This window comes from Streptacidiphilus anmyonensis (assembly GCF_000787855.1).
Classification (GTDB): Bacteria; Actinomycetota; Actinomycetes; order Streptomycetales; family Streptomycetaceae; genus Streptacidiphilus; species Streptacidiphilus anmyonensis.
On the sequence record NZ_BBPQ01000010.1, the window covers coordinates 79,720 to 137,390 of the forward strand.

Sequence of the window (57,671 nt, forward strand, 5' to 3'; positions counted from 1 at the left end):
AACGGGCCCGCCGGTGTGGCGGGTAGGGGCTCGTCGCTGACGAAGCCTTCGAGCCGATCGTTCAGCTCGCAGACGACCCGTGGTCCGGCGGCCAGTGCTCCCAGCACGGGGTGCAGGTAGGAGCCGCTGGGGGACGTCAGGTATTCGGCGGTGGTGATCCCCGAGACGCGCTGGGCGGCGTCCGAGAGGAGGCCCGCGAGTTCGGCACGGGGCAGGGGAGAGCGGTTGGCGGTCATCGCTGGGGGACCTTTCGAGGGGCGGAGACGACGGGAGGGGTAGCAGCTGGCGAATCGGTCGAGGCTGGCGTCGCTTGGTGGGCTGCGCGAGGAGAGCGGGACCGCGCGGCGTGCACGCGCGCCTCGGCGGCTGTGTCGGTCTCGGGGGCCACGCTCGGACCGGTACGGTGCTGGGCCGTGCGGTAGACGGCGTAGTCCTTCCGGCTGCCGGCGGCCACGAGGTAGATCTCGCGCTTGTGGCTCGACGTCGGCGGGGCTTGGCGGAACTGGATGACCAGCCGATAGGAGACCGACGGGTCGACGTAGACCTTGTGGAAGCCGGCGAGACGGCCTGTCAGCGGCAGGCAGTCGTCGCTGCCGTGCACCAGGTTCTGCAGCTCCAGCAGGGCCAAGTCGCGCATTTCGTCCGGAAGTGCGCGCAGATCGGCGATGGCGTCCGGATGGGCGGCGAAGGCGAATCGTGCGCGGCTCACATCGACCTCCGGGGGCTCGGTCGCTGGACCGCGCTCGTCGTCGGCGTGCCGTGATCGCCAGGGCTCGTCTTGGGGATCGTTGAGGTGTCGGCGGAGCGGGCGAGTGCGGCGCGGGTCCGGAGAGCGCCTGCCTCGCCGCGGTATTCCGGCGGCAGCGGCAGCGGCAGCGGCAGGGGCAGCGGGAGCGGGACGTCACGAGCGTCCAGCCACTGCCGGGCGGAAGCCTCGTCGAAGAAGGCGCCCTCGCGCATCGTGTACGTGTGGGTCTGATGGTCCCCTTCTTCGAGGAAGACACGGATGGGCTCCTCGACGGCCCGGGAGTCGCGGGTCAAGGTCCATGTCTCGCACGGGTCGTAGTCCGAGCTGTGGCTGTCGAGGACCTCATACCGAGTGCCCGAGGTGCGCAGCTGCTGCTCGACCCGCGTGGTGAGGGCGTCAGCGGGCTTCATGAAGTCGTCGCCGACGCGGGTGATCTGCTCGGGTGGGCACCCGCGCTCGATCAGCCAGTTCTGTGCCAGGGACACGGTGCAGTGACGGGTCGACTCGAAGGTGAACGTGTTCTGGTGGAGGTCCCGGGTGACCTTGATCGCGCGGATCTGCGGCTCGCCGGGCACGCCCCAGGTGGCCGAGCCGTCGTGCGCGACGACGAAGCTGTGCGAACCGTCGGGGGTGGTGTGGTGCTCGGCCAGGACGGTCAGGTCGCCGGCCCAGAACTGCTGTTCCGCGTGCGCGGAGGCCGCGTCAGCGGGCTCGAAGTTGTCGAGACGGAAGTCGAGTTCGGTGTTCATGCCGTCGGCTCCGGCTGCTTGGGAGCGGGGGCGGCAAGCACGCGGTGGTTGGGTCGGCTCGCGCTGGTTGTGCACGCGGCGAAGGGGCCGTCGGCAGCGCGGAGATGGACCAGTGCTTGGTCGAGGTGGTCGCGATGCCATGTCGAAGGACCTGTCAGTCCGGCCTCGGCATCGGTGAGCTGCTGCCAGGCGAGCCAGAGGGCGTGCAGGCGGGCCACCGCCTCGAGGTGCTCGTGCCACTGCACGCACCACGGGCGAGTGGTGCTGATCTCCCGGCCGTACACCGGCAGGAAGAGGTTGTTCACCCAGAAGTCGAGCTCGGCCAGTTCGACGGCGTACGCCTCGCCGTCCAAGGCGGGGATGAACACGGAGGTCGGGCGGTCCTCCGGTTCGGAGTCGGCTGCCTCTGCGGTCTCCGGGCCTTCGGTCGACGGGGGTTCAGCGGGTACCGGCACCGGGGCGGGTTCGGAGCGGAGTCGGTCGAGGAGGACGCCGTGCTGTTTGACCTCGGCCATGGTCTTGGCGAGGGCGCTGGCGAGGTCGTCGAGGTCGTCGTCGGGGATGCGGAACGGCTCGGGCGCGGGGGTGGTCTCGCTGGGGTCGGACATCGGGGCGTGCTCCATCTGTGGGAGGGCGACATGGGGGAGAGGATCCGGAGAATCCGGGATTTGGGCCGGCCGGGAACCAGCGGTAGTGCGCCGCTACGGCGCCGTGCAGCGAGGGCAGCGAGGAAACGGCGGAGCCAGCAACTGCACAGCCCGAGTGGCCTGTTGAGGTACGACGCCGTTGCCGAGCGCGGTGAGCTGAGCCGGTCGTCCGAGTCCTGGAGTGGCGGTCACCCAGCCGGGCTCCAGCCCTTGCATCCACTCCACAAAGTCGGCGCGGAGCCGTCCCGCCGCGTCGGTGGGCGGCGGAGCCGGACGGGTGAGCGTCTCCCACCGGGTGATGGCGGCGGCGTAGGGTCCCCATCGTCGGTCCGCTCCCCGGCTTTCGGAGCCTCGGTCCAGAGCGGCAGGACCACCGCCGACAAGGGAGGTCGCCAGCCCTTGCCCGGGCGACGGCCCGGGGTGCCCGTGTCGCTGGCCCGGGGAGTGGGCAGCAGCGACGCTGCTGCACTCGGCAGGGTCATGTCCCCGTTGCCGTGCCGCTGGTTGGGCGAGCCCTTGATCCCGTCCGAGGCTTTCGGAGTCGGCAGCAGGAGCCATTCCACCTCGTCGGCCAGGTTCGGGCCGTGGCCCCCGCTCTTCCGCTTCGAGGGGTGCTGGGAGCCGCCGTTCTTGCCGATGTTGCTGGTCGGCGTCTTGAGCAGAGTGCTCGGCGGGCCAGGCCGTGAGGAAGGTGCGCTCTCGACGGTGCGGGGCTCCGATATCGGAGGCGCGAAGCACGAGCCACCGAGAGTCGTACCCGAGGTCGGCCAGGGAGCCGAGTACGGCACCGAGTGCCCGCAGAGGAGGCTGACCTGTGGTGTCTCCCAGACACCACGGGCAGAATTCCACGTCGCCAGGGGAACCGGCGGGTGAGGTGAGGAGGCCGCGCACATTCTCTAGCACCACCAAGCACGGGCGGAGGGCCTGGACTGCGCGCGCGACGTGTAGCCAGAGCCCGGAACGGGTCTGCGGGTTGAGTCCGGCCCGGCGGCCGGCGACGGAGACGTCTTTGACAGGGGAAGCCCGCCGTCAGGACGCACACCTGGGGGACGAGGGACCAGTCGACGGTCGTGATGTCGCCGAGGTTGGGCACGCCGGGCCAGTGGCGGGCCAGGATGCGGGAGGCGTCCGGGTTGACCTCGGCTTGCCAGGCCAGCGTGCCGCCGAGGGCGGACTGCACTCCCAGGTCGAGTCCGCCGAAGCCGGAACAGAGCGAGCCGATCACGGGTGGGAGCGCGTTGGCGGGATGCAGGGCCAAGGTGTCGGGCAGGATGGTCATGGCGTATTCCAGGGGAGGACGAGCGGGGAGCTGGGGCGGGTGGGTTCAGCTGTGGCCGCGCACGGGTGACCGCACGGTCGCCGGAGCAACGGCGGAGCCCAGCCGTTCCGAGGCGACCCGCGGTGCGCGCGGTGTGCTGCGTGCCAGGGCCGCGCGCGTCCGCGTGGTTGCTTGCCTGTCCGGCGCGGGGACAGGGGCAGTCGGGGGCGCAGCGGGCATAGCGTTTGCGGCCTGCCAGCGGGCACGCACGTCGTCGAGTGGTCCGAGGGCGTGGAGGGCGTGGTTGATGAGCCGCCCGGGGGCCAGCGTGTCGTTCTCCGCCAGGGTCCGGACGGCACGGGCGGAGGTAGCCGCGGTGCGCGTGACGGAGGAGCGCATCACCTGCTCGCCGAGCCATTCGGCGCTGCCGGGCCCGCCCCCGTCGCAGATGGCGGTGACCTGGTCGGCGGACAAGGTGCCGTCGGCCAGCAGCCCGCGCCGCTGGGCTTCCCAGAGCACGGTGAGCCGGTCGATGGGCTCGCCCCGGTGGTGCAGCGCACCGAGGCAGCGGTAGAGCTGCCCGTGTGCCGGGTCGGCGAAGTCGCCCGGCCGCAGCCAGCCGACCACCTCGTCCATGGCCCCCGGCCGGTCGACCAGGACCGCCAGAAGGAACCTTTCGTCCTCGCTGGACTGGTCTGACCGAACCGGAGGCACAGCCACCGGGGTGATGGCCTCCGGAGCGGCAGGGGCGACCGGGAGCGGCTCGCTGCCCCAACGCTGCGCCAGGTCGGCGAGTACGCCGGTCAGCACGTCGGCCTGGTGCAGGGCCCCCTCGACTTTGCCCTGCAGGGCGTCGGCCCGAGCAGCCTGGTGCAGGCGAATCGCGTGCTTGGTGACGCTGCGGTGGATCGCGCCCTCCAACACCATGCGGCCGTACACCGGAGCGTGTGCGGGGCGAGGGCAGGACGCGACCAGGGTGTGGGCGTACGACGCGGTCAGTCCGCGCACGTGGAGGCCGGCCTTGTCGACCGCGTCGGTCACCCAGGACAGCGGCACCGACTTCTGGGCCGTCAGCGCCGGGTGACCGTCTGACTGGAGCTGGCGCAGCGCGGCGAACAGGGCCTGGTGGACCGGCCGGTAGAAGTGATCCGGCGCGAGCCAGTCAAGGTGCGAGAGCTGGCCCGGGTCGAGCAGCACGGCGCCGAGCACCGCCTGCTCCGCGCCCAGCAGCGGGTTCACCGCCAACCCCCGTCCTCGGACACCGGAGATCCGCCCTGCCGGGAGCGGAGTTCGGCAACCGCCCGATCGGCAGCAGCCGCCGCCGTCGCGAAGCGGTCCAGCGCGCCGGTGAACCCGGGATCGGTGGCGAGGATCGCGCCGGCCCTGCTGGCCAGCCACCACTGCCCGTCGCGCAGGACAGCCGGCGAGCGCAGGAGACGCGCGGAGCGAGGCGTGGGGGCGCTCATGCCGACAGCCCGAAGTCGTCACGGCCGAGGGTCTTGGCGATGGCGCGCTCGGTGATGGCCTTGGTCGCACGCGCCGAGGCGGGGCCGATCACCTTGGCGGAGGGCTCCTTGTACCAGGGCCGCAGGTCGAGCATCGCCACCCGGATGCCGGTGGCCAGGAGCAACGCCTTGCCCTTGGGGAGGGCGCGGATCGCGTCCGGCGGCAGGATCCGCTCGGTGCGCATCGACACGGAGGTGGACTTGCCGTCGTCGCTGGTGGACACCGAGGTGGTCTGGACGTCGTGGTCGCCCACCTGACGGCTGAGGCGGTCGGCGAAATCGGCGTCGTCGATGCCGCTGCCGATGATCTTGACGGTGGCGGCGGACCAGAGGGCGTCCATGCCTGCCTCGCCCCAGCAGCGCTGTCCCTGCCGGTAGCTCTGCAGGATCGTCACCGGGATCACGCCGCGCGAGCCCAGGTGGCTGTACAGGTCCGGCAGATCCGAGATCTTGCACACGTTGGCGGCCTCGTCGAGGACGCACAGGGCGGGCGGGTCGAGGCGTCCGCCGGAGCGCTCGGCGACGACCACGGCCGCGCGCATCACGGCGTCGGCCGCAGCGGCGATGATCGCCGAGGCGGAGCCGCCACCGTCCTTGCTGAGCAGGAACAACGTGTCGTGGGAGGTGGCGAAGGCGAACGGGCGGAACTCGGGCAGGTGCTTGCTGGGGGTGACCCACGCGGCGATGTCCGGGTCGAGCAGGCAGCTGGCGTACTGCCGCGCGGTCTCGTAGATCCCGTCACGGGTTTCGGTCGAGCCGGAGACAGTGCCCTGGAGCTGGGTGGCGACCGTCTCGTGGCCGGCGTCGGTGAGCAGGTCCACCGGGGTGCGGTCGGCGGGCGAGGCGAGCCAGGCCAGGACGTCGGTGATCGGGCGGCGGTGGCTCGCGGCGGCGAGGAACAGCGCGGCGAGGGTGTTGCTCGCGGCGGTGGACCAGAAGTCCGAGCCGTTCGACTCGTCCACCGAGGCGGCGACGAAGTGCCCGGCCAGGCGCTTCGCGCCGGTCAGGTCGCGGGCGTCGGCCAGGATGTCCCACCACATCTCCCGTGGGTGGTGGGCGATCTGTTGCGGGTCCAGGGTCCAGATCGTGCCGACCTCGCCCCGGGCGTCGACCGTCGCGGTGAAGGCGTCGTTGGCCGCCTTGTTCGAGGTGAGCAGCACCGGGCCGGGCGCGGCCAGGATCGCGGGGATCGCCAGCCCGGACGTCTTGCCGCTTCGCGGGGCCATGATCGCGACGATCACGTCCTCCCAGGAGGCGCGGACCTCGGCCTGGCCCGGGGAGAGGGAGCCGATGAGGATGCCCCGGTCGGCTGGGGCGATCTTGCCGGGCTTGAGATCAGCGAGGCTCGGCCGCAGGCTCCGGGCCTTCGAGGTGATCTGCTTGTCCAGCAGCGGGGCGAGGTCGGCCTTGCAGGCGAGGCCGTTCCGGGCGTCGCTGCGCAGCCGCATCCACAGGACCAGCCCGGCGATCGTGAGACCGACGGAGAGCAGTCCGGGGACGATCCGCACGCCGACGAGGAGGGCGGTCGGGCTCAGGTGCGGCCACAGCGCTTCGGGGTGGAGCAGAGCGTCGGTGGCTGTGAAGGGCGTCCACGAGCCCGTGTCGAACAGGGAGTTGCTGACGTTCCCGGTCAGCCAAGCCAGGGAGCCGAAGGCGAGGGCGATGCCGAGGACGCCGAAGAGGAGGTAGAGGAGCGCGTCGGACCCGGTGGTGGTCGAGGGCGCGCTGGTACGCGGTGCGGGCATGGTTGGTCCAGGGGGTGAGCGCGGGCGAATGGCGGGGCAGGGCGCGCGGCGCTCTTCTGCTGGTCATCGATGAAGCTCCTGTTCGGGCGAGGGCGGCTGGGCCTGTCAGGCACGCGGTGCGGTGGACGGCGCGGGGCCGACGAGGACCTCGGCAGCGGAGAAGGAGACGGCGTAATGGGCGGGCGAGTTCAGGACAGACCCGGCGGACGCGGCTAACCCGGGCAGGGGTCCAGCCCGTGGGTGGCCAGTCACGGCCACCACCCTGGCAGCGCGCGGAACTGCCGGGCTCGGCCCTGCTGCCGCTCCGCCTCGTCGCGGGCCAGCAGCTGGCCGGTGAGCGGCGAAGACTCCAGCCAGACCCGGCGGCGGCCCAACCGCAGCCAGTGGCCCTGGCGTTGGAACCGGACGGGCGAGGGGAAGTGAGGCAAGGTCAAACTCCGTGGAGGAAGAGGGAAGGACGCAACGTCGGACCGGTCACCGCGTCCGAGGGCGGGGGAACTGCGTCGGACGCGCGGATGCGCCGGCAACTGCCGTCCCGGTGCCGAGCGCCGATGACGCCTTCGCCTTGGCTGCCGCGGGTGATGCGACCAACGCCGGGCTGCGCGGGGCAGAAGGAACAGAGGACTGGACCCGCATCTCGGAAGGGGACTGCGCAGCGCCGGCGATGCGGCGCCACTCGGCCTGGGAGTCGGCAAGTTCCGACTGAGCTGCGCTGACGAACTCCGCGGCGAAGCCGAACCGATCGGCGAGGCGGTACGCCTCGACGTCCAGGTCGGTGATCTGCTCGCCCACTGCCTCCAAGGCTTCTCGAAGACGCTCCAGAGCGCCGTGCTCGGGATGGAGGAGGTGATCGACGACCTGCCGCAGCTCGGTCCCGTTCTCGGCGGACCGGATCCGGTCGGCGAGCCGTAGGAGTTCCGCCCCGACGGTGTAGGGCCCGAGAGGGTTGACGGCGGTGGCCGCCCGAATCGTGCTCAGAGCGGGGTCGAGATCAACGCTGTAGCGAGCGGCGCGGAGCATCTCGGTTGCATGGACGGCGATGGCGCTCTGCTCGGCCCGGCCCATGCTGGTCGGCAGGCGGTGCCGGGGGCCGTGCCAGTCGTTGGTAAAGGTGAACCCAGCGTGGTTGAGCAGGGTTACCGAGAGGCTGTCTCCTCCGCGGGCGACGACGCTTCCGCTCGGCTCGGCGGTGATGGTGACGGTGATGGGCATGGCGGTCTCCTGAACGTGTGCCGTCGTGTGAGAGAGAAGGTTCCGCTGAATCCGCGATTTGGCCCGGCCGGAAGTCGCTGGTAGACGCGGCGTGCACCGCGACTTGAAGAGGCACCGGTCGTAGGCGCAGGCCGCGCCGACGGTGTGCGTGGAATGGCCGCAGCACGCTCAGGTAGCTGGGTCAGCGCTTGCGGGAGAAGGCGACGGGCGGGTCCGCTGGCCGGGCTGTCGGAGTGGAGGTGGTGGGAGCTGCGACCGGGGCCCTGCCGGGCAGGCTGGCACGGGCCGGGCTGGAGGCGAGCGCGGCGGCGATGCGGGGGAACCGGCGGGTGGTCAAGTCCGCGCTCTTGTCGTGGTTCGCGGTGCTTGCGGCTGCAGGGCGGCGGGCGGTGACGTCCTGCGCGAGGCGTGGCTGGACCGCGACCTGGAGGTCGGACTGGTGCATCGAGACCGTGGCGGCGGCCACCTTGCCGAGCGCCTCGCTGCGGCCGGTGGTGATGGGCAGCGTGTAGATGTCCAGCGCGTGGTTGAAGAGCCAGCCGTGAGATTCGAGGATCGCCCCGCCGCGCTCAACGGCGTTGATCGTGTCTGCGGTGGCGGCGACGATGCCGAGTTGTGGATGCTCGGCGAACGCGACATCCGGTTCGTTCTGTGCGAGCCGATCGCAAGCAGGAACCGGTTCGAAAGGCGCCGGTGCGGGGTTGAAGGCGAGGTCCACGGCGACCTGGTAGCCGGCCCCGCGCAGCAGGGCGACGGCTCGGGTGGCGCGGCCTGGCCCGTCCTGCTGCTGGTTGGCCAGCGCGTGCAACGTGGGGTGTTCGTGGATGGGGTGGAAGTCGAGGCCCTTCAATATCCACGCACCGGCTGCCAGTTGCTGGGGGTTGGCGGCGACGATGCCGTAGTCGGGGTGGCGGCCGACTGCGATGTCGGGCAGAGAGCCGTGATCGGGGCTGGGCATGGCGGATCCGTCCGGTGCGGGCTCGGAGGCGGGGGCGGTCGGGGGCGCGGATGGTTCTGCAGGCAGTGGGCATGGCGAACTCCGAGGTGGGAAGCCGGTCAGCGACCGGGGATGGACGAGGCGGGAAAGGTGCTACGAGGCTGTGGCTGTTCGCCGGTTTGGTCCGGCCGAAGGCCCGTGATACCCGGTCAGCGCGAGCGACGTGCAGCACGGGACGGCGAAGCAGATGACGGCGTCGTACCCGGCGCAGGAGCAGCCGGCGCCTTGGCGGATCGCAACAGCGCCGCCTGGGTCCGCTGACTCCTGGGGGAGCCCTGTGTCTTCACGCGCTCGGAGAGCTTCGCGGCTGCCGACGCGAGAGCACGGCCATTGCGGGTGAGTTCGTGGGCGTATGCCCAGCCGTCCTCGTTGCGGGCCGCCGCTATCTCTGCTGCGTCCGCCACGGTGAGGCCCGGCATGATGCCCTCCATGAGGGCGGTGACCTGCTCCCATTCCTCGCGAATGGCGGCAGTGCGCGCCAAAGTGGTGTCGATCCCGGCCATGCGGCGGAGATCCTCGCTAAACGGTCCGGCCACGCGATCGTCGTCGACGAGGAGGCTGCGGACGTCGGCGAGGACGTCCGGGCCCAGGGCGAGGAACGTCTCGACGTGCTCCCAGGCGCGCGCGTCTCGGGTGATCTTCCCCGCGGAGTAGGCCGCGTCATCGAGAGGCCAGCCCTGCTCGTCGCAGAGGGACTCCGAGACCGCGTCCCAGGCCGCCAGTGCCTCTTCGATTCCGTTGGCCGCGGCAGTGAGAGCGCGCACGCGGACCTGCCAGAGCGCCTGGTGGTAGCGCGGCAGGAAACGCTGCCGGATCTCGGCGGCTGCTCGCGCGGGCTCGGGGTTGACGGCGATGGCCCACGGCACGGCCCGGTCGCCGTGGGTGTCCAGGATGTCGCGGGGGATCGTGGCCGGCCGCAGTGCGCCGACGAGGAGCTGTTCGCGGTTCCCGGGCTGGCGGACGGCGAGAAGGCGCAGACCGTTCGGGCCGGACAGGATTTCTGCTTCGTTGAGTGCGTAGATCGAGAGAGCGCCGTGCAGGCTGCCGAGGTCCCAGACCTGGTCGGTTAGTTCTCCCTGCCCTCGGGTGAGATCAACGGTCTCCGCCGTCCAACCGGACGGCAACCGCTTGGCGATGGAGACTGTGGTCTCGTGGAGGTCGGGCTGGGTGGGGGTGACCCTGTTCGGGGGCGCGGCTTTGCGAGCCGGTGCTGATTCAGCGCTTGCGGCCACCCCACGGGCCGCGCTCGGGTTAGGGTGGTTCATGGGTCAATTCCCTTGCATATTAGGCTGCTTCAGGCAGCCATGCGGCTGTCGGTGTCGAACAGTCGGCGTTCGGCCGGGTGCAGGATGTGCTGGGTGATGAAGCTCCGACCTGCGACTTTCCACAGTCCGCGCCCCTTGGTGAGGGCGGACACGGCCTGGGTCTCGACGCCGGTCAGGCCGAGCAGGGACGCGGCGGCGGCGAGTTGGTCGGGCTCCTGGCGGTAGATGATGCGGGTGGAGCAGTCGGCAAGGAGGCCCTCGGCCAGCACTCGGCCGCGCGAGCCCGCATCGCCCGCGCTGAGCAGGTCGCTGAGCCGGTGGATGACCATGAGGTTGGCGATGCCGAGGCCGCGCGAGAGTTTCCACTGGCTCTGCATGCGTTCGAGGAGGCCGACGTGCCGCATCACGCGCCATGCCTCGTCGTAGATCACCCAGCGCCGGCCTCCGTCCGGGTCGGCGAGCGCGGATTCCATCCACGCGGAGGCGCAGGTCATCGCCAGTACCAGGGCGGTGTCGTCGCCGGATCCGCCGAGGCGGGAGAGGTCGATGGACAGCATTGGCGTGGTCGGGTCGAACGTCACAGTGCTCGGGGCGTCGAACATGCCGCTCAAGTCGCCGTGCACCAGTCGGCGCAACGCGTGCGCGAGGTCCTGGGCGGCGGGCCCCATGTGCCCGGCCTGGTCGCCCAGAGCGCGGTCGAGGCGCTCGGGCGAGCCGAGGGTGAGTGCGATCTCCCCGAGCAGCGGCACCATCCCACTGGCTTCGGCCTCGGCGACCACCAAATCGAGGGCGAGGTCCAGGGCCGTGTGCTCCATAGGCAGGAGATCGCGCTTGAGCACCGTGCGCGCCAGGCCCGCCAGGAGTAGGAGACGGCGCTTGCGGACCTCGGCCGACCAGTCGTCCTCGCTGACTGAGGCGGGCCGGGCCGGAGCGTCCAGGGGATTCAGCCTGCCCGGGAGCCCCGGTCCGAGCGCGATGCTGTAGCCGCCGAGGGCCTGCGCGACGGCGGTCCATTCCCCCTTGGGATCACACGGCACGTATACCCGGTATCCGTGGGCGATGGCCCTGGTGGCGATGGACTTCGCGAGCGCCGACTTGCCCATGCCGATGATCCCGGCCAGGACGGCGTTCGGATTGGTGAAGCCCTCGATCCGTCCGCTGGAGTACAGCGCGAACGGGTCGTAGCAGAACGCCGCTTCGGCGTGCACGTCTCGGCCGATGAAGATGCCCTCCGCGCCCAGACCACCTTCGGCAAGGAACGGATAGGCGCCGCTGACGGTGGCGGTGGTCATCCGGTGGGCGGGCAGGCTGAGTTTGCCGCCGCGCGCCGAGGAGGAGCCGGGGCGTCCGGTGGGCGGGTACGTCGGCCGCAGTTCCGGGTCATGGGCGTCCTCGTCCCGGCGCTTGGGCGGGGCCTCAGCGAGGCGGGCCTGGCGGCGAGCCTCTGCGAAGTCGGCGCGGGCGGCACGCTGCTGGGCACGTGACGCCTTGCGGGGGACGAAAAGGTGGGAGGCGCTGGCGCGGGTACGGGGCATGAACGTTTCTCCAGGCGGAAGGCAGAGTCAGTGGCGGACGAGGCCGGTGAACGGTGCGTGCAGGTCGGTCGGGGTGGTGCGCCGACGGACCAGGTGGGCGGTGCGCTGGTGGCGCTGGCAGATGGTCAGCTCGGGGGCCCCTTCGGGCAGGCCGGCCTGGCACGCTTCGCGGTCGGGGACCTCGCCGGAGTCCGGGCGGGGTGCCGCGTGGTAGGCGGCGTGGACGTGGTCGGCGGCCTGCCAGATCCGGGTGCGGGCGGCGTGGAGCTGGTCGCCTTCGGTCGGGACGAGCTGTCCGGTGCGGGCGGTGTGGGCGTCGAGCAGGCCGTGCAGCGAGACGAGGTGGCAGTGCAGGGCGTCCAGCTCGGTGCGCGTGGTGACGAGGGGTCCGCCGGGGACGTTCAGCGCGCGGTGGAAGTCGAGCGCAGCGGTGGCGAAGGGCACGAAGTCCTGCGCGGTGGGACTGGGCATGCGGGACATGGGGGTGCTCTTTCGGAAGGGAAGAGGGCCGGCATTAGGCAGGAAGGGCGAGCGGCAGTGCGGAGGCGGTGAACGCCTCAGCCTGCTGCCAGGTGAGCGGCCGGAGATCGAGTTGGGCGCCGACGGCTGCGGTCTCCACGACAGCGCAGGCGGCTCGGAGTTCTTCCTCGGAGTCGGCCGAGACCGTCAGCAGGCCGGTCAGGGCGACGTCCGCGTGGCCCGCGATGAGTTCGCGCTCACGGGACTTGATGTCCTGGTACTCGATCGAGTCGGCCTCGGAGTCGACCTGGCCGCGCCGGTTGCGCTCGGCGGCGTCGGCGATCACGGACGCTTTCTTGCGCTGGACGTCGCGCAGGGCGGCGTCCAGTCCCTTCGGCTCGTAGGACAGGGACAGCGTGCGCCGGACCCCGGCGGTGAACAGGAGCTGGTGCAGGAAGCCCGCCGAGGTCTCGGTGCGGGGCCAGTTCTCGACCCAGTACGTGGAGTGGACGGCCGAGTCGGTGGTGATGTGGTCCGACTTCTCGACGACCACGACCGGACCGGCGGCGGCCGGTTCCGCTTCGGGGCGTCCCCCGGAGGACCAACGGTCGAGCGCCGCGAGGGCCTTGGGGTCGTAGGCGGTGCGCACGACGGCCGCGATCTCGTGGGCAGTGAGCCAGCCGGTGGGATTGAGCCCGGCGGTCCGTGCGGCCTGGCCGAAGGTCGAGGTCAGCTGGGCCAGTACGCCGAAGGCCCCGGTCAGACCGCCACCGGCCTGGTTGATCAGCCGCCTGGCGGCTTTGATGTCCAGGGAGACCGCGACGTACGCCTCGTGCGGAGCCGCCGCAGGTCCAGCACTGGCTATCAGCTCACTGTAGATCGCGCCCGCTACCGGTGTGTCTGCTCGGCCGTTCTCCTCCCAGTACCGGCGCAGCGCGTCGCCTGAGTCCGGGACAGTGCGCTCGATCACCTGGATCCGGGCGACCTGGCCGGTGCGGGCGAGCGCGGCGAGCGCCCGTCCCCAGCCGTTGACGTTGGCGTGCTGGGTGCCGGGGTCGAGCAGTGCGTAGGCGCGGGAGGAGACCTTGACGACGGCGGTCAGCGTGCTGGTGTGCGGGTTGTGGACCGCGCCGTATCGGCGGTCGGGCGCGGTGACCACGCGCAGGCTGGCTGCGGTGCCGGGCAGGTGCAGGAGCCCTTCGCGGACCGGGCGGCGCGACGGCCGGGCGAGCCAGATCAGCTGACCGCGCATGCGGCGCAGGATGTACCGGATGACGATCGGAGCCCAGTCAGCCAGGGCCCGGCCCCGGTAGCGGACGAAGACGAGCAGGGCGACGGCCGTCCACATGGGGACGAGTTCGAGTGCGCCGACCACGCCGCGCGTAAGGATCACGGCGAGCAGGAGCAGGCCGGTCAGGCTGACGACGATCAACTGCGGCGCGGTCAGGCCGAGCAGGATGCCGCGCCGCGAGCGGTGCGGGAACTTCACGCTGGCCGTGGGGGTTTCGACCGGGGGCTTGTCGGACATGGCGGTTCCAGACGGTGGGAGCGGGCAAGGGGCGGGGCGCGCGGCGCTCTTCTGGAGTTCATGACGGGGCTCCGTTTCCTGTCAGTGGGGCGGGGGCGGGCTGGGGCTGTGCAGCCCCAGCCCGCTGTGGCGGATCGGTCAGGATCCCGAAGGGGACTGATTGGGGAACACCCAGCGCGTCGGAATCGCGGAGCCGGTGGCCGACGGATCGGCGGAGGGCGGCGAAGGTGCGGCAGGACTGCTCGCGCCTCCGAGCGCGGGGCCAACAGGCGGGGCGCTTCCCACGCGGGTCATGCTGCCCCCCGGTGCCGGTGCCGGTGCCGGTGCCGGTGCGCTGGCGAGCAGGCCCGAGCCGCTGTCTCCGCCCGAGGAGCCCGCTTCGGCCCCTGCCGTTTCACCCACGCTGGGACGGGTGATCAGCGGCGGGATGCCGGGCCGCCGGACCAGGGCTCGGCCCTTGTCGCCGGAGGCGTTCGGGTCCTCGCCGTACCGGAAGCTGGTCCGCGGCGTGGGCGGTCCAGCGTCGATACCCTCCTTGCTCAGGTTGCCGCCGGACGGGCTGATGCCGGACGCGACACCGTCCGCGCCCGCGCCGGGGACCCGGCTCGGGCCCTGCGGAGCGGGGGTTCCGGTGCTGGCCTGCATCGCCAGACTGCCCACGGTCTTGGCAGCCCCGGCTGCGACCGCCAGGCCGGCGACGCCAGTGCGGTGCAGGTCGTCGTGTCCGCCGCCGTCGCTCGCCCAGTGGACGAACTTGTAGGTCGCGTACGGGCACAGGAGCACCAAGACCATCACGACGATGCCCGCGAGCGCGTCGGACAGGGCGGACATGCCGTCGTGGGCGTTGGACTTGCCCATCGCGGAGACGCCGATCAGGAAGACCACGCTCATCAGGAGCTTGGAGACGACCAGCGTGGCGGTGGCCTCGATCCAGCCCCGGCGCCAGCGCTTGGCCACCTCCCAGCCTCCGCCGGATCCGGCGAAGACGGCGAGGGCGACCATGATCAGGACGCCGACCTTCCGGGCGACCATGACGCCCCAGTACATGAAGGCACCGATCGCGCAGCCGAGGGCGACCAAGGCTGGAACAGCCCAGCCCAGCCCGTACATCGCCCCCAACTCGCTGACCTTGACGACGCGGCGGACCGCGTCGCCGACCGAGCTGTTGGCCGCTTGGAACATCCCCGCGCTCAACGCGTCGACCACGGTGACGGCGACAGAGGTGAAGGCAACCGCGCAGAAGGAGAACAGGACGCCGGTCATGGTGCCTACGGCGGCCTGGGCGAGGGCCCGCTCGTCTCGGCGCCAGGCCGCGAACATCAACTGGATGCAGAAGGTGCCGACGGTGAGAGCAAGCCCGATGGGCAGCAGTAGCTCGTAGTTGTCCCGGAACCATCCGGCGTTGAGGTCGATGGCGGTCGTGGCGTTGACGGCCTTGGCGGCGAGATCGGCCGCACTGGCGGCAAGCTCGCCGGCGGACTTCGCGATCCACGCCCCGATGCCGTCGGTGACGGTGCCGCCGGGGTTGGTGGCGAAGTCGACGGTGCTGCAGACGGTGTCCATCAGGGGCCAGTCGCAGACTCCCATGGCGGCACCTCCGTTTCTGGGTGGGGGTCAGGGCGCGACGGCGGGCAGGACACCGGCCAGGGCGCAGGGCTGCTCGGGCCGGCACTGGATGGCGAGGGTGGTGGTTCGGCCCTCGGCTCCTCCAGCGGGTGAGCCGATCCAGGCGATGGACTGGGTGCCGGAGACCGTGACGGCATAGATGTGCGCCGTGGTGAGCGCCCCGGGATTCGCCTGCAGGGCCTGGGTGAATGAATCGGGGAAGTGGCCCTCGTTGACGGAGGCCGTGGCGAACTGGCCGTTGGCGGCCATCTCCTTCCACAGCACGGCGGAGGGCAGGAGCGCGTCGACCGATGCGGCGTCGGCGTACTTGGACTCCTTGGTCAGCCATCCGTGCAGCGCGGCCCGGTACTCCGGCTGGGAGGAGGCACGCGCGTCGTAGGACCACAGCGCTGCCGCTGCCGCCTTCCCGAAGGCGATCGGGTCGTGCGTGGTCGGCGGGACCGGAAGGGCGCCGCGATGTCCGACCGGGGGTGGCGAGTCGCTCGGCGAGACGGAAGGAGTGGAGGGGGAGGCCGAACTCGCGGTCGGCACATGAGCCTTGGAGTCAGCCTTGCCGTCGCGCGTGAGATAGGCGAGCAGGCCGGCGACGGCGACGAGCACCACCAGGACGGCGGTGCCGAGCAGCGCCCGGCGGCGCACGCGAGATGCGCCGCCGGAGTGGCCGCTGCGGGAGGCAGAGGCGGAACGATTCTGCATGATCAGTGGACCTGCGTTCCCAGCGTGCTGAAGAACGCGACCACGCCGTTCGCGGCACCGAGCAGCAGGGCGGCTCCGGCGGAGACCAGGACGCCCTTCTTCCCGTTGGCCTCGGCCTGGTGGCCGCCGGAGTGGTGGCCCCAGGCCCAGACGCCGGCGCTGACCGCGAGCGCTCCGACCACGGCGATGATCCCGAACAAGTTGATGGAGCCCATCACGGTCTTGAGGACCGCCAGGCCCGGAAGGCCACCCTCGTTCGGCTTGATGCCCGGGTCATAAGCGAGCTGAATGGCCTTGTCGGCGAGATGCATAACGAACTCCAGTTCGATTTAGTCCAGGCCAAAGCCTGCAGGGGCGAAGCGGCGGTGCGGGGAGAGGAAGAGAAGCGCCGGTCAGAGGACTCGGCGGACCGCGACAATCTGGGATTTCCAGGACGCCAGGGACTCGATGGAGACCACTGCCCCGGTGTGCGGTGCGTTGATGATCAGGCCGGAGCCCATGTACAGCCCGACATGACCGGGATTGGCCGCCGTGCCGTCGGACCCGGCAGTGAAGACCAGGTCGCCAGGCTGCAGGGCGTCCACCGAGACTGGCTGGCCCTCGTTGACCTGCGTGTAGGTCGTACGGGTCAGGGTGACCCCGGCCGCCTTGTACGCCTGCTGCATCAGCGAGGAGCAGTCGCAGCGGCCCATCGGGTCCGCCCCGTGGGAGTTGGTGCAGCTGCCGCCCCACTGGTACGGGGTGCCGAGCTGGCCCATCGCCCAGCGGATCGCGGTCTGTGCCTGCGGCGACGCGTCGGTGGGGATGGTGTATCCGGCCGGCACCGCGCCCGGTGGGATGGTGCCGAAGCCCGACCCGTCACCGCCACTCGAACAGCCGCCCGTGGTACTGGGGGGTGCGGTGCCGGTGCTGCCGGACCCCGAGGGGGAAGGGCTCGGCGAGGCTCCACCGGCCTGCCCCAAGAGGGGGGCGATGGCCTTCTGCAAGGCTGTCGCCAGGGGTTCCCACTTGGCGTAGGCGCCCGGGAAGCCGGACTGCTGCACTGCTTGGGCGGCCTGGGTGACGGTCATCGACTGCCACCCGGAGACCTTCTCCAGCGCGGTGTAGAACGAGGTGCTGGCGTGCACCGGGTCCAGGATCTCGCTGGCCGTCCCCCAACCCTGGGAGGGCCGCTGCTGGAACAGGCCCAGCGAGTCGCGGTCCCCGTAGGTGAGGTTCCGCAGGCCGCTCTCCTGCAAGGCGGTTGCCAGAGCCACGATCTGTCCCCGGGGAGGGATGTTCATCGCGACGCCGGTGGCCTGGATGGTCTTGGCGTTGGGCACCTGCTCGGCCGGGGCTTCCAGACCAGGCACGGAGACCGTCCCTTTGCCACCGCCGTCCAGGATCGCCTTCACCTGAGCGGCAACGGCTGCGGTATCCACAGCCTGTGTACCGTCGGTTGAACAGGAGGCCGAAGCGCTGGAGGCTCCGACAGCGAGGATCGGAACGGCCAGCAGCAGCGGTCCGCAGGCGAAGAGGCCGACGGCAGCTCCCGCGGTCTTCTTCATGTCCGTCGCCGCTCGTCAAGGCGGACAAGCCAGCGGTGTGGGGTCGGGTCAGGGCGTGGGCGGATCAGGACGTGCTGCATCGCAGCGGCTCCTCGTGGTTTCGTAGGGAGGCGCGGTGCCGACTTCTCGTGCAAAGCCGTCGGCACCGCGCCGATGTGCATCCGCCGCTCAGGGCGGGCCCGGGTCAGTGGAGTTGGTAGCTCCGGGACGCCGGTCTCGGGTCAAGCGCGGCAGCCAGCCGCGCTCGTAATCTCAGGCGGTACACGGGGTCTCCTCACGGCTTCGAGAACGAGGGTCAACGTGCTTCCCCGGCCGTCCATTTCGACGCGGCAACATGGATAAGCACAGGTCAACCGGAGTGGAGCGGGGCTTCGTCCCGGTGACATGGCGAGACAGTAGACCGGGACTCCGGCCGCACCAAACGGCTGCCGGTCCCGAACCCGGAGCGCGGCAGAGTCCGTTAGGCGCGGCCGGAGATCGCGGCTAACGTCCGGCGCAACCCCACTCCGAACGACCGCTGTTGAGCGTCGTCCAGAGCGGGCCCAGTCCCGCCGAGCCCTGAAGAGGCCCCGCACATGAGCTACACGCTGCACCGAGGCGACGCCCTCACCGTGCTGAAGACCCTCCCGAACGAGAGCGTCAACGCTGTCATCACCGACCCGCCGTACAACTCCGGCGGACGCACCAGCTCGGACCGCACCGGCCGAACCGCCCGCGCCAAATACGTCACCAGCGGATCTGCGCACGACCTGCAGAACTTCCCCGGAGAGAACCGCGATCAGCGCTCGTACCGAAGCTGGCTCACCGAACTGCTCACCGAGGCGTATCGGGCGTCGACCGAGCACTCGGTCGCCCTGGTCTTCACGGACTGGCGCCAGGAGCCGACCACCTCCGACGCCCTGCAGATGGCGGGCTGGACCTGGTCCGGCACGATCCCGTGGATCAAGCCCGCCAGCCGGCCTCGCAAGGGCGGTTTCAAGCAGTCGGCCGAGTTCATCACCTGGGGCGTCAAGGGCAGTCTGGCCAAGGACCGGGACCTGTACCTGCCCGGCCACTTCATCGCTTCCCAGCCCCGCAAGGACCGGGTCCACATCACGCAGAAGCCGGTAGAGATCATGCAGCAGCTCGTGAGGATCTGCCCCGAGGGCGGCACCGTGCTCGACCCTTTCACCGGATCCGGCTCCACGGGCGTCGCCGCCCTGCGCGAGGGCCGACAGTTCGTCGGGGTGGAGCTCTCGTCGCACTACGCCGCCGTCGCCGAGCGAAGGCTCCAGGCAGAGTTGAGCCAGGACGACTTCGTCCTGGCTGGACCAGAGGCGTGATCATGAGAGCGAGAAGGCCAGGGCCGACGGGCCACCAGACGCGAAAGGGCGGCTGGAGCATCGAGAAACCGATGCACCGGCCGCCCTTCCTCTTGTGTCAGGCCGCCTCGAACGCCCGCCGGATCAGCGGTCCGGCCTTCTCCAGGTCGGCTGCCGAAGAGATGCGGACCTCCACGTCGCCCGTACCCAGGTGGCCGATGCCGCGCATGTCGCGGGAGAAGCCCTCCTCCAGCTCGACCGTGTCCGGGTCCAGCCGGAGGTAGACCAGGATTGCCTCCTGCTTCGGGCGGAAGATCACCGAGGCGAGGTTCACCATCCGGCGGTAGGCGATGTAGTGCCGGAGAGGAGCCACCTCGACCTCGCCCCACGCGGTGAGGGCCTCGTCCAGTTCGGCGTATAGGTCCTGGAGGCACGCGGGTGCCGCCCCCTGGATCGCCTTGATCGTTGGCTTCCCGCTGCCCCCGCCGGCACCGGTCGCGTCCTCTCTCTCCCGCTGCTGCCGCCGAACCGGAGCGCTACGGGTAGAGCCCGGAGTGGACTCGATCAGCAGCAGGCTCAGGAGGTCACCGTCGAAGATGCGGTAGCGCACCAGATCGATCCGTTCGTGCAGACGGTGCACCGCCACCCGGTCGTGGTGCGAGAAGCTCGCGGCGATGCAGACCATCCGCGGGTTCCGCCAGTCGATCGAATCGGCCGTCTCGGCACCCAGCTTCTCCTTGACCAGCGCCTCGAACTCGTGACGTGCCGAGTCCAGCCACGACAGGTAGGAGACCGCCTGCGACACGACGCCGCTGTCGGAGCCCTTCTTGTACTCGATCAGCGCAGGCGCGCCATTCTCGTCCAGGCCGAGCGTGTCGATCCGGCCCCGGTGCCACGGTCCTGTCGGGTACTCCGAAGCCAGGAAGCGGATGCCGAGCATTGACTCCATCCCCGCCTCGATCCGACGCTGAAGCTCCACCTCCAGGGCCACCGTCGAACCGCGCAGCTCGACGTCCCGGCCTTCGGCATCCAGCCGGAACAGCTTCAGGTCGGTCACCCGTATCCCTCCCGTAATCGATACATGGAAAAGCAATCGAAAAGGTCAGAGCGGTATTCCCGGATGACACGCGCAACGGGCCCCCGATGGCGAGCTCGGGGGTTGTGGGCGGAGAGCGGTGGCACGATGGCTGAGCTGCGGGGCCACTCCCGAGTTGTACCCGGTTGGGAGCGCAAGAGTGGTGGGCCAGGATATTCACCCGCCAAGGTCGGCGGGCAGCGGACGCTCCAGCCCGTGGCATCGGACGGGCGCGGGCCCTTCGGCGGGCACCACAGGGCGCGTGGTCACGGAACACCGTGTGGCCCGCCAGCAGCGGCAGAGGGGCCCGGGTCGCAACGGGTCCTCGTGATTAGCATCGACCTTGCGCAGACGCGCCATCGTCGGCCCGCGCCCTTCCGCCGCATCCTTCAGATGGATGCTGGGTCGGCGTCGTCGCCAACCGGGAGTTAAGCCGCCATACCCCACCCTGCCGGTACTAGACCCGGGAAAGCAGCGAGCAGCGTGGCATAGTCCGGCTACACCCGGTTAAAACGGGTCTGGACGGCCGCAGGCACCGGTAGGGTGGACGTGCCCAATGTGCTCATCGCTGACTGCCGACTGGAGGTATCGCCGTGGCTGAACCGTGGCTGTCCGCCGACGACATCGCCGCCCACCTCGGCATCACTAAAGAGACTGTCTATGGGTGGATCGCCGAGAAGGGCATGCCAGCCCACAAGCTCGGCCGCCTCTGGAAGTTCCAGGCCAGTGAAATCGATGAGTGGGTGCGCAGCGGGGGTGCCGCGTCTTCGAGCGACCACGCAGGACCGGGCTGAACTGAACGGCTTACTCACTGGAACGGCCGGTGTCGGTAGGTGCCAGATCCCGAAACGGCTTGCCTGGCTCCCGAGAGGAGGTGCCCCGTGGCGGAAGGGACCGCCCCTGCGTCGCGCTATGCGCTCTCGTTCACCAGCGGCGCCCTCCTCATGCGCGAGGCTGTCATCGCCGCGCCGATATACCTACGCGAGCACGACTGGTCGAAAGTGCGTGCGCTGATCGAGCAGGACAACCTGCTGCAGGCTCGCACGGTGGCGTCGGGGCGACGCTTCGCCCGCGAGGTCACCCAGCGACTCGCCGTGCTCACCGACGACGAGATCGAACTGCTCATCGACACGACGGCCACCGAGCGCGGACACCTGCTGTGGGTGGCTGCCTGCCGTCGCTATGACCTGATCGGCGAGTTCGCTGAGGAGGTGGTGCGCGAGCGGTTCCTCTTGTTGACACCGACGCTCACGTACGAGGACTACGACAGCTTCGTGCGCGGCAAGGCTCTGTGGCACACCGAGCTGGCTGAGGTGAAGGACTCCACGCTGCGCAGGCTGCGCTCGAACGTGTTTCGGATGCTTAACGAGGCCGGCCTGCTCGCCGACCGCGGACACCTGCTCCAAGCCGTGCTGTCGCGGAGGGTCGCTAGTGCCCTGTGCACGCGGAGCCCGAGTGATCTGCGGTTCTTCCCCACCTTTGATGACGTTACAGGGAGGGCCGAGCGGTGACGCCGACCGAGCTGTCCAAGCAGGAAGAGCATCTGTTTCAGGTGCTCAGCAGCAAACGGTTCCTCCAGATGGAGGGTCTGAGTAACGAGGTGGCGTTCTTTATCTACCCCTACGACCCCGAGGATGCCCTCACGGTCGCGGGGGCCAAGAAGCGCGTCAAGAACCGACTCGCCAACAAGGGAATCGAGGTCAGCGAGATCAATCTCTACGACCTGTCGGTGGAGATGCTCAAAGAGCGCGGGGTCTGGGATCGTCTGCTCGCTCTCGAGCCGGAGCAGGACAAGGCCGACTTCCGCGAGCTGCTACAGGGGATGCTCGACCCGCAGCTCCATATCGCACCTGCGGTCCGCGCCAAGCTCGCCGAAGGTGACTTCGACATCTTCTTCCTCACCGGCATCGGTGAGGTCTTCCCGTACATCCGCTCGCACAACGTGCTCAATAACTTGCAGAGCGTCGTGACAGGCAAACCGATGCTCATGTTCTTCCCCGGACGCTACGAGCAGTCCGACACGTTGGGGTCCTCGCTCGTGCTGTTCGGGCGACTTAAAGACGACCAGTACTACCGAGCCAAGAACATCTTGGAACAGGAGGCTTGACTCGATGAAGCTGAACGGGATCTTCGCCAAGGACGTCCAGCGTCCCATCGAGGGCGTCATCAAGGCCGACGACACCGCGCACCTGGGTACCGAGGTAGACGAGTACGTTGTGACCAACGAGGCTGCCAAGGGCCTCGAACTCTTGCTTGAGGCGTATACGAACTATACCAATGCGAACGGTGTGTGGATTTCGGGCTTCTTCGGCTCCGGTAAGTCCCATTTGCTCAAGATGCTCGCCCACTTGCTCGGCGCCGTAGACGGGCAGGAGTTCCCGCGCGAGCGTGTGTCCGAGAGCTTCCGGTCCAAGGCACAGGATGCGTTCCTCCCGGCCTTGTTGGCCAAGGCTGACCGCATCCCTGCCAAGAGCCTGCTGTTCAACATCGACCAGAAGGCCACGCTCATCACGAAGGACCAGGCCGACGCGCTGTTGAAGGTGTTCGTCAAGGTTTTCGATGAGAGTCGCGGCTACTACGGCAACCAAGGCCACGTGGCTCGCTTCGAGCGGGACCTGGACAACCGCGGCCAGTACGGGGCGTTCAAGGCTGCGTACACACGGATCGCGGGACGCGACTGGGCGCATGGCCGCGAGGAGGGCGTGCTCGAAGAGGCCAATGTGGCCAAGGCGTACGCAGAGGTCAGCGGCCTGACTGACGGGACGCCGACCAACATCCTGACGAAGTACCGCAACGAGTACTCGGTGTCGATCGAGGACTTCGCCAACGAGGTCAAGGCATGGCTCGACAAGCAGGACGAGGGCTTCCGGCTGAATTTCTTCGTGGACGAGGCCGGCCAGTTCATCGGGTCGAACACGCACCTGATGTTGAACCTCCAGACGATCGCCGAGTCTCTGAACACCAAGTGCCAGGGGCGTGCGTGGGTCTTCGTCACTTCCCAGGAGGACATGGATAAGGTCGTCGGCGACCGCACCAAGCAGCAGGGCAACGACTTTTCCAAGATTCAGGCGCGATTCAGGACTCGGGTGAAGCTAACCAGTGCTGATGTTGAGGAGGTTATCCGCAAGCGTCTTCTGGAGAAGAACGAGGCAGGCGAGTCCGCCCTGGCGAAGATCTACGCCGAGCAGCACGCGAATTTTAAGACGCTATTCGACTTCGTTGACGGCGCGAAGACCTATCGCAACTACACTGACGAAGCGCACTTTACCGGCACGTACCCATTCGTCAGCTACCAGTTCCCGCTCTTCCAGGCGGCGATAGAGGGCATCTCGGACCACAACGTGTTCGAGGGACGCAACAGCTCGGTCGGTGAGCGCTCCATGCTCGGCGTCGTGCAGCAGGTCGCCAAGGACGTCGGCGATGTCGAGGTCGGCAGGCTCGCAACGTTCGACCACATGTTCGCGGGCATCCGCGCCTCGCTGAAGTCCGCAGCGCAGCGCTCGATCGACGTCGCCGAGCGCAACCTCGACAACGAGCTTGCCGTGCGCTTGCTCAAGGCGCTGTTCCTGGTCAAGTACGTCGAGGGCTTCCACGCGACCCCGCGCAACTTGACCGTGCTGGTCTACGACCAGTTCGGGCTTGACCTGCCCTCGTTGTCCAAGCAGGTACAGGAGGCCCTGACGCTGCTGGAGACGCAGACGTACGTTCAGCGCAACGGCAACGTCTATGAGTACCTGACCAACGAGGAACAGGTCATAGAGGAAGAGATCAAGAACGTCGAAATCGACGCCTCCGAGGCCAGCGGCCGCGTGTTCAAGATCCTCTCAGGTGATGTCATCCGCACCGGCAAACTGCGGTACACCAAGAACGGCCAGGACTTCCCGTTCGGCTATAAGCTCGACGACCAGGTGTACGGGCAGCAGCGCGAGCTGACACTTCACTTCATCACCCCCGAGTACCCGTTCGGCCCCGAAGAGACCCGGATGCACAGCGCCGGCAAAGATGAGCTGCGTGTCATCCTCGAGCCTGACGAGCGCGCCTTGTCTGACCTGCGGCTGCTCATCAAGACCGAGAAGTACATCAAGCGCAAGCAGACGAGCTCGCTCACGGCGATCGAGGACCAGATTCTGCGCTCCAAGGCGGCGCAGAACGTCGACCGTGAGAAGGAACTCGCCGTGCGCATCCGCCAGGCAGTCGGCAAGGCAGAGCTCGTGATCAATGCCGCCGACGTGACCTCCGCAGCGCAGGACGCCATCGCCCGTGTGACCGACGGGTTCCAAGACCTCGTCAGCCGTACCTACACCCAGCTCAGCCTCCTCGGCGGGGCGACCTACAGCGAGCAGCAGGTCGCTACGTTCGCCAACCCCGACCAATCGGGCATGTTCAACGACCCGTCGCTTTCTAAGCTCGCCGCCCCGGGCGACGAAGTGTTCTCGTTCGTCATGCAACGCGACCGGCTTGGCGAGCAGGCGACCGTCAAGACGATTGTGGGTGCGTTTCAGGCAAAGCCCTACGGCTGGGATCTCGGCTCGATCGAGGTCGTCATCGCGTGGCTCGTGGGAACCTCGAGGCTCACGATCATCGTCGATGGGAACCCTCTGAAGCGCACCGAGGTAGCGGCGGTGCTGCGCAACACCCAGAAGCACTCGCACGCCGTGGTGGCTCTGCAGAAGGTCTTCGATGAGCGCAAGGTGGCGACGCTCCGCAAGTTCTGCGCCGACTTCTTCGACGAGCCGACCGCGCCGAAGGACCCGCAGGAGCTCGCCCGGCATGCCAGCGACAAACTGCGCGGCAAGCTCGACGAGCTGAAGGCGGGTGTGAGCGGGTCGAAGTACCCGTTCGTGGAGCAGTTGGCCGCCCCGATCGCACTGCTCGAAGAGGTTGTTGGCAAGCCCGACGAGTGGTACCTAACCGAGTTCGGTCACGGCGATGAACTGCTCGACGTCAAGGAATCCGTGATCGACCCGATCCAGTCGTTTCTTCACGGAGGCCAGCGTGCCATCTACGACGAAGCCGCCACTCTGCTTGCGGCGAGCACGAACAACCTCGGCTACCTGCCACCCGGCAGCGACGCCGAGGTGAAGCGGCTACTCGAAGACCCAAACGCGTTCCGCGGCAACCGCATGATTCAGCTCAAGCAAGCCACAGAGGCGCTCGGCAAGCAGGTCGACGAAGCACTCGCGACCAACCGCGCCACTGTGATTGAGGCCATTGAGGGACGGAAGGCCGAGGTACTCAGCAGCACCTACTACAAGAGCGCCACGGAGGACGCAGGGCAGAGGGTCGTTCGCATGATCGGGCAGATCATCGACCAAATCAGCAGCGAAAGGCAGATCGCCCTCATCCGCGAACAGGGGAACAGTTTCGAGGAGAGGACCTATCCTGCACTGCTCGATCAACTCGCCTCTTCCGCCTGCCTTGTTGGCGGCACCGAAGATCCAGCACCTGCACTCAAACAGACCGTGTCGGTCAAGACCATCACGGTGCCGGATGCCCACGGCGTGCTGGAGACCACCGAAGATATCGACCGTTACCTCGATGCGCTCCGTAGTGCCCTGCTGTCCACGCTCAACGACGGAAAGCGAATTGCGCTCTGATGGAAACCGCTCCGCTTAAGTCTTTCGCCACCTGGGCGCGCACCGCACTCGTCCGTGAGGTGGCGGCTCGCATCGCCGTCGTGCTCGCCCCTGCCTCGTCAGAGCGTGTCGAGCAGCGCAGCGCCGTTGCGGCTTTGGAGAAGGCCGTCAATGCGACTGGCGGCGGTGACACGGGGCGCGCCGCCGTAGCGGACAAAGTTGCTTACACCTGGTTCAACCGCATTATCGCGCTGCGGTTCATGGATGCCAACGGCTACACCGGCATCAACGTCGTCTCATCCGAACGAGGCCGCGAAGGTGGCCAGCCTGAGGTCCTCGCCGAAGCCAAGCGCGGGAACATTGACAGCACGGTCGTCACCGACAAGCGCACCGTCGAGATCGTGACGACCTTGCTCAACGGCACGCGCCGCAGCGACGACCCTCAAGGCGAGGCGTACTCACTGCTGCTCGCGGAGTACTGCCGTCACTGGAACCGCTCCATGCCGTTCATGTTTGAGCGCGAGGGCGACTACACCGAGCTGCTCATCCCTGCCAACCTACTCGCAGACGACTCTGTGTTGGCCGGTGCTGTCAGCGTACTCACCGAGGACGTCTGCCAAGACGTCGAGGCCATCGGCTGGCTGTACCAGTTCTACATCTCCGAGCGTAAGGACGAGGTCTTCGCCGGGTTCAAGAAGAACAAGAAGGCCGGCGCTGCCGAGATCCCCGCCGCCACCCAGCTCTTCACCCCACACTGGATCGTCCGCTACCTCGTCGAGAACTCGCTCGGACGGCTCTGGCTGCTCAACCGGCCGGCCTCGCGGCTTGTCGACCGGATGGACTACTACATTGCCCCGATCGACGAGGAAACCGACTACCCCAAGGTCTCCAGCCCCGAAGAGCTGAAGATCATCGACCCCGCATGCGGCTCCGGCCACATGCTCACCTACGCGTTCGACCTGCTCTATGCCATTTATGAGGAGGAGGGCTACGCGCCGTCTGATATTCCGAGACTCATTCTTGCCAACAACCTCCATGGGACCGAGATCGACCCTCGCGCTGGTGCGCTGGCCGCGTTCGCGCTCGTAATGAAGGCGCGAGCACGCCAACGCACGTTCTTTAACAAGCAGATCGAACCGAACATCTGCGTACTCGAACCCATCTCGTTCAGGCCGGGCGAGCTGGACCTCCTAGTCACCCGCAGCGGCGACCGTGCTGACGAGGAAGCGTTCTGGAACCAGTTCCAGCACGCCGACGCCTTCGGGTCGCTTATTCGCCCGCGTGAGGATCTCACTGCGCGGCTTCGCCTTCATCTCGACACGCATCTCTCGGATACGCGAGACCTTATCGGAAACGATATTGAGGAGCGCGCACGGCGCGTTGTCCTCCAGGCCGAGTACCTGGGTGCCCGATACCACGCGATCGTCGCGAACCCCCCGTACATGGGCTCGGGGAACATGAACGCACAACTTAATAGTTTCATTAAGGCGGAGTTCCCTCGTTCGAATTCTGACCTTTTCGCGGCATTCATTGACAGAAATATTGACCTCTCCGTCCCGGGCGGACGTGTGGCCATGGTCACCATGCAGTCATGGATGTTTCTGTCGTCATTCGCAAAACTGAGGAAGTGGATCGCCGACAGGCATCGGCTCCTTGCAATGGCCCATCTGGGCACCAATGCCTTCGGTAGCATCGGTGGGGAAGTTGTATCCACCACTGCCTTCGTGATCGGAGTCGACTCGCCACGCGAGTCTACTCTCGGAACATATGTGCGGCTCGCTGGTAGTGCCAATGAATCCGCAAAGGCGGAGGAGTTGCGTAGAATCGCATCAGGGGGCGCCTCTGCCAATCTCTACCGAGTAAGGAATGCAGATCTTGCTGCGTTGCCGGGTGCGGTGATTGCCTATTGGCTGTCCGAGCCGATGATCAAGGCCTTCTCGCTCGGGAGGCCTCTCGTGGAGATCGGTGAGCCCCGCCAAGGGCTGATTACCTCCGACAATAATCGATTCACGCGAATCTGGTCCGAAGTCAGCTGGGGCAGCTTCGGGCGAGGCCTGTCTCGCCAGGAGGCTGCCGATGGCAATTTTCAATGGCTCCCGCTCAATAAGGGGGGTGGCCCTCGAAAATGGTATGGAAACCAGGAGTTCGTGGTCAACTGGCGCAATGACGGAGCAGAGATCCGATCATTCGGGATCGAATCTGGAAGGCCGCGATCGCGCGTGCAGAACACCGCCTACTATTTCCTGCCAGCTGTCTCGTGGTCAAAAATCGGCACCGGAATTCCAACCTTTCGCTACTATCCCGAAGGATTCATTTTCGATGTCGCCGGGATGTCGATTTTTGCTTCGGAGCCAACCTTGTTGCACCTGGCCGCCATCTGCAACTCGTCTGTTGCCGGAGCGCTGCTAGCCGCGACCTCTCCTACGCTGAACTTCGAAGTCGGCGCGCTTGCGCAACTTCCGGTTGTAGACATTTCGGAAGAATCGCGAAATTCAGTCAACGAACTGGTGCGGCTCCATCGGGCGGATTGGAACGAGCAGGAGACATCATGGGATTTCAGTTCCCTGAGTATAATCGCTCAAGGCGGGAGCCGGCTTGACGAGGCGGTCAATGAAGAGCTGAACCGAGGCATTCGTATCGCCAGTCGTGTGCAAGAGCTTGAGACTCGCCTCAATGTGGAGATTGCCAAGGCGTACGGACTCGAAGGTGAGGTAGAAACAGATGTCCCCCTATCGGGGGTAACTCTGAACGGCAATCCGGTTTATCGATTCGGAGCCGGGAAGTCTGCTGCGGAGCAGCGGAAGCTTTATGCGGCAGAGCGGGTCAACGACTTGATCTCCTATGCGATCGCCTGCATGTTCGGGCGCTACAGCCTGGATGAGCCGGGGCTGATCCTGGCGGAGCAAGGCGACACGCTGCAAGACTATGCGGCCCGAGTGTCGAACCCGTCATTCATGCCTGCTACGGACAACGTGATCCCCATTGTCGACGGTGATTGGTTCGAAGACGACATCGTGGCGCGGTTCCGGCAGTTTCTGCGTGCAGCCTTCGGTGGGCAGCACTTCGAGGAGAACCTGAAATTCGTCACGGATTCGCTCGGCGTCAAGAATCTGCGCGACTACTTTGTGAAGTCGTTCTACAAGGACCACGTTCAGCGGTACAAGAAGCGGCCGATCTACTGGCTGTTCTCTAGCCCCAAGGGTTCCTTCAACGCGCTCATCTACATGCACCGCTACTCGCCGTCCACGGCGTCGACAGTGTTGAACGAGTACCTGCGGGAGTTCAAGGCGAAGCTGGAGGCTAGCCGCCGGCAGCACGAGCGCCGCGCCGTAGAGCCGGGCACGCCGCGGGAGAAGGCTGGCGCTCAGAAGGAGGTCGACCGCCTGCGGAAGGTGCTGCTCGAACTCGACGAGTACGAGCATGACGTGCTGTACCCGCTGGCAACCCGGCAGGTGCAGATCGACCTCGATGATGGGGTGAAGGCCAACTACCCGAAGCTCGGTGCAGCCTTGAAGAAGATCCCTGGACTTGAGGCAAGCGATGACTGAGGCATCCGCCGTCCGGTTCCACCTGAAGCGTCGCTTCGACACGCACCGAGTGGTGTTCTGGCATGATCCCGAGGGCGAGTACGCCGCTGAGCTCGACTCACTCGACTTGGACGGAATCGAGATCGTGCGTGTCGCCAACGACGAGTACGCAGTCAAGAGCTGGCTGTTGCACTTGGAGCCTGAGGCGAAGTTCCTCGTCTACCGCTCGGGCACCGTGCCGACAGGAATCGGAAACTGGTTGCTCGACCTGGAGTTGGCCTACGGGGTGTTCACCGCCGACCGCCCTTCGATGCTGCAGCAGGAACTCGGGCTCCCCTCCGACGGCATCGGCGAGGTCGTGCGGGCACACGAGAAGTTCTTCCGGGCCGTCAAGCGGGTGCAGAGCCTTAAGGCGCTGCTGCATGCCGATGACGACGCCGATAAGTTGCGCGCCAAGATGGCGGCCGTGTTGCTCGAGCAGCGCGAGCACAGTCTGCTGGAGATCACCCGCACTCTGCTCATCGAGAACGCCGGCGGTAGCGACGCTAAGTACCGCGCCTTGGCCGACTACGGTCTCGATGAGTTCCACTGGCAGGGTGTCGGCAGGATCTACGGTTACTTGTCGCAGCGCCCAAGCATCGACGACTTCGTGCTGTGGATGTTCGACCAAGCCATCGCTGGGTTCAAGTCTGAACGTCCCGGCGGGCTGCGGAATATCCAGCTTGACTTCGGAAGACTGCGCTATGAACCCCGCAGCCAGAAGGCGATGACCACGCTTGCGAAACGCGTCGCTCGCGACCTGGACTACGCGCGCCGGATCGAGGACGCAAGCTTCCGAGATCTGCTGGGCAATGACCTGTTCGAGGAAGTCGACCGGAAGATCATCAGCGATCTTGCGCGTGCCGTTGCCGAGCGCACCATCGCGGCCCGTGAGATCACCGAGGTCATCCGCAGCCGTCAAAGTAGCATCTGGATCGATGGCTACCGCAGGCTCTACGCCGCGATCGGCAGCGCTTCCGATCTGCTGACAGCGCTCGGCGGGATAAGCCTGTCCATGCAGTCATTCGACGAGGGCCTGGATCGATACCGGCACGAGTGGTTCCGCATCGACCAGCTCTACCGCCAGTTCACCCACGCGGCCCGCACCGCCGAATTTACCGGGCCCCTGGAGGGATTGCGAGCACAGGTCGAGTCGTTCTATGCGAACAAGTTCATGTACACCCTCGGCGCCGCATGGCAGCAGCATGTCGATGGCGTCGACCGGTGGCGTTCCGCCGTCCTCCGGCCTCAGACCTCGTTCTTCGCCGACCACGTCAGGCCCATCACGCGGGACGGCCGGCGTAAGGCCGTCGTCATCGTCTCCGACGCCCTGCGCTACGAGATCGCCGACGAATTGGGTTCGCGAATCCGCCAGGAGGACCGTTTCGACGCGACCCTTGATGCTGTTCTGGGTGTGCTGCCGAGCTACACCCAGCTCGGGATGGCCGCGCTCTTGCCACACACCACGATCGCACTCTCCGGTAAAGGCGATCTCGTAGATGTGGATGGCCAACCGTCGGCAGGTACTGGCAACCGCAGCAAGATCCTCGCCAGCGTGCGGGGCACGGCGATCTCCGCCGAAAGTCTACTCGGCATGACCCGCGATGAGATTCGCGAGTTCTACCGTCAGCACCAGGTGCTGTACGTCTACCACAATCGCATCGACGCCATCGGCGACAAGCAGGGCACTGAGCGGCAGGTTTTCGAGGCTGCAGAGAAGACGCTGGAGGAGCTTGTTGACCTGGTCAAGCGCCTCGCAAGCGCCGATGCAACCAACATCCTTGTGACCGCCGACCACGGGTTCCTCTTTCAAGACTCCGCACTCGACGACGCCGGCTACCTGTCGGTCGCCCCCCAGGGCGACGATATCGCCGTGCGGGCACGCCGCTACGTGCTGGGAACAGGGCTGAAACCCGACCCGGCGTTCAAGACGTTCACCTCTGCGCAGCTTGGGCTTGACAGCAACTACGAAGTGCAGGTACCGAAGTCGATCCACCGGCTGCGACTCAAGGGCTCGGGCGCGAGATTCGTGCACGGCGGCGCGACTCTCCAGGAGATTGTCCTGCCCGTGCTGGCAATCAACAGGAGGCGCAAGAGCGATACCCGCTTGGTCAACGTGGAGATCTTGCCTGAATCAGACAAGATCACGACCGGGCAGTTGGTGGTTAAGCTCTTCCAGACCGAGCCGGTGAGCGAGAAGGTCCAGCCGCGCACCGTACGGGCGGGCCTTTACGTAGGCGAGACCCTCATCTCGAACCATGCCCCGCTGGTGTTCGACCAGGAGTCGACCGACAAGCGAGACCGCTACCAGAGTGCAGTCATGCTACTAAGCCGGGATGCGAACGACTACAACAACCGGGCGGTCGAGTTCCGGCTGGAAGAACTGATCCCCAACACCAACCAGTGGCGCGTCTACGCCAAGGCGATGTACACGCTGAAGCGCTCATTCGCCTCGGACTTCGACTTCTAAGGAGGGTGTGCAGCCGTGAGCGAGGTCAGCCAGGAGGCATCCGCCGGCCCAGTCGCGCCAGTCGATACCGCACCGACGCAGAGCGAATTGGACCGCAAGATCAACCGGCACTTCCCGGGCGCCGTCGTGCGCAAGGACTTGGTGAAGGCTGTCAAAGGCAATGCCATCGTGCCCTCCTACGTGCTGGAATACCTGCTTGGGCAGTACGCGGCTTCCGACGACGAGGCCACCATTCAGGCGGGCATCGACACGGTACGCAAGATCCTGGCTGACCACTACGTGCACAGGAACCAGTCCGAGCTGGTGAAGTCCACGATCCGCGAGCGCGGGCGGCACCGCGTCATCGACAAGGTCACGGCCACACTCAACGAGAAGGACGACGTCTACCAGGCCGAGTTCGCCAATCTCGGCATCAAGGGCGTGCTCGTCGAGCCCGCCACGATTAAGGCGCACCCGAAGCTGCTCGTCGGAGGAGTCTGGTGCATCTGCGACATCGAGTACTTCCACGCTGACGACCCGCGGGTTGTGCCGTGGATACTCGGGTCGATCAAGCCCATCCAGTTGTCAAACTTCGACATCGAGGGCTACCTGACGGCTCGGCGCGCGTTCACCACCGACGAGTGGATCGACTTGCTCGTGCAGTCCATCGGATTCAATCCCGAGTTGTTCGGGAGAAGGGCCAAGCTCATCCAGCTAGTGCGGCTCATCCCGTTCGTGGAGCGAAACTACAACCTCGTCGAGCTGGGACCCAAGGGCACCGGCAAGTCCCACATCTTCTCGGAGTTCTCGCCCCACGGGATGCTCATCTCCGGTGGCGAGGTCACCGTGCCGAAGCTGTTCGTCAACAACGCCAACGGGCGCATCGGCTTGGTCGGCTACTGGGATGTCGTCGCGTTCGATGAGTTCGCTGGCAAGAAGAAGCGCACCGACAGGGCGCTGGTCGACATCATGAAGAACTACATGGCGAACAAGTCCTTCTCCCGCGGCGTTGAGACGCTCGGTGCTGAGGCGTCGATGGTGTTCGTCGGCAACACCTCCCACACCGTGCCGTACATGCTCAAGCACTCCGACTTGTTCGACGAGCTGCCGGAGAGCTACCACGACTCCGCATATCTCGACCGGCTACACCACTGCATCCCCGGGTGGGAGGTCGACACCATCCGCGGGGAGATGTTCTCGGACGGCTACGGGTTTGTCGTCGACTACATCGCCGAAGTGCTCAAGTCTATGCGCTCTCAAGACTACTCGGACCGCTACCAGCAGCACTTCTCGCTCTCGTCGGACATCTCGACGCGTGACCGCGACGGGATCCACAAGACGTTCTCTGGGCTGATGAAGATCCTCTATCCGAACGGTGAGGCGACTCCCGAGGAGATCGAGGAGATTCTGCGGTTTGCGATCGAGGGGCGCAAGCGCGTCAAGGACCAGATCCTGCGGATCGACTCGACGATGGCCGACGTCAAGTTCGGGTACCTGGACCGGAGCGGAGCCTGGCACGCGGTTTCGACTCTGGAAGAGGACGAATACCCGGCGTATTACCATCGTGAGCGCCGCCAAGGTTCCGAGGCTGCTGACAGCGCGACCAAGCCGCCGGCGGACGCGGCGGTGCCCACCGTCCAGGATGGGACTGCGGATAAGCAAGCGCAGGTCCTGGAGGCTCCGCTGTTCGAGGGGCACCGGGAGTTCCAGGAGAACCAGCGGGGCGTCTCGTTCGACGAGCTATTCGCCCCTTACTTGCGGGGAGCCGGGCAGATTACGATCACAGACCCCTACATTCGCCAGTTTCACCAGGCCCGCAACCTCATGGAACTTATCGAGGGGATCGCCGCCGTCAAGGATGCCGCCGACGAGGTCAACGTTAAGCTCATCACCTCAGAGAGCAATGGTGGTGAGGACAAGGTCCGCAAGCAACTTGAACTCCTGCTCAAGGTTAAGCAGGGCGCAGCAGCCGGCGGCATCAACCTCGACGTCTCGTTCACCAACACGATCCACGACCGCTCGATCGTCACCGACACCGGCTGGAAGATCGTGCTCGGCCGCGGCCTCGACATCTTCCAGTACGTCACTGGTGACGCGTTCGACCTCGCTACTAGGCTCCAGGAGTACCGCCAGGTCAAGGCGTTCGGTGTTACCTACATTCGCGCGGGCGGGTGATTGAAGTGAGACTGCTTGGCAAGTGACCTGCGGTCAGCAAGGGCGCGTGTCAGGGTGAGGGGTGAGGTCTCCCAACCCAGCTAGTACCGATCTCTGACACCAGCCCGTGCTCGACCGAAATCGCTACATGTAGAACGCGTACCGACCCTGCGGACGGTCTTGCGGGCCCAAGTGGCGGAGGATCTGTCCGACCTGGTTGGCGGTACGCAGGGTGATGGGCTGTCGGCCGTCAAGCTGGGTCTGGTTCCAATTCATCTTGGTCAACGCGAGTAGTTCCTTGGCAAGATGTTCCGGGCTGGATTCGGTCTCGACCATGCGGAAGGGGAGCGGCGCGGGGATGTACATGCCCGGGTAGGTGCCATAGAAGGGCACGCTGCCGCGGGTGTAGAGCACGTGCTGGCGGGCGTCGAGGCTGAAGAGTGTGCCTCGCAGTGGCGGGTGCGCGGCCGACCGGAACAGCCGCGTGGGGTCACTGGCAGGAAACCAGAGCAATTCGACGGTATCGATGTCTGCGTCGTCGGCGGCAGCGCGGAACCCGTCGATTTCCTCCGGCGTGTAAGAGGAGGTCTTGTGCAAGACCACCCGCGCAGGAAGATGGCGGTGTTCTTGGCGGTATCGGCGCAGCGCGTCGGCGAACAACGCGTGCGCATCTGCTTGCGCGAGATGCGGCTGCCTGTCGTGGCGCGAGACTTTGGCGGCAGCTCCGCGGACGATGACGCCGTCGCCGCGCTGGTTGAACACCTGGGCGACGCTGGTCTCCAGCGTGGTGTGGTCGCCGCTGCGGTAGAACGTGATCCCGACGTAGCAGCTGTCGAGGTCTGTCGGCTCGCGGGGAAGGCGCCAGGGAACGCCACCGGCCTTGTAGTACAGGGCGGTGTGCAGGTTCCATGCACGGGTGGCCTCGTCTTGCAGATGGGGCCTGTCTCTGCCGGGTGGGGTGAAGCTCGGGTCCCATGTGCTGCGGCGGATGATCTGGATGGGACGGCTGTAACGCATGGCCACGGCCTTGAGCACGGCGCGGAAGTCGTCCACCGGCTCGGCTAGCGGGGCCTTCTTCCAAGGCGCATCCGGGTCAATCCCGGGTATGGGTCGCTCAGGCAGATGCTCGGGCCGGGCGATCAGCACGACGTCGCATCCAGGTTCCTCGTCCAGAACGTCGAGCTCGGCGGCGTAAAGCTGCACCGCAGCCTTGACTGCGTCCCGAGGGCTGAGGTCGGCTATCTGCTTCAGATCACGGTCGCGGATGGGGCGCTCCAGCCGCGAATCCCACACCAGCGTCGACCGGAAACCGGTGCTGGTGTCGAAGCCCGGGAACGGTACGAACAGCCGCCCGAGCCGACTGTCCTTCGCGGCGATCGGTTGGCGGCATCCATCGAACCAGCGCCGTAGGCCCTGAACGGAGGCAGGTGGCCCGACGATGCCGACCCGGATGGTGCGCACGGCGGTGTTGGTAGCGTCAGCCGGTCCGTAGTCGGTAATGCCGTGACGCGGGTCGATGTGGCGGGTACCGCCGCTGAACTCCAACGGCGGCTCGTCCAGTACGGTCAGCTTCACAGCTCCACCTCGAAGAGGGCCAGCTCGCCGTCGGTTGGGTCGTCGACCTTGGACGGACCTTCGACGGTGTCCGCACTATTGGTGTCGGTCTTGCGGGGGTCGTCCAGCCACGCCGCGTCGTCGATGGCGCGGTCGGTGGTGAGGGTAACCAGGTCGCCGAATTCCAAGATCGTGTCGCGAGGATCGAGCACTCCGTCCTCACCGCGCAGGTAGGTTGCCCACATCTGGGTCTGTCCATGAACAGCCGGATTGCGGTCGAGTCGCTTGATACCTGTCAGGTACTCGGACAGATACAAGGAGTCTCGATGGCCGTCTCGGGTGTAGTGGAAGGTCGGAGTCAGCGCGCAGTACCAGTCGCCGTCAAGGAAGTGGAACTGCCACTCCAGTGCGGCGTGCTTGCAGTAGCTGACCTCGTCGGCTGCCTGCTTCTTGAACTTCGGATGAAACACAAGCCGTTGACGCCCACTCGCTCCACGGATGTGGCGCGGCTTCAAATTGGGAGTGGGGCGGAAGTAGACGATCTTGCGCCCGGCATGCCACGCACAGTCACTGTCGACATCGCGCTGCAGCGCGTAGTTCAGCAGTTGGACCAGCCAGCGCTGTCGGACTGGGTCAGAACTCCACTCGTCGAAACCCGTTGCGTCGGTGGGACCGTTGACGGCGTGCCGCAGCGCGGTCGCTTCGGGCGGCAGCCAGGTGTAGATGAGTCCACCTCGCAGAATGAAGTCGTGCCGCACATCTGGGTCTTCGCTCTCACGTTGCCTGACGATGATGTCTCGCGGGACGGTGTAACTGGTCGGCGCGCTGTAGATCAGGTGGGGGAGGGTAAGCCGCAGCAGGTTGGTGGTCAGAACCTCTTCGCGGCGCTCGGCAACCGGCACGTGGGCGCGCCCGTGCGGATCGGCGAGGTTGAGTAGCCGGTGTGCCGCGCCTCGGTCGAAGCTTTGCGTGCGCTTGTCGAAGTCGATCCGGCCCGAGGCACGGTGACCGGGGTCGGTGAACCAACTCTGGATGTGAATCCACCACGCCTCGCCAGTCTGTGGGTGTGAGCAGACCAAGATGACGGGATTGTCGGCACTCATCCAGTAGTCCACATCTTCCTGCTTGCACAGGTAGTGGAAGCCGCGTTCGCTCTCCCCAGAAAACGGCCGCTCGCTGGCCTTGCTTTGCACCAGGATCAGCCTGTTGGCGACCTCGCCGGTGGACGGGTCGCGCAGTTCGATCTCCCCGTCGATGCCAGCATCGAGTGTTCCGGCACGCTCGTGCCAAACGAAGCCCATGCTGTTGATCATCTGATGGATGAGGGCGATGCCACTGTCCCCGATGTGGGAACTCCTGCCAATCTTCTTCATTCCGTTCCCATCACCAGGCGCGAGCTGCATCCCCGCGTCGCAGAGGTGGGCGACCATCACTAGTCAGATCAGCCATCGCTGCGGCTCCCTTCGCGGTGGTTGTTCACGTTACGCCAGGGGTCTGACAACAGGGATGGCTAGCCGTCACGCGATCAGGAGTCCGAAGGGAGCGGCTCGGGAGCAGGCCGCCTCCCGAGGCTCGGTGTACGGCGGCCGGCGAATTAACGGCACTATGCCTCGCAGTGCGGTGGTCCGGGGTGAGTCAGGCGGAGCTCGGACAGTAGCTGCTGTGCCAGTTCGAAGGGCTGGTTGCGGGGACCGTGAGGAACAGCGGTGGCGGATTCGAAGCTGCGTTGTGCGGCAAGGGCCTTGGGCCCGACCAGCCCGTTGAGTCGGTAGTGTCGCCACAGCGCCCCTGCAGGCCGCGCTTCGACGAGAATGAGATCGGGACGGCGCCACAGGACCAGAGCCCAGCCCCCGGCGCCGGAGCTGGCCCAAGCTCCGGCCAGGGGAGCGTCTTCGGCGGCGCCGACTGCTTCGAGGGCTACCAGCGCAGGGTTGCCGAAGCGGCCGGTGATATGGAGCAGTTGCTGCCCGTGGCGATGAACGTCGCGACCCTTCTCGGTGAGAGCCCAAGCAGCGTCGGCGAAGGGGTCATCCTGGACGACCTCCGTCGCGATATCGAGCACGGAGGCCGGGTTCACAGCGGAGCCGAACGCGGTGTCGAGCAGCGCTGTGTATTCCGTGATGTAGGCGGAGTCGGCCACGGGAAGGAGGTGGCTGACCGCTGCGGACGCTGCATTGAAGGCAAGAGTCTCGGGGGTGATCTCGTAGCGTGGGGCCTGCCCTCGGAGTACGGCTAGCGCCACTGCCGCGAGGCTTCCGACCTGGGGCTCGACCAGCTCGGGGAGGTCGCCCCGATCCAGGGCGCGCACAGCTTGAGAGAGCAGCTGCGGCCAGTTGGCGTCCGTCGACTGCCAGGCGCCGGCCGCGACAGTCCACAGAGTCAGCCGGACGATGAGCATGCGTTCCGGGGGACCCGCGTGGGGAGCAAGCGCGACGAGGCGTTCAACCCAGCGCCTGTATCTGCGGCGGACCTCCTGCCCGGCTTGCCGGAGGTCGGGCAGGACAGGAGTGCTCACCTCCTCGCTGGTGGGTTCGGTGCCGTGCTCAGCAACGACCGTCTCGGCGTTGTCCTCGTCGAGGGCTGCTTCGAGGTCGTCGGTGAACCGTTCGTCCCATGACACTGCCAGCAGGTCCTGGAAGGGCGTGTTTACCACGGCAGGGAGGGGAGGGAGGCCCAACGCGAAGCGAGTCAGCGGATTTCCAACACGCCCAGCGCAGGCGTCCAGATAGTGCTCCCAGCCGTCCTTGTCGCTGTTTACTGGGGTTGTTGCGACCGGACCACCGCCGGTGCTGCGCGCGGCAGCCGTCGTTGGTGCAGGAGTCAGTCCCGTCCGGAGGGTTTCCAGGTCGCCCAGGAAGCGTTCGGCGAGCCGGGGATCCGTGAAGAGGTCCGGAGGTCGTGTCGTCGGCGCCCGGAACTGACTGGAGGTCATCCGGCGCAGTGCACGATCCGGATCGACGACGAACACGATGTTGCCGAAGCTGGGGACGCCGAAGCTGTCGACTGCGACCAGGCGTACCCGGCTGCCAGCGTCCGCCGGGGCTGTCACGGTCACGGTGATTTCACCGGAAGGGACGTTTGCGATGCGCTCCCATGTCTCCGGTGGTGCCGCAGCGGCTGACAGCTCCAGATGAGTGATTCCGGGAAGGGGCCGCGCGAGGCTGACCTCCAGGCCGTCGGGTACGCGCATGGCGCCGAGCACCAGCGGACCGCCGCCGCTACGGGGGCGGGGTAGGGGCCGGAGCGCGTGCAGTCGGGAGACGGCCTCGTCGGAGCCGTTGGGAAGGAGTGTGGTCGTGGTGGGGGTGATGATGCCGAGCTCGCAGTTGCCGCCACGGCCCTGGGGCAGAAGCAGAGCTGCGGCGGAGAGGTTAGGACTGCCGGTCAGGGCCCACCGCTGCCCGCCAGCGGTCCACTCGACGAGCTTGCCGTGGCGGTACCGCTGGTCGTTATCAATGACTATCCGGCCGCCGTGTTCTTGGACGAGCGCGGCGACCGACGGGCCGTTGAGGTCGGTGAGCCCTGGTTGGTAGGCGAGGGCGAACCGGCTCGGACGGAAGCGTTCGAGCAGTTGCCGCAGCGCGAGGGCGCGCTGGTCATGGAACGGGGCGAACACGGCCAGCTCGTCGACCGGACCGTGCGGCAACTGGTCAATGATGGAGTTTCGCAGGCTGCTGACGATGCGCACCTGCGGAGCCGTGATGGTGCTGTTGCGGTGCAGCCGCTCCAGCAGGGCGGCCACCCGACCCAGCGCCTGCGGGACGCCAGCGGAGAACCTGACCGTTTCCGGAAGGGAGCGTAGCCACGCCGACAACTCCAGTGTCGCGGCGGGGCTCTGGGCGCTGCCCAGCCGCAGCACAGTCCAGAGCTCCGAGTTGGCTTGCCATCCGGCCAGCGTCGTGTTGCCTGAGCCGAGGGCAATAGTGGCGTGCTCCGGTCCGGCCAGGACCATGAGTTTAGGGTGGAACGCTGCGCCCTGCGCATAGGCGAGTCCGGCGAGATAGCTGCGACCGGCTCGCCGCACGGACCGGGGGTCGTTGCGTGCCATGGCGACATCACCCACCACTGTGACGCGTGCGCCGGTGGCCTGGGTGACGCCGAGGGCGATCTCCTCGAAGAAGCCCAGCTCGGCAGTGAAGCTGAGGAACAGCGCTTCTTCCAGGCGCGGTACCCCGGTGCGCTCCTCATCGAGGATGAGTGTCAGCGGCGAGGCAAGCGTGGAGAGTCGCTCCACGCCCGGCACCGGTCTGGTGTCAGTCAACGAGGGCCTTCCCGTAATTGGTCACCGACCAGCCCTGATCGGTGTAGTGCAGCACGCCGCAGGTGGCCAGGACGGTGCCGAGCTGGTCCAGTCGCAATCCGACGTCACCGCGTCCCTCCTGGCTGGTTCGGTACAGCAGCCCTCCGCGCTCGTGCAGGCGCGTCGGAAGCCACAGCGAGCCGTCGGCGCGGCGGCGGGCCTTGGCCAGCGCGATCCGCTGCGACCGCGTCACCAGGTCGTAAGTGAGGTGGCGGGCGAGATCGCGCAGCCCCAGGGGTCGAGCTGTGTCGAAGCGCCGCTGGGCCCATTCAGGGCCGAGCTCGACACCGCGCTGACCGAGGAATGCGTCTCGGACCCGGCCGTCGAGTTCGTCTACCCGGCGCGCGCTGGTGGCGAGCACGCGTAGCTCCGTGAGGGGCAGTGAGTCCCCGGCCCGGCGCAGATCGTGCTCAGCAGGCAACGGCACGCCGTCCGTGCTCTGCGTCGGGGGCAAGGCGGACAGGAACGCGGCCACGGTCATGTCGGGCAGCTCTTCGGCGAAGTGGTCGGCGAGTTCCTCGACCGGCACCAGCCCATCCACCTGCTCCACGAGCCAGGACCACAGCCGGCGCCACGCGCCGACGGCGTAGTTCCGCAGTACCACCCCGCGCCAGGCGGTCGCGGCTTCGATACCGCTGGTCACTGTGTCGGTGGCCAGGAAGTCACCAAAGGCGAGGGCGTGGCCCACATCCTGGGTGAAGAAGCCAACAGGATGCGTGGCGACCACTCGGGCCAGCAGTTGAATCGTCTGCCGACGCGTCGCCGAGCGGGACGCGCGGTCGGCTCCCGCGCCGGGGTCGCACATCAGGCTCGCCAGCCATGGCCCGTCCGACTGGTCACCGCCAGCGCACACGCACAGCCGTTCGCTGAGCGAAGCGAGGTCCTCCACACGCAACGTGTTCTCATGGGCGAGTTCGAGCAGTTCACCGAGGCCGCCACGTACTGCGGTTGCGTCGAGCCGCGGTCCGGGCACTGGCATCGGGCCGGAACCGAGAATACCGAGCGCGGTCTCCGAACCTGAGTATGGCCCCCAGAAACCCCAGGAGTTGCGTACGTACCCCTCCTTGCCCGGGGTCGCGGCCTCACCCACTTCGACCACTCCACTGTGGAGCCGGCGGGCCAGAGAGTCGACCCCGTGGGCGCGCGGGAGCCATTCGAGAGACTGGGGATGGTGAGCGAACGATACGGTGGCGAGTGCCACTTCGGTGCGTCGCAGAAGCGTCTGGGTGGCGGGAATGGCCAGGCCGACCGCATCGGCATGTGCCGCGACGAGACCGTGTAGAGCGTAGTAGCGAGCATGCGGGGTCACCGCGGTGACCCCGGGCACCAGGCGATCAACCATGCGCATCACATGCCGCTCCACCGAGAGCGGATATCGGCCTGCGGCGACGTCCAATCCCGCATCGCTCCACGCCGGCCCCTCCACCATTTGCGATGCAGTGTCTCCCGCGCCGGGGGCGGCGACCGGCTCAGTCATCGGACCGAGAGGAGCTGGCCCACCCCGGCCCGCGACTCGCCCGAGCGGCATACACCGAAGGGACGATCTGATTGCCGCGTGCCTCTAGGAGCCGCAGCTTTGACTCGGTGCCAGCCCACCCATGCCATCCTTGAACTCCGCTTCGCCATGATCCCTTACCCACTCCAGGCGTCGCTCAGAAGGGGCAACTGAACAGCCATTCTGGCGCGCCCGCCGCCATTTGGTCGCCGAGACCGAACAAGAGCTTGGGGAGATGGTGCAGCCAATTCACTGGGAGCAGACGACCGTCGAGCAATCGTCAATACCTGTGGATGCCTGTGTGGAGAGGTTCGACACGGAGGTGCTGTGCCGACCAGACGGCTGCACTTGCCGCCGCCGAGTCAACGTGAGGTCAAGGGCGTTATCTGCTCGTCCAGGGAGGCCCTGGTCAGGGAGTGTCTGACCAGGGCCTCGCCAGGGACTTTTCAGGGACTTTCTGCTTCGTCCGAGGGACTTTTCAGGGACTTTCCGTCGTGCAAGCAGGGAAGGCCCTGACAGCCCTGAAAGATGCAAAGTCGCAGATCAGGATGTGTTTCATCAGCACTCGATGACGTTGACCGCGAGTCCTCCGCGACTCGTCTCCTTGTACTTGATCTTCATGTTGGGGCTGCGCCCCCAAGATTGTGATCAGCTCGTTGGGGGAGGCGTGGTCATGATCGCGCCGGCGGGAGTGTCGACCTTGACCGAAGCCTTGCGGTTGCGCTCGATCTCCGTGCTGCTCTCGAAGGCTTGGAGCAGCGGTCGGGTACGGGGTCCGGCCGGGCGAGTTCCGATTACCGGGTAGGCTGACGGTCGTCTTAGTGGAGGTTGGCGGACACCAACGGCGACAACCCGGTACGGACCGTGCGGCTGAGCTTCCTGGCGTGAGGCCCCCAACCAGCCACGGCGCGAAGCGGGGCCCGGTGTTATTGAATGAGAGGTGCAGGCAGGCACCTCGGGGTCCCGTCGCACGGTTCGGAACACCCCCCGGCTCCGCGCCGGGGATCGCAGAGGGAGGAGCATGGACTCCACACCCTCTCCCTCGTCCTCCTCACCGGTCGACCTGGTCAGCAGCGCCCTGGAGCACAACATCTCGGGCGGCGCGGCGGCAGCGGACGACACCTCGGCGGAAGGCCGTCACGATCGGATTCTCGGCGCGGTCAGCGTGGACTGGGATCTGCGGATCACCCGCTGCAATCTGGACGCCCCCGTGTTCGCCGGTCTGGACGCCGGGGTCGGGAGTCCGTTCGTCGACCTCCTGCCCCCGGGGGACGTACCGACCGTCACCCGGCGGCTGCGCCAGGTGCTGGAGACCGGTGAGCCGCACGTCGCCCGGATCCAGCGGCTGCGGCAGGGCGACGGGTCGGAGCTGGTGGTCTCGTTGACCGTCCTGCCCGCCGCGGTGCCCCGCGAGGGGCTGACCGTCTCCCTGATCGCGATGGCCACAAGGCTGCACCTGTACGCGGCCGAGACCGCGATCGGCACCTCGCTGGACATCGGCGAGACCGCGCAGTCGCTGGCGCAGTCCCTGCTGGCCTGGGGAGACGTGGCCGCGGTCGACCTCGACTACGCCGTGTGGACGGGCGAGGGGATCACCGGGCAGGGGGAGGGGCGCATCCGGCTGCGGCGGGCGGCGCTGGTGCCGGACCGGGCCTGGCCCGAGGGTTACGTGACCCCGGGCGACGATCTTCCCGGCGACGCGAGCCGCCTGCTGGCGCAGGCGGTCCGCCGGGACGACGCCCCGCAGGCCATCGTCATCCCCGACCGGGAGGCGGTGGAGCGGGTGTTCGGCGGTCCGCAGGTGCTGCGCGCCCTCGTGCCCGGTGACCGGTCGGCGGGGGTGGCGTGCATACCGCTGGTCCTGGACGGCGAGCCGCCCGTCGTGCTGGGCGTGGCGGAGGTCTGGCGGCGAACGGACCGCCCGTTCCGCGACAGCGAGCTGTTCGACCTGCAGGAGCTGGTGGCCAGGACCGCCCACCACGTCGACCTGGCCCGTCAGCACCAGCGCGAGCACACGCAGGTCCTGGCCCTGCAGCGCCGACTGCTGCCGCGGACGGGCGGCGACACCGTCGAGATCGCCAGCGTCTACCAGCCGACCACCCCCGACAGCGCGGGCGTCGGCGGCGACTGGGTGAACAGCTTTCCGCTGCCGGACGGCCGCACCGCACTGGTGGTCGGCGACGTCGTCGGGCACGGTCTGGGTGCCGCGGCCGCCATGGGCCAGCTGAGCATGGAGGCCCGTGCGCTGCTGTCCGCGGGGCTGGCGCCCGACGAGGTGCTGGAGCGTCTGGACGAGACGGTGACGCTGTTGGACGACACGGAGTCCGGGCTGGCGGCCGGCTACAGCGCCCTCGGGTCGACCTGCTGCATCGCCCTCTACGACCCGGTCAGCCACCAGGTGACGCTGTCCAGCGCCGGCCACCTCCCCCCGGTCCTGCTCTCCCCGGACGGGCACGCGAGCCAGCTCGCGGTCCGGCCTCACCCGGGCCTGGGCGCCGAGTTCGCGCTGCGGGAGCCGTTCGGCGTGCACACCTTCGGCACGCCCCCGGGCTCCCTGCTCGCCCTGTACACGGACGGCCTGGTGGAGGAGCCGACCGTGTCGATCGACGAGGGCATCGGCAGGCTGGCGGACGCCGTGTCCACGGTCCACCCCTGGGACGACCTGCAGCAGGCCGCCCGCCGCCTCGTCTCCGCCGTGGCGCCCGCGCGCCGGCGTGACGACGTGACCCTGCTGCTCGCCCGGATGATCGGCTACCGCAAGGGCGACACCACGACCTGGCGGCTGCCTGCCCGCCGTGACGCCCCCGCCCGTGCCCGGGCGCTGGTCTCCGCACTGCTGCGGCAGTGGGGGGCCGCGGACGACACCCGGGACGACGTGCTGCTGCTGGTCAGCGAGCTGGTCGCGAACGCGGTGCGCTTCGCCACCGGTCCGGTCACGGTCCGGGTGATCAGGACCGGGTCCGGCCTGCTGTGCGAGGTGGGCGACACCGGCAACGGCAGGCCGCGTCTGGGCCGGGGCGGCCTCCTCGACGAGGGCGGCCGCGGCCTGCGCATCGTGCACCGGCTCACCACCCGGTGGGGCGTGCGCTGGACGGACACCGGCAAGGTGGTCTGGGCGGAAGTCGCGAAGTGACCGCGAAGTGATCGCGGGGTGACCGGTCACGGCCGGGGAGCCGGTCGTGGCCGCGCGGAGCCGCGCTACAGCCACTCCCCTTCCAGGGCGGTGGCGGTGAGACCCGGAGCCGCCGCGTACAGGACGGCGCGACTGCCCGGCTCCTGCCCCGCGTCGTGCGCCCGCCGCATGATGTCGAACACGGCGGCGCCGCCGCGGTTGCCGCTGGTGTAGCTCTCCCGGCTGTAGTCCAGCAGCCCCGACGGCCAGGCGTCGGGCATGGTCTGCTCCATGTACTCCAGCACCCGGGTGCCGCCGGGGTGCGCCAGCAGCACGTCGGGGTGCCAGGAGTCGGGGTCGTCCTGGTACCGGACGCGCAGCCAGTCCCACATCGCGGTGACCGTCTCCTGCACCGCGCGCGGCCCGCGCCGGTCCATCACGAAGTGGGCGCCGTCCGCCCGGGTGTCCAGGCGGTGCAGGTCCTGGGTGCCGGGCAGGGTGTGGTGCCAGGCGGAGTCCAGCCGCAGCACCGACGCCTCCCTCGGGCGGCCGGTGACCACCGCGGCGACCGCGGTGTCCGCGAAGAGCAGTCGGACGATCAGCGACTCGAGCGTGTCGTCCGCGGGCTGGTAGGTCGTGCTCAGCGCCTCCGAGATCACGACCAGGACCACCCGGTCGGGGTCCGCGGCCACGAGATCGGCCGCCAGCGCCAGGGAGCGGGTCCCCGCTATGCAGGCCCACTGCGTGGCCGGCAGCAGCGTCGCGTCGTTGCGGAGCGCAAGGCTGTTCGCCAGGGCGACGTCCAGGCCCGGCAGCGCCGGGGTGGTGGAGTGACTGGTGATCAGACAGTCGACGTCGGCGGCGTCCAACCCGGCGATCTGCAGGGCTCCGCGCGCCGCGCGCTCCCCGTAGGACCGCACGGCCTCCCAGGCCGGAGCGGTGCGCTCCTGGACGGTCTGCGGCGTGGGTATCGCCTCGAGCGCGGCGACGACGCGGTCGACCTGCTGCTGGGTGAACCCCTCGCGCTCCAGCGCCTCTTGGGCCGGGGCGACGCCGACGGTCGCCAGGCCGCCGGCTCTGCCGGGCGCGACGGCGGCCTCCAGCGGCAGCATCCACCCGCGGGTCTCGATGCCGGTGCCGGCCGCGATGCCGTCGATCCGCGGCGCCCACGCCGCGTGCGGGTGGCGGTCGCGCACCTCCGCGACGATCTGGCTGGTCTCCACGGTGTGCTCGCCGTGGATCACGGCAGGGGGACAGAGGTAAGCGGCCATGCTGGGGCACCTTTTCAGGGGGGACATGGGTCGCGGCCACGTGGGCGCCGACGGGCGCCGCTTCGGGGCGCGGTTCCCTCCGAGAATGCACACAAAAGGGACATTTATGCTGTGACGTACGCAACTTGGGCGATGATGGCGTGTGTGACGCGGGACACGCTGCCTGGTCCCACGCGGACCGTGCGTCTCTCTGGCCTCAGCTGACTCCCACTCATCCGACGATCTGTCAGGAGTCGTCAGCCAAAAGGCCGTACTTGTCAAAACGCTGGCATGAACACTTCCCCGGGCGTGTTACCGACTGGTAAAAAGTTCGACGACGCGCGTCGACCTGTCCCCACCCCTGACCAGTCGTGCACCACCACCACAAGTGGAGGTTCCATGCGCACCCCCGCGTCCAGACGTCTCCTGGCCGGCGCCCTCGCCGCCGGCGCCCTGATCACCGGCGCCCTCGCCGCGGCCCCCACCGCGCAGGCGTCGACGGGCGGCTACGTCGCCCTCGGCGACTCCTACTCCTCCGGAGTGGGCAGCGGCAGCTACATCTCCTCCAGCGGCTCGTGTGAGCGCAGCACGCTGGCCTTCCCCTACCTGTGGCAGCAGGCGCACTCGCCCTCCAGCTTCAGCTTCCAGGCCTGCTCCGGCGCGACCACCGCGGATGTGCTGAGCGGTCAGCTCTCCACGCTGAGCAGCAGCACCTCCGAGGTGAGCATCACCATCGGCGGCAACGACGCCGGCTTCTCCTCGACGATGGAGACCTGCGTGCTGGAGGGCACCAGCTCGTGCCTGTCCGCCGTGAGCTCGGCCGAGAACTTCATCAACACCCAGCTCGGCGCCAAGCTCGACGCGGTCTACTCCGCGATCCGCTCCAAGGCGCCCAACGCCCACGTGGTGGTGCTCGACTACCCCCACCTGTACGCGGTCCCCGGCGACTGCCTCTTCGGGATCAGCGACACCAGCCGCTCCGCGATCAACGGCGCGGCCGACGACCTCGCCTCGGTCACCGCCAAGGAGGTCGCGAAGTACGGCAACTTCACCTTCGCCGACGTCCGCGGCGCCTTCTCCGGTCACGAGATCTGCACGGACTCCGAGTGGCTGCACAGCACCACGCTGCCGATCGACGAGTCCTACCACCCCACCGCCGCAGGCCAGTCGGGCGGCTACCTCCCGGTGTTCAGCGCGGACGCCTGATACTGGGCGGATGACCTCTGATCTCCCGCTGGTCCACCACGTCGAGTTGTGGACGGACGACCTGGCCCTCGCCGAACGGCAGTGGGGTCCGGTGCTGACCGCCCTGGGCTGCGAGCCGTTCCAGCACTGGCAGGACGGCCGCAGCTGGCGGTCCGGCGGGAGCTACGTCGTGATCGAGCAGTCGCCCGCGCTCCGGCCCGGAGGGCACGACCGGATGCGGGCGGGGATCAACCATCTGGCGCTGCGTGCCCCCGGGCGGGCCCGCAGCGCCGCCCTGCGTTCGGTGGCGCTGTCGGCGGGCTGGACGGAGCGTGTGGACACCGGGCGGGCGCTGCACCTGATCGACGGTCAGGGCTTCGAGCTGGAGCTCGTCTACGACGAGAGCGACGCCGGTCCTGTCGCTGGCGCTACGTCGTGAGCTGCACCGCCGGGGCGGCGGCCGCGTCCGCGTAGAGGGCCTCGATGTCCGCCGCGCAGGCGCGGGCGATGGCCCGGCGGCGCAGCTTCAGCGACGGCGTCAGCAGGCCCGCCTGCTCGGTGAACTCGATCGCGAGGATGCGGAAGGCGCGCACCGACTCGGCGCGCGAGACCACCGTGTTGGCCGTCACCACCGCGCGCTGGAGCTCGGCGTGGAGCTCCGGATCCGTCGCGGCCTCCAGTGGGCCGAGCGGAGCGCGGCCGCGGACCCGCAGCCAGTGCTCCACGGCCTCGGGGTCGAGGGTGATCAGCGCGGCGATGAACGGGCGGTCGTCGCCGACGAGCGCGCAGTGCGCCACCAGCGGGTGGGTGCGGATGCGGTCCTCCAGCACCACCGGGGAGACGCTCTTGCCGCCGCTGGTGACCAGGATCTCCTTCTTGCGCCCGGTGATGTGCAGGTAGCCGAGCCGGTCCAGATGACCCAGGTCCCCGGTGGCCAGCCAGCCGCCGCGCAGCGTACGGCCGGTGGACTCGGTGTCGTGCAGGTAGCCCTGGAAGACCTGGCCGCCGGAGATCCAGATCTCGCCGTCCTCGGCGATCAGCACGCTGGTGCCCGGGATCGGCTGGCCGACCGTGCCGTACCGGACCTTCTCCTGCGGGTTGGCGGTCGCGGCGGCCGTGGTCTCGGTCAGGCCGTAGCCCTCCAGCACGGTGACGCCCGCGCCGCGGAAGAACAGCGCCTGCTCGCGGCTCATCGCCGAGCCGCCGGACATGGCGTAGCGCAGGCGTCCGCCCAGGACCGCGCGCACCTTGCCGTAGACGAGGGACTCGTAGAGCTGGTGCTGCATCCGCAGCGCGGCCGACGGACCGGGGCCCTCGTCGAAGGCCTGACGCTCCAGCGCCTCCGCGTAGCGGACCGCGACCTGGTACGCCTTCTCGAACGCGGACGCCCGCCCGGCCCGCTCGGCCCGCTCCCTGGCTCTTCGGAGCATCTTCTCGAAGACGTACGGCACCGCGAGCAGGAACGTCGGCCGGAACGCCGCGAGGGTGGGCAGCAGCTGGGCCGGGGAGGTGCTCGGCTCGTGCCCGAGCTTGATCCCGCCGCGGACCGCGGTCACCTGGATCATGCGCCCGAAGACGTGCGCCAGCGGCAGGAACAGCAGCGTGGCCGGCTGCTCGCCGCCGCGTCCGCTGAACACGTCGTCGTAGCGGGCCAGCAGGTTGTCGCACTCGGCGAGGAAGTTGCCGTGGGTGATCACGCAGCCCTTGGGGCGGCCGGTGGTGCCGGAGGTGTAGATGACGGTCGCGACGGTCTCCGCGACGACGGCCTGCCGGTGCTGGTTGACGTACTCGTCCGGCATGCCCTGGCCGGCCATCGCCAGCTGCGCCAGCGCGCCCGAGTCCAGCTGCCAGATGTGGCGCAGGTCCTCGAGGGTGTCGCAGACCGAGCCGACGGTCATGGCGTGGTCCTCGTTCTCCACGATGCAGGCCACGGCCCGGGTGTCGGCGAGGATCCAGCGCAGCTGCTCGGCGGAGGAGGTCGGGTAGACCGGCACGGGCTGGGCGCCGAGCGACCAGAGCGCGTAGTCGAGGACGGTCCACTCGTAGCGGGTGCGCGACATCATCGCGACCCGGTCGCCGAAGCGGATGCCCTGCGCGAGCAGGCCCTTGGCGACGGCCAGCACCTCGTCGCGGAAGTCGGCGGCGCTCACGTCCGACCAGGCGTCTCCCTGACGCCGGGCCAGGACGGCCTTGTGGGGTGTCTCCTCAGCGGTCCGGTAGACCGACTCGGCCAGCCCCTCCGCCTTGGGGCACCGCGCCAGCGCCGGAACACTGAACTCGCGCACGTGGTCTTTTCCCTCCTTGCCCCCCGAGGCGCGGGCGGCCGAAATCGAAAGTTACCTCTCGGAAACAGAGAGTGGCCAGAGGGCGTCCACCTGCTTCACCGGACTTCCACCCCGCACCGCGATATCGCGAGATATGTGCCAGTTGTTCTGGTTTGGTGCGCATGATGTGACGGGGTGTGGCAAAGAACCGGAGGAAATATGCCGCCGATGGGGCGGGCGACGCTCGAACTGGTACATGCGCAAGTAGTAGAGTCGCGGCGTTTCTGCCGGGCCCACAAGAGGAACCCATGCGACTCCGCCGCAGATCCATACGCGCGAAGATCACCGCGTTGCTCCTGGTACCGCTCGTCGCGTTGACCGGCCTCTGGGCCTACACCTCGGTGGTGTCCGCTACCCAGGTGTGGGGCCTGCTCAAGGTCGTCGACGACTACAAGTGGTACGGCGCACCCGCGGACGCCCTCTCCCGGGCGCTCCAGGACGAGCGGCGCGCCGCGGTCTCCTTCGCCGCGACCAGGATCGACGGCAGGACCGTGCCCGCCTCCGCGCTGGCCCCCCTGCAGGCCGCGGAGGCGAAGACCGACGCCGCCGCCGCGATGTTCGAGTCGCACGCGAACGACGCCGGCCACCGCAAGGACCTCAACGCCCCGTCCGAGGACGCGGTGCGGACGATCCTCGACCAGATCAACGCCCTGAAGGTGGAGCGCACCGCGGTCGGGCAGCACTACCTCGACTGGTTCAGCGTCTACGTCTGGTACACGAACATCCAGGACCCCTTCTTCGACCTGCGCCTGGGCCTCAGCGACATCCCCGCCGGCGACCTCGCCCGCACCGCCCAGAACCTCGTCGAGCTGGTCCGCGCCCGCGAGTACATCTCCCGCGAGGACGCACTGGAGGAGGGCGCGCACCTCCAGCCCGACCTGAGCGCCGTCCAGTTCCAGGAGATGCTCTCCACCTCCGCGACCGAGCAGCTGCTGCTGCGCGTCCACATCGCCCAGCTGCCCCCGCAGCTGGCCGCGCTCTACCAGGACTTCGCCGACAGCTCCGACTACTCCGAGCTCAACGCCCTGGAGGACTACTCCGGGCAGCTCGGCGAGTCCCAGCACATCAGCCGGCTCAACTACGCGCAGTGGCGCGAGACCGCCGACCGGGTGCTGGACCGCCTCAGCGACATCGACCAGCAGTCCGCCACCGTCGCCGGCCAGCAGGGGCGCGACTACGCGCTCGGCGTCATCTGGCGCGACGGCATCGCCGGCGTGCTCGGTCTGCTCGCGGTCGTGCTGACCGTCTTCATCTCCGTGCGCATCGGCCGGCGCCTGGTGCGCGAGCTCGTCCAGCTGCGCAACGGGGCCTTCGACCTGGCGGGCGTGCGCCTGCCCTCCGTCATGCGGCGGCTGCGCGAGGGCGAGAAGGTCGACGTCGCCGTCGAGGCCCCGCCGCTCACCGCCCCCGACGAGCCCGGACAGGGCCCGACCGCGCCCGACGAGCTGGCCCAGCTCGGCCGCGCCTTCAACGCCGTGCAGCGCGCCGCCATCGAGGCCGCCGTCGAGCAGGCCGAGCTGCGCCGCGGCGTCTCCGCCGTCTTCGTCAACCTCGCCCGCCGCAGCCAGGCGCTGCTGCACCGCCAGCTCTCCCTGCTCGACGAGATGGAGCGGCGCGCCGAGGACCCGGAGGAGCTGGAGGACCTGTTCCGGCTCGACCACCTGACCACCCGCATGCGCCGCCACGCCGAGGGCCTGATCATCCTGTCCGGCTCCGCGCCCGGCCGCTCCTGGCGGCGGCCGGTCCGCATCCTCGACGTGGTCCGCGCCGGCGTCGGCGAGATCGAGGACTACGCCCGCGTCCGCGTGCACCGGATGCCGCCCGTCGCTGTCGTCGGCGGCGCCGTCTCCGACCTGGTCCACCTGCTGGCCGAACTGGTCGAGAACGCCACCGTCTTCTCGCCCCCGCACACCCAGGTGCGGATCGTCGGCGAGGAGGTCGCGCACGGCTTCGTGCTGGAGATCGACGACCGCGGCCTCGGCATGGGCGACGAGGCGCTGTCCTCCGCCAACGACCGCCTGGCCACCGGAGGCGACTTCGACCTCGGCGACACCGACCGCCTCGGCCTGTTCGTCGTCAGCCGCCTGGCCGCCCGTCACCAGATCCGGGTCTCGCTGCGGCGCTCCCCGTACGGCGGCACCACGGCCGTGGTGCTGCTCCCGCACGAGCTGCTGACCCCGGCCGCACCGCGCCCCGGCGACGCCGCGGGCAGCGGGGCGGCGTCCGTCACCGGCACGGAGTCCGGCGCCGATTCCGGGACCGCCTCGGGCGAGTACGCGCTGCCCGCGTCGCTCACCCGCGGACTGCGCGACGCCCCGGCCGAGACCGGCCGCGCCTCCGGCAGCCGCCTCGCGTCGACCCCGCGCGCCTACCCCGGCCGCCTGGGCGGCCCGCGCCCGCACACCCCCGACGAGGCCACCGGCGGCGGTCTGCCGCGCCGGCGCCCCAACCCCGCCCTCCAGGCCGTGCGTCAGGAGGTCCTGGCGGACGAGGTGCTGGTCGAGGAGGTGCTCAACGTCGAGGTCCTCGACGAGGGCGGGCTGGGCGCCCTGACCTCGGCCGAGCCGGTCGCCGGCGCCGACGTGATCGACGCCGAGGTGCTGAGCGAGGAGGACCTCGCCGTCGAGCTGCTGCCCGCCGTCGAGGACAGCCGGGTGGGTCTCCCGCCCGCCCTGCCGCGGCGTGTGCGGCAGGCGAACCTCGCGCCGCAGCTGCGACGCAACGCCGACGTCCCCGCGCAGCAGCCGGACGTGCCGCGCTCCGAGCGCACGCCCGAGCAGGCGCGGGCGACCTTCGCCTCGTTCCAGCGCGGCCTGCAGCGCGGGCGCACCCAGCCGGCGCCGCCCGCCCGGCCCGGCCGGCCCACCGATGACCACACAGGCGCGAACACAGAACCGACTGCGGAAGGAACCACCCGATGACAGCCACGACGAAGCCGTCCGGAGACCTCAACTGGCTTCTGGACGACATGGTCCGGCGGGTGCCCGCGATCCGGCACGCGGTGGTGCTGTCCAGCGACGGTCTGGCCACCGGCGCCTCCGGTGAGCTCGCCCGGGAGGACACCGAGCACCTCGCGGCCGTCGCCTCCGGCTTCCACAGCCTCGCCAAGGGCGCCAGCCGCCACTTCCAGGCCGGCGACGTCCGGCAGACGATGGTCGAGCTCGACCAGGCGTTCCTCTTCGTCACCGCGGCCGGGGACGGCAGCTGCCTCGCGGTGCTGAGCGAGTCGGACGCCGACGTCGGCCTGATCGCCTACGAGATGGCCCTGCTGGTCCGCCGTGTCGGCGAGCACCTCGGCACGGATCCGCGGGGCTCGGCGGGGTGAGACCGATGCGGGGGGAGCAGGACGGCTTCGGCGGCGTGGACGGCTTCGAGGAGGAGCCGGACGACGCCTTCGACGACCGTGACGCCGACCATGATGCCGACGCCTACGCCGACGAGGCGGAGCTCGGCCAGCTGGTGCGCCCGTACACCCTCACCCGCGGGCGCACCCGCCACGCCGTCTCCGAGGTGTTCGACCTGGTCACCCAGATCGGCGCCGCGCCGCGCGAGTCGGGCGGGGGCGAGGAGGAGGCCCAGGACCCCGAACACGAGGCGATCCTGGAGCTGGTGCGGGTCCGCACGCTCTCGGTCGCCGAACTCGCCGCGGACCTGGACCTGCCGCTCGGCGTGGTGCGCATCCTCCTCGGCGACCTGTTCGAGGCCGAGTTGATCCATGTCACCCGGCCGGTCCCGGCGGCGGAACTGCCGCACGTCGACATCCTGCGCGAGGTGATCCGGGGCCTGCGCGCGCTCTGAGACGCGCGCACGGCTCCGGATCACCCGTTCGTCGAAACGGCGCGGATCGTCCCCCGGACGGGTCGATCGCGCGCCCTCGCGGGCTGGCGGGCGGAGCGCTGGGCAGCTTCGCGGCATGGAGCCACGGATCTGTCCGCCACCCCCGGTCCCGGTCGTCCCGCCGGTGCGGCCGGGAGGCCCGCACACGCCGCCCAAGCCACCGCCCTTCCCGCCCGCGCCGGTCTGCGCGCGCGTCCATCCGCGCCCGCCCGCGCACCCGCACCCGCGCCCGCTCCAGCGCCCGCCGGCGCCGCGCCCCACCCCCACCCACCTCCAGCCGCACCCGGCCGTCCACACGCACGCCGCCACGGCCGTGCCGCGCCCGCTGTCGGCACCCGAGGCGGCGGCCCAGCCCGCCGCCCCCGAGGCCGCGTTCGTCTACGTGGCCATCACCATCCCCGCCCTGGTGGCCGCCGGGACCGGCGCGTTCCACCAATTCTTCGGAAGGGGACGCTGAGTGGACCTCGGTTTCCTGTTCGCCGCGATCGTCGGCCTCGTTCTCGCGGTGCTCGTGCTCGCCCTCTTCGGCCGCACCAGCCGCTCGCGCGAGGGCAGCTTCTCCGGCAGCGCCCTCGCCTTCCTCGGCTCGGCGTCCCTGTCCTCCTTCGTGCTCATCGCGGCCTTCCTGATCGCGGGCTCCTGGTCCAACCTCAACACCGCCCGGGGCCACACCCTCGACGAGGCCCGCGCCCTCAACGCCGCCTACACCGACGCCGACGCGCACACCCGCCCGCTGCTGCACGCCTACGTGACCTCGGTGATCCACGACGAGTGGCCCGCCATGGCCAAGGGCCAGGCCAGCCCCGTGTCCTGGCAGCGGCTCGACGCCGTCCGCGCCGAGGTCCTCGCCGAACCCGCCTCCGCCGACCGCGAACAGGAGCTCAGCGACCTCACCGCGGTCTACACGACCCGGCAGGTCCGCCTGGCCGACTCCTCGGCGGCGATGCCCTGGCCGCTGTATCCCGCGCTGGTCTGCACGGCGATGCTGGTCCTGCTGTACGCCCCGATCGCGGGGCTCACCTTCCACCGGCGCGAGGCCGTGGCCCTCGGCCTGGTCGGGGCGGTGGTCGGCTTCGGGGTGTGGATGGTGCTGCACATGACGCACCCGTACACCGGCCCGGTCCACGTGACTCCGGTGGCATACACACAATCCCTGCAACGCTTCACGCAGTTGGCGGGAACCGTGCCGAAGTAGCGGGCCTTCGCGCGCGAGCCGAGGGGGCGCGGTTCCGCATGCCGGTCGGTATTGCCTATGATGCGCGCGTGATGCGTGGCACGAAGGGAGACGGCTCGTTCGTCGCCGTCAAGATCCTGGTCGCGGGCGGCTTCGGCGCGGGCAAGACGACGCTGGTCGGGGCCGTCAGTGAGATCCGGCCGTTGCGGACGGAGGAACGACTGAGCGCGGCGGGGCGTCCCGTCGACGACACGCACGGGGTGGAGGGCAAGACCACCACCACCGTCGCCATGGACTTCGGCCGGATCGACATCCGGGAGGGGCTGGCGGTCTACCTCTTCGGCACACCCGGCCAGGACCGCTTCTGGTTCGTCTGGGACGAGCTGGCCCAAGGGGCGCTGGGCGCGGTCGTGCTCGCGGACACCCGGCGGCTGGAGGACTGCTTCCCGTCCGTCGACTACTTCGAGCGGCGCGGCATCCCGTTCGTCGTGGCCGTCAACTGCTTCGAGGGCGCGCAGCTCTACCCGGCGGACCAGGTGCGCGACGCGCTCGACCTCGGCGCGCACGTGCCGGTGGTGCTCTGCGACGCGCGGGAGCGGGACTCCGTCAAGGAGGTCCTCGTGCACGTCGTCGAACTCGCGCTCACCGAGCGGGAGTCCGTCTACAGCTGAGCGGGCCGGAGGCGGTCGGCCCGGTCGACCCTGGTCGGCCCGGACAGCGTGGTCAGCGCGGGGAGAGCCGCAGCCGCGCGTTGGTGACCGTCATCGGACGGTCGGTGAGGATCGTCAGCAGCGTCGTCCCGGCCGGGTCGGGCGCGAGCGGGGAGCCGACGCGCCGCAGCACGTAGACGGCACTGCCGTGCGGCGGGACGGCGGCGGGGCCGGAGACGATCCGCCAGCCGGTGTCGGGCCAGGCGCTGACGCTGACGGCGAAGGCGGGCCGAAGCGGCGTCCCGCCGGTGTTGCGCACGCTCGCGGTGATCCGGACCAGGCCGGTGAGGCGCGCCGGGCGCCCGGCCTGCGGGCCGGTGGCGGTCGCGGCGAGACGCAGGGGGGACGGGGTGAGCACGGCGGTCAGCAGCAGGGCGAGGGCGGGCGCCACCAGCAGCGGCGGCAGCGCGAGGCGCACCGTCCGGCGGCGCAGCGGCGCGGGCCGCCAGGCCCAGGCCACGGCGAACAGGGCCCGCTCGTTGCAGGCCAGCGCGACCAGCCAGAGCGGGGCCAGCAGCACGAAGTACGTCTCGGTGGAGCGGGCGGAGAGGAAGAAGGCGGGCCAGGGCAGCAGCGCCAGCGCGGGGGCCAGCCGGGCCGGCCAGAGCACCAGCGCCGCGAGGGTGGCCAGCAGGGCGGCGGCCGCCGCCGCCGAGTACAGACCGAGGGCGCCGCTGCCGGAGGTGAGCCAGAGACTGATGTCGACCGGCCCCAGCCCCTGCGGAGACGCGTGCTGGGTCAGCACGGTCAGCACGCCCGGCAGCCACGCGCGGCGGTCGACGACCACGGTCGGCAGGTTCAGCAGCAGGAACACCCCCGCGGCCACGGCCGCGTAACGGCCCGCCACCGTGACGGCGGGTCGCCAGCGGCCGAACTCGCCGCGCCGCAGCAGCAGCACCCCGACCAGCAGGAACACGGTGAGGAACCAGGCGAGTTGGTGCGCGGCGTCGGCGGCGCCCAGGCAGCAGGCGGAGACGACGCCGGTCCGGCCCAGCCGCCCGCCGGCGCCGATCCCGCTCCAACCGGCCAGCACGACCACGAGGAAGGGCAGTGTCAGGAACACCGGGTAGCCGTCGCGGGCGTAGAGGAACATCCAGCTCGTCGCGAACACCAGCACCGTCGCCGCGGGCCGCAGCGCGGCCGGCAGCAGCCGGAACATCAGCGCGGCCGCGACGACCAGCGCACCCAGGCACCACAGGCCGGTCACCGGCAGCCAGGTCGGCGCCGGGAGCGGCCCGTGCGCGGTGAAGGGCGCGGTCAGCAGCACGCTCAGCGGCGGGTAGCCGAAGGTGTCCGCGGTGGCGCCGCTCATCAACGGCGTCATGCCGACGTGGAACAGCCGCGCCGTGTCGGTGAAGTGGACGCCGTAGACGTGCCCTCCCGCGACGAGGGAGCGTGCCGCCGTCGTCACCAGCGCGGCCTCGTCGTCGTGGTACGTGGGCACCCGGGTCCCGGTCGCCTCGGCCGTCTGGAGCCCGAGCCTGGCCACGGCGGCGACGAGCACCGCCACGTCCAGGCGGCGCAGCGGCAGGTCGTCGCGGGCCACGGCGACGATCAGGGCCAGCACCAGCAGCGCGCCGTACAGCAGCCCGAAGCCGACGCTGAGGTAGACGCGGGAGACCGCCTCGTTGCGCAGCAGGGTCGGCAGTCCTTGGAACAGCGCGACCACGGCGAGGAGGGAGAGGACGCGATGGGCGAGCGTCGGCGAGACCGCCGCCGACCGCACCGGTGTGGAACGGTCCGGGTGGCGGTCCGTCAGGGCACGAGTCGTCATGGCGAGGCCGACCGTAGCCGACCGCACCGGGCCCCACCGGCCACGACGGTCGCGTTACGCGAACGAGTGACAGGGCGGCTCGCGCTGTTCGCCCGTTCGGCCGAACGGCGTGCGCGCGCTCGGCCGGACGGCGAAGACGGGCGGAATCCCACCCCCCGGCGCCAAACCCCCTGCGCTACCCGCACAATGGTTCTTCACGGGAGCAACACAGCGCGATGCGCGGCAGCACGGAAGGCGGTGACGGTACGGAGATGGGCGACGCGGTGATCGGCGGACCGGACGCGGTTCCGCTGCGGCCCAAGCGGCTGGCGGTGCCGACGTGGCGACGGCTGCTCGGCCTCGCCATCACTCTGGCGGCGTTCGCGGCGGTGGCCTTCGTCGGCCAGGCCGTCGGCTGGCTGACGGCGGCCCAGTCCTCGGCGCGCGCCGCGCAGGCGGCGGACGGGCGGGCCCACCTGCTGGTGCTGGCGCTGCGCCAGCTCGCCCCGAACGGCCAGCCGGCGGAGGCACGGTTCGGGCAGGTGGGCGGCGGGCTCGGGGCGGTCCTGGTGCGGGACGACCCGCGCGGCGCGGCGGGCATGCTGCTGACCGTCCAGATCACGGCGCACGCGACCACGGGCGCGTTCGGCGGCCGCCAGGAGGTCAGCGTGGCGCGCTGCTACACGGTCGACTGGCAGCCGCCGGAGGTCTCCGGCCCGACGTCCGTGCGCTGCCCGGTCACGCCGGAGGTGCCGGACGGCATGGAGGGCGCTGCGCAGCTGGCGCAGGACCTCAACTCGATCGGCGGCCTCGGCACCGGCAAGTACGTCGCCGCGGGGGTGAACGGCGCCTGTGCCTTCGGCGTGCAGAGCAGAAACGGTTTTCTCGCCTGGCCGGCCCCGACGCTCACCCCCTGCGACGCCACCCACGCGGCCGCCGCCGCGGCCGTCCAGGACTGACCGGAGCGCGTCCCTCACAGCCCGACAGCCCAACCGGGCCGTCGCCGAGCCCCCGGGCGTCAGTTCCCGGCGCCTCCAGCGGTCTCCCGCCCCGGGAGGGCGGCCTGCGCGCCGTTCCGGGCCGTCTGCGGTGGGCCGCCCGGGACTCCGGTCGTCCGGCCCGCCGGGCTCCGGACGGTCATGCCGTCGCGCGGCGGGGTCGGCCCAGCGGGACCCCTGCCCGGGGCACTCGGGGCGTCGGTTCGGGTGTGGGCAGGGGTCTCCCGCACCGGGAGGGCCGCCTGCGATGAGCCCCCGGGACTCGGGTTGTCCGGCCCGTCGGGCTCCGGTACGGTCCTCCGGCCCGCGTCGGAGTTGCCCAGCGGGACCCCTGCCCGGGG

The 57,671-nt window shown here is 68.9% G+C and carries 43 protein-coding genes and 3 pseudogenes; 18 read left to right on the top strand and 28 right to left on the bottom strand.

Annotated features, from left to right (window positions below):
* The 20 genes and pseudogenes from TR50_RS48685 to TR50_RS13060 all read right to left on the bottom strand — a co-directional run.
* A pseudogene (locus TR50_RS48685) lies at positions 1-236 on the bottom strand (hypothetical protein); the annotation flags it as partial.
* On the bottom strand, positions 233-709 hold the full coding sequence (locus tag TR50_RS12970; protein WP_042419753.1) for a hypothetical protein: 477 nt from the start codon (positions 707-709) through the stop codon (positions 233-235). The gene TR50_RS12970 and the pseudogene TR50_RS48685, both read right to left, overlap by 4 nt.
* Entirely contained in the window at positions 706-1,497 is a 792-nt protein-coding gene (locus TR50_RS12975) for a hypothetical protein (RefSeq protein WP_042419756.1), read from the bottom strand. The genes TR50_RS12970 and TR50_RS12975 overlap by 4 nt, the downstream gene beginning before the upstream one ends.
* Positions 1,494-2,105, bottom strand: coding sequence for a DUF4913 domain-containing protein (locus tag TR50_RS12980; protein ID WP_042419758.1), 612 nt, complete (start codon positions 2,103-2,105; stop codon positions 1,494-1,496). The genes TR50_RS12975 and TR50_RS12980 overlap by 4 nt, the downstream gene beginning before the upstream one ends.
* A 93-nt stretch (positions 2,106-2,198) precedes the next feature.
* A pseudogene (locus tag TR50_RS44120) lies at positions 2,199-3,092 on the bottom strand (DNA cytosine methyltransferase); the annotation flags it as partial.
* 121 nt (positions 3,093-3,213) lie between these two features.
* A pseudogene (locus tag TR50_RS48690) lies at positions 3,214-3,423 on the bottom strand (hypothetical protein); the annotation flags it as partial.
* Between the two features lie 45 nt (positions 3,424-3,468).
* On the bottom strand, positions 3,469-4,641 hold the full coding sequence (locus TR50_RS12995; RefSeq protein WP_042419760.1) for a DnaB-like helicase N-terminal domain-containing protein: 1,173 nt from the start codon (positions 4,639-4,641) through the stop codon (positions 3,469-3,471).
* Complete coding sequence (locus tag TR50_RS13000) at positions 4,638-4,868, bottom strand: hypothetical protein (RefSeq protein ID WP_042419763.1); 231 nt, start codon at positions 4,866-4,868, stop codon at positions 4,638-4,640. The genes TR50_RS12995 and TR50_RS13000 overlap by 4 nt, the downstream gene beginning before the upstream one ends.
* Positions 4,865-6,652, bottom strand: coding sequence for a type IV secretory system conjugative DNA transfer family protein (locus TR50_RS13005; protein ID WP_042419766.1), 1,788 nt, complete (start codon positions 6,650-6,652; stop codon positions 4,865-4,867). Before TR50_RS13005 ends, TR50_RS13000 begins: the two co-directional genes overlap by 4 nt.
* A gap of 248 nt (positions 6,653-6,900) precedes the next feature.
* The gene (locus TR50_RS13010) at positions 6,901-7,080 is read right to left on the bottom strand and encodes a hypothetical protein (protein ID WP_042419770.1); all 180 of its coding nucleotides are present in this window, start codon (positions 7,078-7,080) and stop codon (positions 6,901-6,903) included.
* Between the two features lie 46 nt (positions 7,081-7,126).
* Entirely contained in the window at positions 7,127-7,864 is a 738-nt protein-coding gene (locus tag TR50_RS13015) for a hypothetical protein (protein WP_042419773.1), read from the bottom strand.
* Between the two features lie 181 nt (positions 7,865-8,045).
* Positions 8,046-8,822, bottom strand: coding sequence for a hypothetical protein (locus TR50_RS13020; protein ID WP_042419776.1), 777 nt, complete (start codon positions 8,820-8,822; stop codon positions 8,046-8,048).
* Positions 8,823-9,010: 188 nt separating this feature from the next.
* Complete coding sequence (locus tag TR50_RS13025; RefSeq protein WP_052440953.1) at positions 9,011-9,985, bottom strand: hypothetical protein; 975 nt, start codon at positions 9,983-9,985, stop codon at positions 9,011-9,013.
* Positions 9,986-10,155: 170 nt separating this feature from the next.
* The gene (locus TR50_RS13030) at positions 10,156-11,661 is read right to left on the bottom strand and encodes a putative type IV secretion/conjugal transfer ATPase (protein ID WP_042419779.1); all 1,506 of its coding nucleotides are present in this window, start codon (positions 11,659-11,661) and stop codon (positions 10,156-10,158) included.
* A 27-nt stretch (positions 11,662-11,688) separates the two neighbouring features.
* Positions 11,689-12,141, bottom strand: coding sequence for a DUF6238 family protein (locus TR50_RS13035; protein ID WP_042419781.1), 453 nt, complete (start codon positions 12,139-12,141; stop codon positions 11,689-11,691).
* A 34-nt stretch (positions 12,142-12,175) separates the two neighbouring features.
* Entirely contained in the window at positions 12,176-13,648 is a 1,473-nt protein-coding gene (locus TR50_RS13040; protein ID WP_042419783.1) for an SCO6880 family protein, read from the bottom strand.
* 138 nt (positions 13,649-13,786) lie between these two features.
* Complete coding sequence (locus TR50_RS13045; RefSeq protein WP_042419786.1) at positions 13,787-15,235, bottom strand: SCO6881 family protein; 1,449 nt, start codon at positions 15,233-15,235, stop codon at positions 13,787-13,789.
* Between the two features lie 27 nt (positions 15,236-15,262).
* The gene (locus tag TR50_RS13050) at positions 15,263-15,970 is read right to left on the bottom strand and encodes a hypothetical protein (protein ID WP_042419792.1); all 708 of its coding nucleotides are present in this window, start codon (positions 15,968-15,970) and stop codon (positions 15,263-15,265) included.
* 2 nt (positions 15,971-15,972) lie between these two features.
* Entirely contained in the window at positions 15,973-16,281 is a 309-nt protein-coding gene (locus TR50_RS13055; protein WP_042419794.1) for a DUF6112 family protein, read from the bottom strand.
* Between the two features lie 81 nt (positions 16,282-16,362).
* Positions 16,363-17,517, bottom strand: coding sequence for a C40 family peptidase (locus tag TR50_RS13060; RefSeq protein WP_042419797.1), 1,155 nt, complete (start codon positions 17,515-17,517; stop codon positions 16,363-16,365).
* A gap of 575 nt (positions 17,518-18,092) precedes the next feature.
* Here TR50_RS13060 and TR50_RS13065 point away from each other — a divergent pair.
* Positions 18,093-18,839 carry a DNA-methyltransferase gene (locus tag TR50_RS13065; RefSeq protein WP_042419799.1) on the top strand — a complete coding sequence of 249 codons (747 nt, stop codon included), beginning with the start codon at positions 18,093-18,095 and terminating at the stop codon, positions 18,837-18,839.
* Positions 18,840-18,936: 97 nt separating this feature from the next.
* Here the strand turns inward: TR50_RS13065 and TR50_RS13070 are convergent, their stop codons facing one another.
* Entirely contained in the window at positions 18,937-19,875 is a 939-nt protein-coding gene (locus tag TR50_RS13070; RefSeq protein WP_042419802.1) for a DUF5655 domain-containing protein, read from the bottom strand.
* A gap of 611 nt (positions 19,876-20,486) precedes the next feature.
* Here TR50_RS13070 and TR50_RS13075 point away from each other — a divergent pair.
* The 7 genes from TR50_RS13075 to brxL all read left to right on the top strand — a co-directional run bounded on the left by TR50_RS13075 (position 20,487) and on the right by brxL (position 33,659).
* Positions 20,487-20,687, top strand: coding sequence for a helix-turn-helix domain-containing protein (locus tag TR50_RS13075; RefSeq protein ID WP_042419806.1), 201 nt, complete (start codon positions 20,487-20,489; stop codon positions 20,685-20,687).
* Between the two features lie 87 nt (positions 20,688-20,774).
* Positions 20,775-21,404 carry a DUF1819 family protein gene (locus TR50_RS13080; protein WP_042419809.1) on the top strand — a complete coding sequence of 210 codons (630 nt, stop codon included), beginning with the start codon at positions 20,775-20,777 and terminating at the stop codon, positions 21,402-21,404.
* Positions 21,401-22,000, top strand: coding sequence for a DUF1788 domain-containing protein (locus TR50_RS13085; protein ID WP_042419812.1), 600 nt, complete (start codon positions 21,401-21,403; stop codon positions 21,998-22,000). Before TR50_RS13080 ends, TR50_RS13085 begins: the two co-directional genes overlap by 4 nt.
* A gap of 4 nt (positions 22,001-22,004) precedes the next feature.
* A complete protein-coding gene (gene brxC, locus TR50_RS13090) occupies positions 22,005-25,490 on the top strand; it encodes a BREX system P-loop protein BrxC (RefSeq protein ID WP_042419815.1) in 3,486 nt (1,161 codons plus the stop codon).
* Complete coding sequence (gene pglX / locus TR50_RS13095) at positions 25,490-29,017, top strand: BREX-1 system adenine-specific DNA-methyltransferase PglX (RefSeq protein WP_042419818.1); 3,528 nt, start codon at positions 25,490-25,492, stop codon at positions 29,015-29,017. The genes brxC and pglX overlap by 1 nt, the downstream gene beginning before the upstream one ends.
* The gene (pglZ, locus tag TR50_RS13100; protein WP_042419821.1) at positions 29,010-31,505 is read left to right on the top strand and encodes a BREX-1 system phosphatase PglZ type A; all 2,496 of its coding nucleotides are present in this window, start codon (positions 29,010-29,012) and stop codon (positions 31,503-31,505) included. The genes pglX and pglZ overlap by 8 nt, the downstream gene beginning before the upstream one ends.
* 15 nt (positions 31,506-31,520) lie before the next feature.
* Positions 31,521-33,659, top strand: coding sequence for a BREX system Lon protease-like protein BrxL (gene brxL, locus TR50_RS13105; protein ID WP_152648379.1), 2,139 nt, complete (start codon positions 31,521-31,523; stop codon positions 33,657-33,659).
* 123 nt (positions 33,660-33,782) lie between these two features.
* Here brxL and TR50_RS13110 read toward each other — a convergent pair whose 3' ends face one another.
* The 4 genes from TR50_RS13110 to TR50_RS13125 form a co-directional block, all read right to left on the bottom strand.
* Positions 33,783-35,213, bottom strand: coding sequence for an argonaute/piwi family protein (locus tag TR50_RS13110; RefSeq protein ID WP_042419824.1), 1,431 nt, complete (start codon positions 35,211-35,213; stop codon positions 33,783-33,785).
* Positions 35,210-36,622, bottom strand: coding sequence for a DUF4365 domain-containing protein (locus tag TR50_RS13115; RefSeq protein ID WP_152648380.1), 1,413 nt, complete (start codon positions 36,620-36,622; stop codon positions 35,210-35,212). The genes TR50_RS13110 and TR50_RS13115 overlap by 4 nt, the downstream gene beginning before the upstream one ends.
* A gap of 173 nt (positions 36,623-36,795) precedes the next feature.
* Positions 36,796-39,426, bottom strand: a complete 2,631-nt coding sequence (locus TR50_RS13120) for a hypothetical protein (protein WP_152648381.1) — start codon at positions 39,424-39,426, stop codon at positions 36,796-36,798.
* Between the two features lie 19 nt (positions 39,427-39,445).
* A complete protein-coding gene (locus tag TR50_RS13125) occupies positions 39,446-40,969 on the bottom strand; it encodes a hypothetical protein (RefSeq protein ID WP_152648382.1) in 1,524 nt (507 codons plus the stop codon).
* A gap of 1,039 nt (positions 40,970-42,008) precedes the next feature.
* On the opposite strand from TR50_RS13125, the gene TR50_RS13135 reads away from it, so the two are divergent.
* On the top strand, positions 42,009-44,120 hold the full coding sequence (locus TR50_RS13135) for an ATP-binding SpoIIE family protein phosphatase (protein ID WP_042419839.1): 2,112 nt from the start codon (positions 42,009-42,011) through the stop codon (positions 44,118-44,120).
* Positions 44,121-44,185: 65 nt separating this feature from the next.
* On the opposite strand, the gene TR50_RS13140 is transcribed toward TR50_RS13135, so the two are convergent.
* A complete protein-coding gene (locus tag TR50_RS13140) occupies positions 44,186-45,370 on the bottom strand; it encodes a beta-ketoacyl-[acyl-carrier-protein] synthase family protein (RefSeq protein ID WP_042419842.1) in 1,185 nt (394 codons plus the stop codon).
* Between the two features lie 378 nt (positions 45,371-45,748).
* On the opposite strand from TR50_RS13140, the gene TR50_RS13145 reads away from it, so the two are divergent.
* Both TR50_RS13145 and TR50_RS13150 read left to right on the top strand, forming a co-directional pair.
* Complete coding sequence (locus TR50_RS13145; RefSeq protein ID WP_042419846.1) at positions 45,749-46,555, top strand: SGNH/GDSL hydrolase family protein; 807 nt, start codon at positions 45,749-45,751, stop codon at positions 46,553-46,555.
* A gap of 10 nt (positions 46,556-46,565) precedes the next feature.
* Positions 46,566-46,973 (top strand): VOC family protein, encoded by a 408-nt coding sequence (locus TR50_RS13150; protein ID WP_052440954.1) that lies wholly within the window; start codon positions 46,566-46,568, stop codon positions 46,971-46,973.
* Here the strand turns inward: TR50_RS13150 and TR50_RS13155 are convergent.
* Positions 46,963-48,819 (bottom strand): AMP-dependent synthetase/ligase, encoded by a 1,857-nt coding sequence (locus TR50_RS13155; protein ID WP_042419848.1) that lies wholly within the window; start codon positions 48,817-48,819, stop codon positions 46,963-46,965. The two genes, TR50_RS13150 and TR50_RS13155, sit on opposite strands and share 11 nt — an antisense overlap.
* A gap of 287 nt (positions 48,820-49,106) precedes the next feature.
* On the opposite strand from TR50_RS13155, the gene TR50_RS13160 reads away from it, so the two are divergent.
* The 6 genes from TR50_RS13160 (at position 49,107) to TR50_RS13185 (ending at position 54,540) form a co-directional block, all read left to right on the top strand.
* The gene (locus TR50_RS13160; RefSeq protein WP_052440955.1) at positions 49,107-51,779 is read left to right on the top strand and encodes a sensor histidine kinase; all 2,673 of its coding nucleotides are present in this window, start codon (positions 49,107-49,109) and stop codon (positions 51,777-51,779) included.
* Positions 51,776-52,183 (top strand): roadblock/LC7 domain-containing protein, encoded by a 408-nt coding sequence (locus tag TR50_RS13165; protein ID WP_042368463.1) that lies wholly within the window; start codon positions 51,776-51,778, stop codon positions 52,181-52,183. The genes TR50_RS13160 and TR50_RS13165 overlap by 4 nt, the downstream gene beginning before the upstream one ends.
* Before the next feature lie 5 nt (positions 52,184-52,188).
* A complete protein-coding gene (locus TR50_RS13170) occupies positions 52,189-52,656 on the top strand; it encodes a DUF742 domain-containing protein (RefSeq protein ID WP_084700181.1) in 468 nt (155 codons plus the stop codon).
* A gap of 115 nt (positions 52,657-52,771) precedes the next feature.
* Positions 52,772-53,152, top strand: coding sequence for a hypothetical protein (locus TR50_RS13175; RefSeq protein WP_152648383.1), 381 nt, complete (start codon positions 52,772-52,774; stop codon positions 53,150-53,152).
* Positions 53,153-53,890 carry a bestrophin-like domain gene (locus TR50_RS13180; protein ID WP_052440957.1) on the top strand — a complete coding sequence of 246 codons (738 nt, stop codon included), beginning with the start codon at positions 53,153-53,155 and terminating at the stop codon, positions 53,888-53,890.
* 71 nt (positions 53,891-53,961) lie between these two features.
* Positions 53,962-54,540: a GTP-binding protein gene (locus tag TR50_RS13185; RefSeq protein WP_042419858.1), complete on the top strand. Its 579-nt coding sequence runs from the start codon at positions 53,962-53,964 to the stop codon at positions 54,538-54,540.
* A gap of 52 nt (positions 54,541-54,592) precedes the next feature.
* Here TR50_RS13185 and TR50_RS13190 read toward each other — a convergent pair whose 3' ends face one another.
* A complete protein-coding gene (locus TR50_RS13190) occupies positions 54,593-56,353 on the bottom strand; it encodes a hypothetical protein (RefSeq protein WP_042419861.1) in 1,761 nt (586 codons plus the stop codon).
* Between the two features lie 251 nt (positions 56,354-56,604).
* On the opposite strand from TR50_RS13190, the gene TR50_RS13195 reads away from it, so the two are divergent.
* On the top strand, positions 56,605-57,291 hold the full coding sequence (locus tag TR50_RS13195) for a hypothetical protein (RefSeq protein WP_160311110.1): 687 nt from the start codon (positions 56,605-56,607) through the stop codon (positions 57,289-57,291).
* The last annotated feature ends 380 nt before the right edge of the window (positions 57,292-57,671 follow it).

Coding starts and splice junctions, on each gene's coding strand:
- TR50_RS12975 (WP_042419756.1), bottom strand. CDS start 1,497: ATGAACACCGAACTCGACTTCCGTCTCGACAACTTCGAGCCCGCTGAC.
- TR50_RS12980 (WP_042419758.1), bottom strand. CDS start 2,105: ATGTCCGACCCCAGCGAGACCACCCCCGCGCCCGAGCCGTTCCGCATC.
- TR50_RS13000 (WP_042419763.1), bottom strand. CDS start 4,868: ATGAGCGCCCCCACGCCTCGCTCCGCGCGTCTCCTGCGCTCGCCGGCT.
- TR50_RS13005 (WP_042419766.1), bottom strand. CDS start 6,652: ATGCCCGCACCGCGTACCAGCGCGCCCTCGACCACCACCGGGTCCGAC.
- TR50_RS13015 (WP_042419773.1), bottom strand. CDS start 7,864: ATGCCCATCACCGTCACCATCACCGCCGAGCCGAGCGGAAGCGTCGTC.
- TR50_RS13020 (WP_042419776.1), bottom strand. CDS start 8,822: ATGCCCAGCCCCGATCACGGCTCTCTGCCCGACATCGCAGTCGGCCGC.
- TR50_RS13030 (WP_042419779.1), bottom strand. CDS start 11,661: ATGCCCCGTACCCGCGCCAGCGCCTCCCACCTTTTCGTCCCCCGCAAG.
- TR50_RS13035 (WP_042419781.1), bottom strand. CDS start 12,141: ATGTCCCGCATGCCCAGTCCCACCGCGCAGGACTTCGTGCCCTTCGCC.
- TR50_RS13040 (WP_042419783.1), bottom strand. CDS start 13,648: ATGTCCGACAAGCCCCCGGTCGAAACCCCCACGGCCAGCGTGAAGTTC.
- TR50_RS13045 (WP_042419786.1), bottom strand. CDS start 15,235: ATGGGAGTCTGCGACTGGCCCCTGATGGACACCGTCTGCAGCACCGTC.
- TR50_RS13050 (WP_042419792.1), bottom strand. CDS start 15,970: ATGCAGAATCGTTCCGCCTCTGCCTCCCGCAGCGGCCACTCCGGCGGC.
- TR50_RS13055 (WP_042419794.1), bottom strand. CDS start 16,281: ATGCATCTCGCCGACAAGGCCATTCAGCTCGCTTATGACCCGGGCATC.
- TR50_RS13060 (WP_042419797.1), bottom strand. CDS start 17,517: ATGAAGAAGACCGCGGGAGCTGCCGTCGGCCTCTTCGCCTGCGGACCG.
- TR50_RS13065 (WP_042419799.1), top strand. CDS start 18,093: ATGAGCTACACGCTGCACCGAGGCGACGCCCTCACCGTGCTGAAGACC.
- brxC (WP_042419815.1), top strand. CDS start 22,005: ATGAAGCTGAACGGGATCTTCGCCAAGGACGTCCAGCGTCCCATCGAG.
- pglX (WP_042419818.1), top strand. CDS start 25,490: ATGGAAACCGCTCCGCTTAAGTCTTTCGCCACCTGGGCGCGCACCGCA.
- pglZ (WP_042419821.1), top strand. CDS start 29,010: ATGACTGAGGCATCCGCCGTCCGGTTCCACCTGAAGCGTCGCTTCGAC.
- TR50_RS13115 (WP_152648380.1), bottom strand. CDS start 36,622: ATGGTCGCCCACCTCTGCGACGCGGGGATGCAGCTCGCGCCTGGTGAT.
- TR50_RS13125 (WP_152648382.1), bottom strand. CDS start 40,969: ATGACTGAGCCGGTCGCCGCCCCCGGCGCGGGAGACACTGCATCGCAA.
- TR50_RS13135 (WP_042419839.1), top strand. CDS start 42,009: ATGGACTCCACACCCTCTCCCTCGTCCTCCTCACCGGTCGACCTGGTC.
- TR50_RS13140 (WP_042419842.1), bottom strand. CDS start 45,370: ATGGCCGCTTACCTCTGTCCCCCTGCCGTGATCCACGGCGAGCACACC.
- TR50_RS13145 (WP_042419846.1), top strand. CDS start 45,749: ATGCGCACCCCCGCGTCCAGACGTCTCCTGGCCGGCGCCCTCGCCGCC.
- TR50_RS13150 (WP_052440954.1), top strand. CDS start 46,566: ATGACCTCTGATCTCCCGCTGGTCCACCACGTCGAGTTGTGGACGGAC.
- TR50_RS13160 (WP_052440955.1), top strand. CDS start 49,107: ATGCGACTCCGCCGCAGATCCATACGCGCGAAGATCACCGCGTTGCTC.
- TR50_RS13165 (WP_042368463.1), top strand. CDS start 51,776: ATGACAGCCACGACGAAGCCGTCCGGAGACCTCAACTGGCTTCTGGAC.
- TR50_RS13170 (WP_084700181.1), top strand. CDS start 52,189: ATGCGGGGGGAGCAGGACGGCTTCGGCGGCGTGGACGGCTTCGAGGAG.
- TR50_RS13175 (WP_152648383.1), top strand. CDS start 52,772: ATGGAGCCACGGATCTGTCCGCCACCCCCGGTCCCGGTCGTCCCGCCG.
- TR50_RS13185 (WP_042419858.1), top strand. CDS start 53,962: ATGCGTGGCACGAAGGGAGACGGCTCGTTCGTCGCCGTCAAGATCCTG.
- TR50_RS13190 (WP_042419861.1), bottom strand. CDS start 56,353: ATGACGACTCGTGCCCTGACGGACCGCCACCCGGACCGTTCCACACCG.
- TR50_RS13195 (WP_160311110.1), top strand. CDS start 56,605: ATGGGCGACGCGGTGATCGGCGGACCGGACGCGGTTCCGCTGCGGCCC.